We start from the raw sequence: 54,172 nt of genomic DNA on the forward strand, positions 1-54,172 counted from the left end.
TCTGGGCGGTCCCTATGCGGACGCCTGGCGTGCTCTGGGCGAGGCTGTGGGCAAGCCGAAGGGCGTGGTCATGATCTCGGCTCACTGGGAAACCGGCGGGCTGGGCGTGACGGCGCAGGCCAAACCGGAAACCATCCATGATTTCGGCGGCTTCCCTGCTGAACTGCATGCGATGCAGTATCCGGCGCCGGGATCGCCGGACCTCGCCGCGCGGGTGTCGGAGCTGACCGGGGCCGTCCAGACCGATCAATGGGGGCTGGATCACGGTACATGGTCCGTTCTGGCCCACGTGTGGCCCGAGGCCGATGTACCGGTCGTGCAGCTTTCGCTGAACCGTCGGCTGACCCCGCGGGAACACTATGATCTCGCCAAGCGGCTGGCGCCGTTGCGGGACGAGGGTGTCATCATCGCCGGGTCCGGTGATTTCGTGCACAACCTGCGGACTTGGAAGCGTGCTGGCGGCGAGCCCTACGGGTGGGCCGGTCACTTCAATGAGGCGGTGAAGGCCGCCTTCATGCGCGGAGATGACGACGCCCTGATCGACTGGGTCAATCTGGCCGAGGACGCCCAGCTGAGCGTGCCGACGGATGAGCATTATCTCCCGCTGCTCTACATCGCCGCCCAGCGCGCGCCGGGCGACGATGTGAGCTTCTTCAACGACGTCATCGAGGGTGGATCAATCTCGATGACAGGGGTTCGTATCGGCTGATCAGCCGCCCTTCTTCTGCATGGCGGCGTCGACCGACCACGGGCCGGCGCCCGCCGCGGCGAAGAACAGCCAGACGAAGCAATACAGGGCGATGGTCTCGCCACCGTTCAGGATCGGGAACGCGCCGCTCTTGGCGTGGACAAGCCAATAGCCGACGGCGCAGAAACCGGACGCCAGGAAGGCGACCGGACGGGTGAACAGGCCCAGCACCAGCAGGGCGCCGAAGACCAGTTCCAATGGGCCCGAGAGGCCGGCGAGGCTGAGGCCCGGCGCGGGTACGTCCGGCACGGCCGGGAAGCCCAGCACCTTGGCGGTGCCGTGGCAGAGGAACATCAGCCCCGCCGCGATACGCAGAACGCTGAGCAACTGCGGTTGGTACGCAGACAGTTTGTTGAACATGAAACCCTCCCTCTCTTGTCAGAGGTGGGCACTGTGGGCCGGAGTCGGCCCGTCGCACAATGTTCTGCGTGGCCGGGGTCAGGCGGCCTTGTCGAGTTCGGCCATCTGCTGGATGGCGACATAGTCAGTCTTGCCTGTTCCCAGCACCGGCACGTCATCGACGCGCAGGATCTTCTTCGGCACGGCCAACTCAGGCGCGCCGTGCTCGCGCGCCCATTCGGTCATGCTGGCGACATCGGCGTCCTTGCGGTCGGTGACCAACACCAGCTTCTCGCCCTTGCGGCTATCGGGGATCGAGACGACAGCGTGACGGGCGTCGGGCCAGACCGCGCTGGCCAGCCCCTCGACGGCGGTCAGGGAGACCATCTCGCCACCGATCTTGGCGAAGCGCTTCACCCGGCCGAGGATCTCGATGTAGCCTTCGTCATCAATGGCGACGATGTCGCCCGTGTCGTGCCAGCCGTTCTCCAGCGGCTCGATCTTGCGCGGGTCTTCAGGCGACAGATAGCCTTCCATCACATTCGGGCCGCGCAGGTAGAGACGACCGCCTTCGGCGATGCCGGGGACCTCGTCCAGCCGCCATTCCATGCCGGGCAGGATCTGGCCGACCGAGCCGGGACGGTTGCGGTCCGGATGATTCACGGCCACCACCGGCGCCGCTTCGGTTGCGCCATAGCCTTCCAGCAGTTTCAGACCGTGGAAGCGGGTGTTGAACAGGTGGTGGGTTTCATCGCGCACCCGTTCGGCCCCGGCGACGACGAACTGCAGGCTGTCGAAGTCGTCGGGTCCCGCCACGCGGGCGTACTGGTTCAGGAAGGTGTCCGTCGCGAACAGGATCGAGGCCTTCACCTGCGGGATCAATTCGACGATCTGCTTGGCGTGCAGCGGGGAGGGATACTGGAAGGCCTTCATCCCCTGCAGCAGGGGCAACAGGACGCCGCCGGTCAGGCCGAAGCAGTGGAAGGTCGGCAGCGGGTTGAACATCACCCACTCCGGCTTCAGGTTGATGTGCTGGGCCACCTGACGGCAGTTGGCGACCAGATTGGACTGGCTCAGCACCACGCCTTTCGGCGCGCCGAAGCTGCCGGAGGTGAACAGCACCACGCCCGGACCCGACGGATCGGTCTTCACGCGGAAGCGCCTGGGCATCATTCCAGCCGCGAGGCCGTACAGCTTGTCCTGCAGGCCGATGGTGGCGCGCACGTCGTCCAGCCAGACGATCTCGGCGGCAGTCTCGATGTCGGCGATCAGCTCTTCCAGCTTGGCCTGCTGGATGAAGCGGCGGGCCGTCAGGACCTTCTTTACGCCTGCGGCGGCCAGCGCCGCCTTGATGTTCCGCTCACCCGCCGTGAAGTTGATCATCACCGGCACCCGGCCGTGCGCGTGCAGGCCGTAGAAGGTGACCACCACGCCCATGCTCGACGGCAACAGGATGCCGACACGCTCTTCCAGCGCTGTCATCGCCGCGATCTTGCGGCCGAGCACGAAGGCGGCGCGGATCAGGCCGGTGTAGGTGAGGGGCTTGCGGTCCTGGTCCTCCAGGATTTCCTTGTCGCCAAAGGTCTCGCGCGCGGCGATCAGGGCGTCGAAAATGCCTTCTTCGCCGATCGTGGCTTCAAGCGGTACGCGCAAAACTCAGTCCTCCGTCGACGCGTTGTGCCCGCGCCCGTGCTTTTGAACCGGGGAAACTAGTGCGGGGCGCTTCCAATGAAAAGATGCGTTACCTTGCGTGAGGTTCCCTCGCGCCTTGCCTTCGCCGCGCGGAAATACGACATACCGCCTTCAAGCCTCCGGAGCCCGAGCCCGCCTTGGTCACCCTGATCGACACGTTGAAGAAGACGCCGTCCGAACTGCGTCACCCGGAAAAGCAGAACCGTCCGGAAACGGCTGTTCTGAAAAAGCCGGATTGGCTTCGGGTGAAAGCGCCCGGGTCAGGCCAGTACAATGCGACCAAGGACATCGTCCGCTCCAAGGGGCTGGTGACGGTCTGTGAAGAGGCGGCCTGCCCGAACATCGGTGAGTGCTGGAGCCAGAAGCACGCCACGCTCATGATCATGGGCGACACCTGCACGCGGGCCTGCGCCTTCTGCAATGTGAAGACCGGGCTGCCGCAACCGCTGGACCCGGAAGAGCCGGGCAAGGTCGGTCTGGCCGTCTCCCAGATGGGCCTGAACCACGTCGTCATCACCTCGGTGGACCGCGACGACGTGTCTGACGGCGGCGCCGCCCACTTTGCTGAAGTGGTGCGTCAGATTCGTATTCAGGCCCCTGACACCACCATCGAGATTCTGACGCCCGACTTCCTGCGCAAGGACGGGGCGGCGGCGGTGATGATCGACGCCAAGCCTGACGTCTTCAATCACAACCTCGAGACCGTTCCGCGCCTGTATCTGAAGATCAGGCCGGGCGCCCGCTACTTCCACTCGCTGCGTCTGCTGCAGATGGTCAAGGAGCGCGACCCCAACCAGTTCACCAAGTCCGGCATCATGGTCGGCCTGGGCGAGACCAAGGAAGAGGTCATGCAGGTGATGGACGATATGCGGTCCGCCGGAGTCGACTTCATCACCATCGGCCAGTACCTGCAGCCGACCCGCAAGCATGCGGCCATCGAACGGTTTGTCACTCCGGAAGAGTTCAAGGCCTATGAGGCGATCGCACGCGCCAAGGGCTTCCTGATGGTGTCCGCCAGCCCGCTGACCCGCAGCTCCCACCATGCGGGCGACGACTTCGCCCGGCTGAAGGCGGCGCGTCTGGCTCAGACTGGGCGCTGAGCCCCGCTTGGCCGTTCACCGCGTTACGAAAATCCTGCCTTATCAGCCGGATCAGCTCGCCGAGCTGGTGGCGGATGTGAAGGCCTATCCGGCCTTCGTGAAGTGGGTGACCGGCATGCGGGTGTGGAACCCGCGTGAGGAGCGACCCGGCGTGACCGTGGTGGATGCGGAGGCGTCGGTCGGCTTTTCCTTCCTGACCGAGCGTTTCTCGACGTGGGTTCGGCATGACCGCAATGCGCCTATGGTTGAGGTCGGCCTGTTGCGGGGGCCGTTCCGGCACCTGAAGAACCGCTGGCAGTTCTTCCCTGACGAAAAGGGGACGCGGGTCGAGTTCATGATCGACTTCGCCTTTGCCAATCCGCTCCTCAACGGCATGCTGCAGGCGAACTTCGACCGCGCGGTCTCGGCCCTGATGAGCAGCTTTGAGGCCGAGGCGGCGCGCAGGTACGGGCAGCAGGCATGAGCTTTGACTTCGACGCGACGGTAGTGGGGGCCGGCGCGGTCGGTCTGGCGTGCGGCCGCGCGCTGGCGAAGCGGGGGCTGTCGGTGCTGGTGCTTGAGAAGGAACCGCACATCGGTCAGGGCGTCTCTTCGCGCAACAGCGAGGTCATCCACGGCGGGCTCTATTATCCTACGGGCTCGCTGAAGGCGCGGTTCTGTGTCGAGGGGCGGCGGGCGCTCTACGCCTTTCTGGACAGCCACAAGGTCGACTATCGCAAATGCGGCAAGCTGGTCGTGGCGACCGAAGAGGCCGAGGTCGAGCGGATCGAGACCATCTTCCAGCAGGCCACCGCCAATGGCGTCGAGGGACTGGAGCACCTGACCGGCGCGCAGGCGCGGGCCATGGAGCCGGGACTGAACGCCCATGCGGCCATCCTGTCGCCGGAGAGCGGCCTGTTCGCCAGTCATGACTATATGCTGGCCTTGCAAGGCGAGATCGAGGACGAGGGTGGATCGGTGGTGTTGTCCACTCCGTTCGAGCGTGCCGAGCCTCTGCCGGGTGGCGGCTTCCGGATCGTCGCGGGCGGGGAGGGCGGGGCGGCCCTGACCACAGGCCTGCTTGTGACCGCGCCGGGTCTGGGCGCGCAGGCTGTGGCGGCCCGCATCGAAGGCTATCCGGCGGACCGCATCCCCAAGGGGCATTTCGGCAAGGGAGTCTATTTCCGCCTGACCGGCAAGGCGCCGTTTGAACGACTGGTCTATCCGCCGCCCATTCCCGGCGCGCTGGGCACCCACTACCGCAAGGATCTGGGCGGACAGGCGGTGTTTGGACCGGACCTCGTCTATGTCGAGACCGAGGACTATTCGGTCGATCCGTCCAAGGCGTCGGAGTTCGAACACTACATCCGGCGGTTCTGGCCCGGTCTGCCGGAGGGCGGGCTGACCCCCGACTACGCCGGCATCCGGCCCAAACTGCATGGCAAGGGCGAGCCGCAGCCGGACTTCCAGCTGCGCGACCGTGAGGACCATGGCATCGACGGTCTGGTGGCTCTGTTCGGCATCGAGAGCCCGGGCCTGACCAGTTCGCTGGCGATCGGCGAGGCCGTGGCGGACAGGGTGACGCGTGACTGAACTGATGATCCGGGATGCGGTCGCTTCGGATATTCCCGCCCTCCATGCCCTGATCGAGAGCGCCTATCGCGGTGAGGCTTCGCGCGCGGGCTGGACGACCGAGGCGGACCTGCTGGACGGCCAACGCACCGACGCCGAGGAGCTGGCCTCCATTCTCTCCGATCCGGACCAGGGCCTGCTGACGGCATGGGACGGCGATACCCTTGTGGGCTGTATCCTGATTGCGCGACGCGAGGCAGGGGTCGGCTATTTCGGCATGCTTTCGGTCAGGCCGAAGCTTCAGAACGCCGGGCTGGGGCGACGCCTGATCGCGACCGCTGAGCACACCATGGCCGAGAGGTTCGCCGCGCAACGTGTCCGCATCTCGGTCATCCCGCAAAGGGTCGCCCTGATCGCCTGGTACCAGAGGCTGGGCTACACGGCGACCGGTGAGACCTTGCCTTTCCCCTATGGAGACACACGGTTTGGCCTGCCGAAGCGGGATGACCTGAGCTTTATCGTGATGGAACGACACCTCAGCGTCTGACGACGGGATTGACAGCACGAAGGGCGAGCCTGAATTCGCGGATGATGGATATCGTCACGCCCCGACTGAGGCTCCGCCCGGCCCGTTCCGAAGATCTTGCGGCGGTTCACGCGGTGTTGTCGCAGCCGGAGGCGACCCGGTGGTGGTCCACGCCACCCCACGAGTCGCCTGAAACGACCGCCGTCTGGCTGGATAGCATGATCGCGGGAAATGATTCGGGTCTGGACCTGCTGATCGAGCGAGATGGCGTGGTGATCGGCAAGGCAGGGTTCTGGCGCCCGCCGGAAATCGGCTACATTCTGCATCCGGATCACTGGGGACAGGGATTGGCGACCGAAGCGATCACGGCGGTGCTTGATCGCATGTTCGCGTTGACGGAATTCGATGAGGCCGTTGCGGACGTCGACCCGGAGAATGCGCCGTCCCTGCGTTTGCTGGAAAAGCTGGGCTTCCGGCGGACAGGCTTCGAGGCCGCGACGGTGAATGTGGGCGGGGTGTGGAAGGACAGTGTTTATCTGTCGCTTTCGCGAACGGACTGGGCTCGTCGTTCCGAGACTTGAAATCGCCAGCGGGTTCATGCATAAGCCCGCGCTCGCAAGGCGGCTCCCCCTTTTTTCAGGGACATGGGGCCGCCGCTATTGTTTTCGCGCCCTCATCGGCGCCCGACCAGAAGATTGAGACGGACATGGCCGTTCCGAAGCGCAAAGTATCGCCCTCGCGTCGCAACATGCGCCGCGCCCACGACGCCCTGGGGACCAACTCCTACGTCGAGGACAAGGACACCGGCGAGCTGAAGCGCCCGCACCACATTGACCTGAAGACCGGCACCTACCGCGGCCGTCAGGTTCTGACGCCGAAGGAAGACTAGTCTTCTGAGGTCGCCGGCTTCGGTCGGATGAAAGATTTTAACGGCGCGCGAGGTCATCGCGCGCCGTTTTCGTGCGTTTATGGCTCCAGGAAACCCCCTGGAGGCCTTTATGATCCGCCGACTTCTGCTGACCGCCGCTGCTCTGGCTGTCGCCGCCTGCAATGCCCCGCAGGAGCCCGCCGCCGCGCCTGAACCCGCTCCGGCTCCCGCGTCGCAGACGCCGACCCCGCCCGTCGGCGCTGATGTGCTCACCGCGAATGGCTTCGGTCCGCTGCGGATCGGCATGACCCGCGCCGAGGTCGAAGCGGCTCTTGGGCCGGACGCCAACCCGAATGCCGTTGGTGGCGCAGATCCGGACGCTTGCGACATCTTCCATCCCGCCCGGGCGCCGGAAGGGCTGCAGGTCATGCTGGAGCGCGGCGTGCTGACGAGCATCTGGCTGGTTCGCGGTTCGCCCGTGAAAACGCAGGAAGGTTACGGCATCGGTGACGACGCGGAGCGGTTGAAGGCGAACTACGGCAGCGCCGCCGCCTTCAGTCCTCACAAATACGTCGAAGCGCCGGCCGGCTATCTGACGACCTGGCCCGGAAATGGCCGCCTGCTGAACACCTATGTCGAGGACCCGGCAGCGCGCGGTATGGTGTTCGAGATCGGCAAGGACGGCAAGGTCGCCTCGATCGCCGCCGGTGGTCCGTCCATCCAGTACGTTGAGGGCTGTGCCTGACCGGGAGCGGGGCAGGGCTCTTTCCTTGCCCCGTCGCCCTCGGGCGGGCTAAACGCGGAGAGAGACAGACCTCCTGCAAGCAGAGCCCGCCATGACCGACATCGCTGAAATCGTCGCCCGCCAGATCCTCGACAGCCGGGGCAATCCGACGGTGGAAGTGGATGTGGTGCTGGAGGATGGCAGCTTCGGCCGTGCCGCGGTGCCGTCCGGCGCATCGACCGGCGCCCACGAGGCCGTGGAACTGCGTGACGGCGACAAGGACCTCTGGGGCGGCAAGGGTGTCCAGAAGGCCGTAGACGCCGTGAACGGCGAAATCTTCGACGCCCTGTCGGGCATGGATGCGGAAGACCAGCGCCGCATTGACGAGACCCTGATCGGTCTGGACGGCACGCAGAACAAGGCGCGCCTCGGCGCCAACGCCATTCTGGGCGTTTCGCTGGCCTGCGCCAAGGCCAGCGCCATCTCGTCGAACCTGCCGCTGTACCGTTATCTGGGCGGCGTCTCGGCCCGCGTTTTGCCGACTCCGATGATGAACATCATCAACGGCGGCGCGCACGCTGATAACCCGATCGACATCCAGGAGTTCATGATCCTGCCGACCGGCGCTGAGGACTTCTCGGAAGCCCTGCGCATGGGCGCCGAAATCTTCCACGCGCTGAAGAAGGCCCTCAAGGACGCGGGTCACAACACCAACGTCGGCGACGAGGGCGGTTTCGCCCCGAATCTGCTGTCGGCCGAAGCCGCGCTGGAGTTCATCACCAAGGCCGGTCAATCGGCGGGCTATCTGGCCGGCGAGGACTTCCATCTCGGCCTCGACGTCGCGGCGACCGAGTTCTTCAAGGACGGCAAGTATGTCATGGCGGGCGAGGGGAAGACCTTCGATGCCGACGGCATGGTTGGTTACCTGGCTGACCTGTGCGAGCGCTTCCCCATCGTTTCGATCGAGGATGGTTGCGCCGAGGATGATTTCGACGGCTGGAAGATTTTGACCGATCGTCTGGGCGACCGCGTGCAGATCGTCGGCGACGACCTGTTCGTGACCAATCCGGCCCGTCTGGCCGCCGGTATCGGCGAGGGTCTCGCCAACTCGATCCTGATCAAGGTCAATCAGATCGGCACGCTTTCGGAGACACTGGATGCGGTCGATATGGCTCATCGCGCCGGCTACACCGCCGTCATGAGCCACCGCTCGGGCGAGACGGAGGATTCGACTATCGCCGACCTGGCGGTCGCCACCAACTGCGGTCAGATCAAGACCGGCTCGCTGGCGCGCTCGGACCGGACGGCCAAGTACAACCAGCTTCTGCGAATCGAGGAGATGCTGGGCGATCAGGCCGACTATTTCGGTGGCGGCATGTTGCTGAAATAGAGGTCGCGGATGGCGTGGCGACGGCCGTAGATTCTACGGCCAAGCTACGGTTCGTTAGGGCTTTTCGGTCATAACTCGTTGACTGCGAGTTTGCGCTCAGAAGGAGCGGTCGAATGCCTGAACGGATGAAGCCCTACGTCCCCTCATGTGTCCTGCTTTTGCTGATCGCCTATCTGGGCGTTCAGGCCCTTACGGGCGAGCGGGGTTTGCTGAGTGGCGGCGAGCGCGATGATCTGCTGGTGCGCCGTGAGGCCCAACTGGCCGATATTCTTGAGCAAAAGCAGGATCTGGAAGTGCGCGTTCGCTATCTGCGGAACGGCAGTCTTTCGCGTGACCTGCTCGAAGAGCGCGCCCGGGCGGTTCTGGGCTTTGCGGACCCTCGCGACTACGTGATCCGTGTGACGGCTCCGGCTGCCCGGAACGTCAAGCCGCATAACTCGTGAACTTTGGTTACAGCTTCACAGGGTCGCTTTGCGTTTCTGGATCGAAGGCTGCTAAAGCCCCTTTCCGTAACGACAAGCGTCCCTGCCTAGCGGGGTCCCACCGGGAGATCACGGATGGCGAAAGCCCCCGCCGCGAAGGCTGAATCAAGGAAACTTCCCAACACCCCGACGGCCTCGAAAGAGGACCTCCTGCGGTTCTACCGCGAGATGGTCCTGATCCGCCGTTTCGAGGAGCGTGCGGGGCAACTCTACGGCATGGGTCTGATCGGCGGCTTCTGCCACCTGTACATCGGCCAGGAGGCGGTGGCGGTGGGCGTTCAGGAGAGCGTCAAGCCGGGCCACGACAAGATCATCACCGGATACCGTGACCACGGCCACATGCTGGCCGCCGGCATGGACCCGAAGGAAGTCATGGCCGAACTGACCGGCCGTATCGGCGGCTCGTCCAAGGGCAAGGGCGGCTCGATGCACATGTTCGACGTGCCGACCGGCTTCTATGGCGGCCACGGCATCGTCGGCGCCCAGGTGGCGCTCGGCACGGGCCTGGCCTTTGCCGGCAAGTACCGCGGCGACGACTCTGTGGCCTTTGTCTATTTCGGCGATGGCGCCTCGAACCAGGGTCAGGTGTACGAGAGCTTCAACATGGCCCAGCTGTGGAAGCTGCCGGCCATCTACATCATCGAGAACAACCAGTACGCCATGGGCACGAGCATCGAGCGCTCCTCGTCCACGACCGAGCTGTATAACCGCGGGGCCAGCTTCGGCATCCCGGGTGAGCAGGTTGACGGCATGGATGTGCTCGCGGTCCGCGACGCGGTGGCCCGCGCGGTAAAGCGTGCCCGCGAGGGCGGCGGCCCGTTCATCCTTGAGGTGAAGACCTATCGCTACCGGGGGCACTCGATGTCGGACCCGGCCAAGTACCGCACCAAGGAAGAGGTTGATGAGGTCAAGAAGACCCGCGACCCGATCGATCACGTCAAGATGCTGCTCGAGCAGGCCAAGGCGACCGAAGATGAGCTGAAGGCCATCGACAACGAGATCAAGGCGATCGTCGCCGAAGCTGTTCAATTCGCCCAAGAGAGCCCGGAGCCCGATCCGTCCGAGCTCTACACTGACGTCTACGTGGAGGCCTGATCCGTGACCGACATTCTGATGCCGGCGCTGTCCCCCACGATGGAAGAGGGCACGCTGACCAAATGGCACATCAAGGCCGGAGACGTCGTTTCCGCAGGTCAGGTGATCGCCGAGATCGAAACCGACAAGGCCACGATGGAAGTCGAGGCGGTGGACGAGGGCGAAGTGCTCGAAATCCTCGTCGCCGAAGGCTCCGAGAACGTGAAGGTCAACACCCCGATCGCCCGTCTGGCGGGCGAGGACGCGCCGACGATTTCGAAGACGGATTCGACTGCGAATTCGGCTACGGAAAGTGCGACGACGGATAAACGGGATACGGCCTCCGACGCCTCCGGCGAGCCGGAGAAGAAGGCCGCCCCCGTCACTGCTGTTCCGACGGTCGAGCTGAAGGATCCGGAAATCCCGGCCGACGCCAAGGTGGTCAAGACCACCATCCGCGACGCCCTGCGCGACGCGATGGCCGAGGAAATGCGCCGGGACGACAAGGTCTTCCTGATCGGCGAGGAAGTCGCCCAGTACCAGGGCGCCTACAAGGTCAGCCGCGAGCTGTTGCAGGAGTTCGGTGACCAGCGCGTCGTCGATACCCCGATCACCGAGCACGGCTTCGCCGGCCTCGGCGTCGGCGCCGCCATGGCGGGGCTGAAGCCGATCGTCGAGTTCATGACGTTCAACTTCGCGATGCAGGCGATCGACCACATCATCAACTCGGCCGCCAAGACGCTGTATATGTCGGGCGGTCAGATCAAGGCGCCGATCGTCTTCCGCGGCCCGAACGGCGCCGCGTCGCGCGTGGCGGCCCAGCACAGTCAGGACTATTCGGCCTGGTACGCGCAGGTCCCGGGCCTGAAGGTCATCGCGCCGTACGACGCCGCTGACGCCAAGGGGCTGCTGAAGGCGGCCATCCGCGACCCGAACCCGGTCGTCTTCCTCGAGCACGAGATGATGTACGGCCTTGAGTTCGACGTGCCGGAAGTCGAGGACTATGTCCTGCCCATCGGCAAGGCCAAGGTCCGCCGCGAGGGCACGGACGTCACCATCACGGCGCACAGCCGCATGGTCGGTTTCGCCCTTCAGGCCGCCGAGCAACTGGCGGGCGAAGGTATCTCGGTCGAGGTCGTCGACCTGCGCACCCTGCGTCCGCTGGACCACGAGACCATCGTCAACAGCGTCAAGAAGACCAACCGTCTGGTCTCGGCCGAAGAGGGCTGGGGTCCGATGGGCGTCGGCGCCGAGGTCGTGGCCCGGGTGATCGAGCATGCGTTCGACTACCTCGACGCGCCGCCGCTGCGCGTGCACCAGGAAGACGTGCCGCTGCCCTATGCCGCCAATCTGGAAGCCCTCTCGCTGCCGGGCGTGGACAAGATCATCAAGGCCGTGAAGCAGGTGATGGCATGAGCGAACCCAACGAATTCGCGCTGAGCACCCCGGACAGCGTTGCCGAGGACGCGGAAGCCGTCGAGATCATCCGCATGTGGTGGTCCAAGGGGGAGCCGGTCATGTCGGTGAAGCCCGCCTTCAACGATCCGGCCCAGTTCGGCCAACTGCTGGCCATCGCAGCCCGGCACATGGCCCACGGCTATGCCGTGCGTCACGGCCACAATGAGAAGGAGGCGTACAACCGCATCCTTCAGGGGCTGAGCGACACCATCAAGGCCAACAACGTACAGACCGTCACCGAGTCGGTTGCGCCGTCGCGAGGTGTGCAATGACCGACATCCTGATGCCCGCCCTGTCTCCGACCATGGAGGAGGGCGTTCTCTCCAAGTGGCACGTGAAGGCCGGGGATGTGGTCAAGGCCGGTGATGTCATCGCCGAGATCGAAACCGACAAGGCCACGATGGAAGTCGAGGCCGTGGACGAGGGCGAGATCACCGACATCCTCGTGGCCGAAGGGACCGAGGGCGTGAAGGTCAACACGCCGATCGCCCGCCTGAAGGACGAGGGCGGCGCTGCCGCGCCTGCGCCCAAGGCTGACGCACCGAAGGCTGCTGAGACGCCGAAGGCTGAAGCCGCCAAGGCCGAGGCTCCGAAGGCCGCCGCGGCTCCGGCTCCGGCCGCCAAGGCTGCTGACGGCGGACGTCTGTTCGCCTCGCCGCTGGCTCGCCGTCTGGCGGCCCAGGCGGGTTTGGACCTGTCGTCGGTCAAGGGCACCGGCCCGCATGGCCGTATCGTCAAGCGTGACGTCGAGTCTGCAGGCAAGGGCGGCGCCAAGTCCGCTCCGGCGACGACTGCCGCTTCGGGCATCGCTTCGCGTCCCGTCCAGTCGCTGGCCCAGATGGGCATTCCGGACGGCAGCTATGACCTGATCCCGCTGGACGGCATGAAGAAGGCCATCGCCCGGCGCATGGTCGAATCGATCCAGCAGGTGCCGCACTTCCCGCTGTTCATCGATGTCGAGCTGGACGCCCTGCTGGCGGCCCGCGCGAAGATCAATGCGCTGCTCGAGAAGGACGGCGTGAAGGTCTCGGTCAACGACTTCGTCATCAAGGCCGCCGCCATGGCCCTGAAGGCGGTGCCGGAAGCCAACGCCAGCTACACGCCGGAAGGCATCGCCATGCACCACAACGCCGATGTGGCGATGGCTGTGGCGATCGACGGCGGCCTGATCACCCCGATCATCCGCAAGGCCGAGCTGAAGTCGCTGTCGCAGATCGCCACCGAGTCCAAGGACCTGGCCAAGCGCGCCCGCGACCGCAAGCTGAAGCCGGAAGAGTTCCAGGGCGGCACCTTCTCGGTGTCCAATCTGGGCATGTTCGGCATCAAGCAGTTCTCGTCGATCATCAACGAGCCGCAAGGCGCGATCATGAGCGTCGGCGCGGGCGAGCAACGTCCGGTCGTCAAGAACGGCCAACTGGCCGTCGCTACTGTCATGACGGTGACGATGACCTGCGATCACCGCGTCGTCGACGGCGCGACGGGCGCCCGCTTCCTGCAGGCGTTCAAGCCGTTGATCGAAGATCCCGTAACGATGCTGGCGTAGAGCGAGGGCAGGGCATGACCTCGGTCTATGACTTCACCGCCACCGGGATCGACGGGACCGAGGTTCCGTTGTCCCGGTTCGCGGGGAAGGCCCTGCTGATCGTCAACGTCGCCTCGCGCTGCGGCTACACCCCGCAATACGCCGGGCTCGAGGCCTTGTCCCGCGAACTGGCCGGCCGGCCCTTCGCGGTGCTGGGGTTTCCCTGCAACCAGTTCGGGGCGCAGGAGCCGGGGAGGGCGGATGAAATCGCCAGCTTCTGTTCCACGACCTACGGCGTCGATTTTCCGATGTTCGACAAGATCGAGGTCAACGGTCCTAACCGGCACCCACTCTTCGACTGGTTGACCCGCCAGAAGAAGGGCCTGCTGGGCTCGCGTAATGTGAAGTGGAACTTCACCAAATTCCTGACCGACCGGGAGGGCAGGGTGGTCGCCCGCTACGCGCCCCAGGTCGAACCCCGGGCCATCAAGGCCGACATTGAGAAGTTGATCTGACCATGGCTGCTGAATTCGATCTCGTCATCATCGGTTCGGGCCCGGGCGGCTACGTCGCCGCCATCCGCGCCTCGCAACTGGGCCAGAAGGTCGCCATCGTCGAGCGCGAGTCGCTGGGCGGCATCTGCCTGAACTGGGGTTGTATCCCGACCAAGGCCCTGCTGAAGTCCGGTGAGAAGTACGAGAGCCTGTCGCACCTGAAGGAATACGGCCTGTCGGCGACCGGTGCGTCGTTCGACTTCGACGCCATCATCCAGCGCTCGCGCGGCGTCGCGGCGACGATGAACAAGGGCGTCGCCTTCCTGATGAAGAAGCACAAGGTCGAGGTGATCGAGGGCACGGCCAAGCTGGAGAAGGCCGCAGGAACGCCGAAGGTCGTCGTGGCCCTGAAGGCCGGCGGTTCGCGCACCGTCGAGGCGAAGAACGTCATGCTGGCCGTCGGCGCCCGCGCCCGCGCCTTGCCGCAGATCGGTCTGGAAGCTGATGGCGACAAGATCTGGGCCTATCGCGACGCCCTGGCGCCGAAGAAACTGCCCAAGACCTTCGTGGTCATCGGCTCGGGCGCCATTGGTCTGGAATTCGCCAGCTTCTACCGTGCCTTGGGCTCGGAAGTTACGGTTGTGGAAGCGGTTGACCGCATCATGCCGGTCGAGGACGAGGAGATCTCCAAGGCCGCCCAACGGGCGCTGGAGAAGCGCGGTATCAAATTCCGCGTCGGCGCCAAGGTGACCAAGGTTTCCAAAGCCGCCTCGGGTGTGAAGGTCGATGTCGAGATCGGCGGCAAGGCCGAGGCGCTTGAAGCCGAGGTCTGCATCTCGGCTGTGGGCATCACCGCCAATACGGACGGCATCGGTCTGGAGGCCCTGGGCGTCGAACTGGACCGCGGCCACATCAAGATCGACAGCCACTGCCAGACCAATGTGAAGGGCGTTTTCGCCATCGGCGACTGCGCCGGCGCGCCCTGGCTGGCGCACAAGGCCTCGCACGAGGGCATCCACGCCGCCGAATACATCGCCGGTTTCAAGACTCCGAACGTCGTCTCGCCGATCGCGGGCTGCACCTACACCCAGCCGCAGGTCGCCTCTGTCGGCGTGACCGAGCAGGCTGCCCGCGCCGAGAAGCGGGAGGTCAAGGTCGGCCGCTTCCCGTTCAAGGTGAACGGCAAGGCCGTGGCCGCCGGCGAGACCGAGGGCTTCGTGAAGACCATCTTCGATGCGAAGACCGGCGCCCTGATCGGCGCCCACATGATCGGTCACGAAGTCACCGAGATGATCCAGGGCTACGTCACCGCCATCACCATGGAAGCGACGGAAGAGGACATGCACGGCATCGTTTATCCGCACCCGACCATGTCGGAGGCCATGCATGAGGCCCAGCTCGACGCCTACGGCCGCATGCTGCACATGTGATGCTGACGGGGAAGGGCGTCAGCGCTTCTTCCCCAGCTCCGCCGCGATGTCCCTGGTCATCCGGCCGACCTTGCGGTGGGCCGTGGTGATCTGGTCACGAGTGACGCCCCAGCGCTTCATCCAGTATTCGACGGACTGTCGCTCGGACAGGTCGATCCGGTCCTTGTCGATAAAGCCGCGCTTGTCTTTCAGACCCGCCATGTTCGCACCTCTGTTGGGCGGACAGGCTTACGCTGATGCTGAGCCTCAGTGAAGTTTCTCACGCGACCCGGGGGGGATGTCGGCCGGAGAAGCAGGGCTGTCTCAAACTGCAGTCCGTTTAATCGCCTAAGATATATTATGCGAAATGAGATGTGGCTGGTTTTGTGTCGCTATGCAGCCTGAGACGACTTTTCAATGATTTGTCGCGATTTTCTCTCTCGAACAGAGAGGATGCGTTCAGCCCTTCGGCTTGCGATCCTGCAGACGCGCTGCGAGGCTTGAGGTGTCCCAGCGGGCGCCGCCCATGGCCTGGACCTCGGAATAGAACTGATCGACCAGCGCCGTCAGGGCCAGATGGCTGCCGTTGGCGCGGGCTTCGTCCAGCACCAGGCCCAGATCCTTGCGCATCCAGTCGACGGCGAAGCCGAAATCGAACTCGCCCCTGGCCATGGTCTTCCAGCGGTTTTCCATCTGCCACGACTGGGCCGCACCCTTGGAGATGGCGTCCAGCACGGCGTCGGTGTCCAGATCAGCCGACTGGGCGAAATGCACGGCCTCGGCCAGACCCTGAACGACGCCGGCGATGCAGATCTGGTTGGCCATCTTGGTTAACTGGCCGGCGCCGGACGGCCCCATGTGTTTGATGGCCTTCGAGTAGCTCATCAAGGCGGTCTCAACCCGCGCCAGAGCCGCTGCATCGCCACCGGCCATGACGCTGAGCTGGCCGTTCTCGGCGCCGGCCTGACCACCGGAGACAGGGGCGTCGATGAAGAAGGCCCCCTGCCCCGCCGCCAGCGCCGCCATTTCGCGCGCCACCTTCGCCGAAGTCGTGGTGTGGTCGATGATCACCGCGCCTGTCGCCAGATGCGGCAGGGCCTCGGTCACGACCTGACGGACATCGTCGTCATTGCCGACGCACAGGATAAACAGCTCGGCGGCTTTGGCGGCTTCGGCCACGGTCGCCGCGAAGGCGCCGCCGTTCGCTTCGGCCCAGGCGCGGGCCTTGTCCGGCGAGCGGTTGTAGCCGGTGACCGGATAACCGGCCTTGATCAGGTGGCGCGCCATCGGGGCGCCCATGACGCCGAGGCCTGCGAAAGCGGCCTTCATCAGTCTGCTCCCAGTGACCCGTAGCGGCCGCGCCAGAAGGTCAGGGCGTCGCCTTCGGCGGTCGACCAGGCTTCGACGCGGCCGACGATGACCATGTGGTCGCCCATCTGGATCCGGTCGTGCACCGCGCATTCGAACCGGGCCAGCGCCTCCGGCAGGCACGGCGGGCCGTCGGGGCGGCGTTCGAACTCATGCGGTTCCAGCAAGGCGACGCCGCGGGCGAAGCGCACCGCCTTGTCCAGGTCCTCGGCCGGCAGGATGTGCACGGCGAAACGGTCGGCGGCGGCGAAGACCGGCCACCGTTCCGAGCGCTCGTCGATGCACCACAGCAGCAGGCGCGGTTCCAGCGAGACCGAGGTGAAGGAGTTGATGGTCAGGCCCAGCGGCCCCTGCGGGCTGTCGGCCGTCACGACGCAGACGCCGGTCGCGAATGAGCCCAGCGCCCGGCGGTAGGCGCGGGTTTCATCGGTTGGATGTTCGGGCGGCGGTTCGAGCGTCACCAGACGGACCTACGGTCCCCGGCGCGGCAAAACAAGCGCGGTGTGCGTGAGATCGAATATGGGAAACGTCGCCTTAACCCTGTTGTCCCATGTTCGGACAGTTTCGCGCGCTGAAGGCCCCTCCCCATGTCCATGAGTGATCGTCCGATCCTCATCAAGAAGATCAAGAAGGGCGGCCATGACGGCCACCACGGCGGCGCCTGGAAGGTCGCATACGCCGACTTCGTGACCGCGATGATGGCCTTCTTCCTGCTGATGTGGCTGATCAACACGACTGATCCGGAACAGAAGCGCGGCATCGCCGAGTATTTCGCGCCGGCCAGCGTGTCGGCGACGACCTCGGGCTCGGGCGGTATTCTGGGCGGGACGGCGCTCGGCGATGACGGCTCGAAGTCGTCGGGCACCAATTCGGTGATCACCCAGCTGGCGCCGGAATCGCCGCAGGACCCGTCGCAGCAGGCCGGGCAGAGCTCGGACCTGACCGGCGCAAGCGAGCAACAGCTCCGCGATGAGATCGCCCGTCGCGAGTCGGCTGATTTCGCCTCGGCCGCCGAATCCCTGCGTCAGGCCATGCAGTCGATGCCGGAGCTGGCGGAGCTGTCGAAGCAGCTGATCATCGACCAGACGCCGGAAGGCCTGCGTATCCAGCTGGTGGATCAGGAAGGGCGTTCGATGTTCGACCAGAACTCGGCCCGTCCGAACGCCCGCGCCCAGATCCTGCTGCGGGCCGTGGCCCGGGTGATCAACCAGCTGCCGAACCGGATTTCGGTAACCGGCCACACCTCGGCGGCGCCGGGATCGAACCGGGCCACGGGCCCCAATGATTGGGCGCTCTCGTCAGAGCGGGCCAATGCTTCGCGGCTGGTGCTCCAGGCCGCGGGCGTCGATCCGGACCGGGTCTATCAGGTCTCGGGCAAGGCGGGCTCCGATCCGCTTTACCCCGATGATCCGACGCTGGCGGGCAACCGCCGGATCGCCATCGTGCTGTTGCGCGAGGCGCCTGTCCTGCCGACGGACACCAGCCTGTGACCGGCCGCCTGTCGCGCCGGGTTCGGGCGACGGGCGAACGGGCTTGCGCCCCGCTGCAATGCGGCGCCAGATACGGGAATGAGTGGTTCGCCGGAATTCGGGCGTGTTCGGGTGCGGAGATGACTCCGTGACCTTCGTTCCGCAGCGACAGCTTCGCTTCTACATGACCTCGGTGGCGCCCTGCCCCTATCTGCCCGGCCAGACCGAGCGGAAGGTGTTCGCCAACCTGCCGTTCAGCGACGGCGCCCACGTCAATGACGAGCTGACCCAGGCGGGGTTCCGGCGCAGCCAGAACATCGCCTACCGCCCGGCATGCGAGGCCTGCGAAGCCTGCGTTTCGGTGCGAGTGCCGGTGGGCGGGTTCGCCTTTTCACGCTCCCAGCGGCGTATTCTGAGGCGCAACGACGACCTGTCGCGCGATCTGGTCGAGGCCGAGGCGACGGCGGAGCAGTTCGAGCTGCTGCGCCGCTATCTCGGCGCCCGGCATGCCGAGGGCGGTATGAACGGCATGGGCTGGGCCGACTATGTCGCCATGGTCGAGGATACGGCCGTGCGGACCCATCTGATCGAATATCGCCTGCCGTCGCCGGACGGCGGGCCGGGTGATCTGGTCGGCGTCTGTCTGACCGACCTGCTCTCGGACGGGCTGTCGATGGTCTACAGCTTCTTCGATCCGGCGCTGGAGGACCGCAGTCCCGGCCGGTTCGCCATTCTTGACCATATCCGTCAGGCGAATGCGGTGGGCCTGCCCTATCTGTACCTCGGCTACTGGGTCCGGGGGTCGCAGAAGATGGACTACAAGGCCTCGTTCCGGCCCATGGAGCAATTGACCCGCTTCGGCTGGCAGCGGATGTCGGATCAGCCTGTCGAGGGCACCGAGGTCGAATAGCCGGGGGACGCCGCCAGGGCCTCGCCTGACCAGGGGCCGGGGTCCCGCCCTCCCCCGAACTTCACCAGGGCCTCGATGCGCTTCTGGATCGGCGGATGGCTGGCGAACAGGCCTTCGAGACCCACGCCGTCCGGCTGGTTGTCGAGGAACAGCTGCTGGACCTCATCCGGCCCCTTCAGGCTGGACCGGCCGTCAACCTTGCGCAGGGCCGAGATCATGGCGTCGGGGTTCTTGGTCAGTTCGACCGCGCCGGCGTCGGCCACGAACTCGCGGGTCCGGGACAGCATCATGCGAATGACGATGGCCAGGGCGAAGCCGACCACGGCGAAGCCGATGCCGATCAGGATCAGCGGCATGGCGTTCTTGTTGTCCTCCCGGCGGCGACCGGCGCCGGAGTAGAGCAGACCCCGGAAGACCATCTCGGCGATGACGCTGATGATGCCCGCGAAGATGCTGGCGATCATCATGGTCCGCACGTCCTTGTTGATGACGTGGGTCAGTTCGTGGGCCAGCACCGCCTCAAGCTCATCGCGGTTCAGGGTCTGGACCAGCCCGCGCGTAACGGTGACGCTGTACTGGCCCTCGTGCAGGCCCGAGGCGAAGGCGTTGAGGCTGTCGCTGTCGATGACGCGCAGGGTCGGGGTCCGCAGACCCCGAGAAATGGCGAGGTTTTCCAGAAGGTTATAGAGTTCCGGCTCTGTCCGGCGCTCGACCTTTCGGGCGCCGGTCAGCATGTCGATCATCGTCTGGCTGCCGAAGTAGGCGATGGCGAACCAGAGGCCGGCGATGACGAAGGCCGCGGGCACGGTGAAGCCCAGCCACGACGCGGCCAGCGCCATGTCGTCAACGAGCCCCTTGCCCGTTCCCGGCAGGACGCCCATCCCCATCAGGACCAGCTGCACCCCGTACAGGATGAAGCCCACCAGAATAGGGAAGGTCGCCAGCAGCAGGATCGACCGGGTGTTATTCGCCCAGATGTGGGTCTGGAGCCCGACGGCGCCCATGATCGCGACTTAGAACTTCACCTGCGGCGGCGCGGCGTTCAGCGCGGCGCGCTCACCCTCGCCCACGTCGAAGAAGGGCTTGTCCGAGCCGAAGCCGAACAGACCGGCGAACAGGATGGTCGGGAACTGACGACGGACGGCGTTGAACTCGCCCACGGCGCTGTTGAAGAAGCGACGGGCGGCGGCCAGCTTGTTCTCGATGTCCGACAGTTCGGCCGAGAGTTGCTGGAAATTGGTGTTGGCCTTCAGGTCCGGATAGGCCTCGGACACCGCGAACAGGCGGCCCAGGGCGCCGGTCAGCATGTTCTCGGCCTGCACCTTGTCGTTGACCGAGGTGGCGCCGGCGGCGGCGGCGCGGGCCTGGGTCACGGCGTCCAGGGTGCCGCGCTCGTGCGTGGCGTAGCCCTTCACCGTCTCGACGAGGTTCGGAATCAGGTCCTGACGCTGCTTCAGCTGGACGTCGATGTCCGCGAACGACTGGTCGGCGCGTTGATCCAGCGCGACCAGCTTGTTGTAGCCGCCGATGGCGATGAACAGCAGCACGACGACGATGACGCCGATGATGATCCAGGTGATCATTTCATTCTCCAACCGACCGGAGGCCCGGTCCTTCCGTGATTATCGCGCGACAGGGCCGCGCTTGATAATGAAATCGGCGTCACCCGTCGTTCAGCGGAACTTCCGCATGCCGCGCGGGCCCTGACGGCCGGCCTGGGCGCGCTTGCCCAGCCAGTCCTTCCAGTCCGGCCAGTTGCGACGGCGACCGCCGCCGTCGGCCCATTCCGGCCCCTGTTCGGCGTTGAAGACGGTGACATCGACCAGACCGCCCTGTTTGAAATTCTGCAGCTTCACGCCCTTGCCGCGGCCCATTTCGGGCAGTTCGGCCAGCGGGAAGATCAACGCCTTGATGTTCTCGCCGATGGTGGCGATGTGATCGCCCGCCGGAGATTGAGGCACGCGCAGGGCCGCGAGAAGCTCGCCGTTCAGCACCTGTTTGCCGCCGCGCTTCTGGGCCAGCAGGTCGTCTTCCGGCGCGATGAAGCCGTAGCCGGCCTTCGAGGCGATCAGCAGCTTGCCGCCCGGCTGGTGGGCCAGCAGGTTGATGATCTCGGCCTTCTCGTCCAGCTCGATCATCAGGCGCAGCGGCTCGCCATGGCCGCGCCCGGAGGCCAGCTTGTCGGCGCCGACGGTGAAAATGCGGCCGTCGGAGGCCGCGACCAGCAGTTTGTCGGTCGTCCAGGCGGGCACCAGGAAGGCCAGGCTGTCGCCTTCCTTGAACTTCAGTTCCGACGGGTCCTCGACCTTGCCCTTGGCGGCGCGGATCCAGCCGCGCTCCGACAGGATGACGGTGATCGCCTCGCGCGGAATGAAGGCTTCGGGGGCGACGAAGGCGGAGGTGTCCACGGCTTCGGCGATGGTGGTGCGACGCGGCGAGATCAGGGCCTTGCGAACGGCTTCGAGGTCCTTGCCGATCTGCTTCCACTGCTTGGCTGGCGAGGTCGAAAGTGATTGCAGGGTGGCAAGTTCTTCCGACAGTTCCTTGAATTCGTTTTCAATCGCCATCTCCTCGATGCGCGCCAGCTGACGCAGCCGGGTGTCGAGGATGTAGTCGGACTGCATCTCGGTCAGGCCGAAGCGGGCGATCAGGACGGCCTTGGGCTGTTCCTCTTCGCGGACGATGCGAATGACCTCGTCGAGGTTGAGGAAGACGATCCGCAGACCTTCCAGAAGATGCAGGCGCTTCTCGACGCGCTCGATCCGCCATTGGGCGCGTCGGATCAGAACTTCCTGACGGTGATCGAGGAAGGCGCGCAGACAGGCCTTCAGACCCAGAACGCGGGGCGTTCCGGTGCCGTCCAGAACGTTCATATTGATGGGGAAGCGGACTTCCAGGTCAGAAAGCTTGAACAGGCTTTCCATAAGAACTTCAGGCTCTACGGTCCGGGTCTTTGGCTCGAGGATCAGGCGAATGTCCTCCGCCGACTCGTCGCGTACATCGCCCAGCAGAGGGGCCTTCTTGTTCTCGATGAGGTCGGCCAGCGCCTCGATCAGGCGCGACTTCTGCACCTGATACGGAATCTCGGTGATGATGATGCGCCAGACGCCGCGGCCCAAATCCTCGGTCTCCCAGCGGGCGCGCAGGCGCACCCCGCCCCGGCCTGTCTCATAGGCATCGAGGATGGAGGCGTGCCCCTCAACCGACACGCCGCCCGTCGGGAAGTCCGGTCCCGGCACGCGGGTGACCAGTTCCTCGGTCGTCGCATCGGGGTTTTCGAGCAGCAGGTGGCAGGCGTCGATCAGTTCGCCGACGTTGTGCGGCGGGATCGAGGTCGCCATGCCGACCGCGATGCCCGACGAACCGTTGGCCAGCAGGTTCGGGAAACCTGCGGGCAGGACGACCGGCTCCTCGTCCTGATCATCGTAGGTGGGACGGAAGTCGACGGCGTTCTGGTCGATGCCCTCCATCAACAGGACGGCGGCGGGCGTCAGCTTGCACTCGGTGTAGCGCATGGCCGCGGCGCTATCGCCGTCGATGTTGCCGAAATTGCCCTGACCGTCGACCAGCGGATAGCGCTGGGAGAAGTCCTGGGCGAGGCGGACCAGGGCGTCATAGATCGAGGCGTCGCCGTGCGGGTGATAGCCGCCCATGACCTCGCCGACGACCTTGGCGCATTTGCGCGCGGCCGCCTGCGGGTTCAGCCGCATCTGGTGCATGGCGTACATGATCCGGCGGTGCACCGGCTTGAATCCGTCGCGCACGTCCGGGAGGGCCCGGTTGGTGATGGTCGACAGGGCGTAGGCGAGGTAGCGCCTGGACAGCGCGTCGCCCATCGGCTCGTCAACGATGCGGCCGCCCTCGGGCGGAGGCGTATGAATGCTCATGGGGTCCGAATCGGCAATCTGAGCCCGGAAGTCTAGCGGTCAGAGTCCGGTCCGGTTCGAATTTAGCGGACATAGCGGACATATCGGACCCTGTGTCCACAGCCGGATGCGTTCACCCGTCCTCCTGTTCGTCGGGCGGCGAGTGCTCATGCATCATTTCCGCCCGGATGTAGTCGGCGTCCCGGTAGACCACCCCGGTCAGGTCGGCGCGGCGGTCGCGCAGATCTGTGGTTAGACGCGCCACGCGGAGCCAGGCCGCCGTCTGGACCGGTCCATCCAGGGCTGCGCACTCGGCCGCCCGTCGGAAAGCGAAGCGGGCGAGTTCGGTGACGTCAGGGGTGAACAGCAGGTCATGGAGGTCCTGTCTGTTCAGATCATCGATCTGCGCCAAGGCGGGATAGACCTGTTCTTCCTGTCCCCGCTGGTCGCGGGGACGAGGACGCAGGGCCTCGGTGTCGGCGTCGCGCCGCCAGTTCTCCAGCGCGGCGCGGCGGCGAATGCTGCGGTCCGCGAGGTCATAGCGCTCAGCCAGAAGCAGGGTGGAAGCGCCAGCGCAGTAGTCATGGCGAATAGCGGTCCAGACGTCTTCCGGGCGGTGGGTGCGGTTGATGCAGGGGGGCTGTGTCATGTCTTGTATTTTCGCCTCTGTCGGAGGCGTGCGAGGCAAATGGCGAACTGTAAAAAACAACGCCCTGACAATGCTGAATTTCTTCGCACAAATTCGGCTGAACTTTTGTCGGTGGCTGGCTCCAAGGCGGGCATTGCCTATGTGGGAAGCAACGGAGTTTCGTCATGCAGACCGCCCTCACCCGCCGACTGAACCTGCGCCATCCGATTATCCAGGCGCCGATGGCGGGCACCTCGACGCCGGAGATGGCGGCGGCGGTGACGGAGGCCGGCGGGCTGGGCTCCATCGCCATCGGTTCGGTGGGCGTGGACGAGGCGCGGGCCGCGATCCGCAAGACCCGGGCGCTGACCGGCGGGCCGTTCAACGTCAACGTCTTCTGCCATGATCCCGTCGAAGCCGATCCGGCGCGCAACGCCGACTGGATCGACAGCCTGAAGCCGTGGTTCGCGGCCTTCGGCGCCGAGCCGCCAGTCGAGCTGAAGAACATCTATCGCAGCTTCCGCGTGGACGACGCGGCGCTGGCCCTGCTGATCGAGGAACGGCCCGCCGTGGTCAGCTTTCATTTCGGCCTGCCGGACGCGGCGCGGATCGCGGCGCTGAAGGCGGCGGGGATCGTGCTGCTGGCCACTGCGACCTCGCCGCAGGAAGGGCGCGCGGTTCAGGGGGCGGGCATCGACATGGTGATCGCGCAGGGCGTCGAGGCGGGCGGGCATCGGGGGGTGTTCGATCCGGCGGACGATCCCCGCTTCGCCACCCTGCCCCTGACCCGGCTTTTGTCGACGGCGCTGGACATTCCGGTGATCGCGGCGGGCGGGATCATGGACGGCGCGGGCGTGGCGGCGGCGCTGGCGCTGGGCGCGGCGGGGGCTCAACTGGGCACCGCCTTCGTCGCGTGCCCGGAAAGCGCGGCGGGCGCAACCTATCGGGCGAAGCTGGCCGGAGCGGATGCGGGACGCACACGGGTCAGCGCGGCCATCTCGGGGCGACCCGCGCGGGGGCTGGAGAATGACTTCATGCGCCGCGCCGACGAGGGCCGGATCGCGCCCTATCCGTTCGCCTATGACATCGGCAAGGCGCTGAACGCGGCGGCCACGGCGGCGGGCGATACGGGCTATATGCCCAACTGGGCCGGTCAGGGCGCGCCGTTGAGCCGGGCGATGCCGGCGGAGGCCCTCGTTGAGACGCTGGTCCGGGAGACGCGTCAGGCGCTGGGCCGCATGGGCGATCTGCGTGCCCAGGAATGATCCGGACCGCCCCGTCGACGTATCCGGACTGTAGCCGCATCGGAAAGGCCCTCGCATGATCCTGTTCCTGCTCTCCTATCTGGCCGGCGCCCTGACCATCGTCAGCCCCTGCATCCTGCCCGTTCTGCCATTCGTCTTCGCCCGCGCCGACCGTCCTTTCATGCGCAACGGCTTTCCGTTGCTGGCCGGGATGGCGGTCACCTTCGCCGGCGTCGCCACCCTCGCGGCGTTGGGCGGAGGATGGGCGGTGCGGGCCAATGAGGTCGGGCGCTGGATCGCTCTGGCCGTGATGGCCGTGCTGGGCCTGAGTCTTCTGGTTCCGGCCCTCGGCGACCGGCTGATGCGGCCTTTCGTGAGCATGGGGTCATGGCTGACCGACCGGGTGGAGACCCGATCGGGCGACGAGGGCGACGTGCGCGCGTCCCTGCTGCTGGGCGTGGCGACCGGCCTGCTGTGGGCGCCCTGCGCCGGGCCGATCCTGGGCGTGATCCTGACCGGCGCGGCCTTGCAGGGGGCGGGCGTGGGATCGACCGTTCTGCTGCTGGCCTATGCGGCGGGGGCGGCGACGTCCCTGGCCCTGGCCCTGCTGACCGGCGGGCGGGTGTTCAGGGCGATGAAAGGCGCGCTGGGGGCCGGGGAATGGCTGAGGCGCGGTCTGGGGGCGCTTGTGCTGGTCGGGGTCGCCGCCATCGCCCTGGGGCTCGACACCGGGCTGCTGACCCGCATCTCCGCCGCCGGAACCGCCCGGATCGAACAGACCCTGCTGACGTCCATCGGTCGCGGCGTGCCGCTGAACCGTGCGCCGGAGGATGTGAGCGATCTGCCCGTCGAGGGCGTCATGCCGCCGCTGAGCGGGGCGACGACCTGGATCAACTCCCCGCCCCTGACGACCGGGCAGCTGCGCGGGAAGGTCGTGCTCGTCGATTTCTGGACCTATTCCTGCATCAACTGCCTGCGTTCCATTCCCTATGTGAAGGCGTGGGAGGAGAAGTACCGGGAACAGGGGCTGGTCGTGATCGGCGTCCACACGCCCGAGTTCGCCTTCGAGAAGTCCGAGACCAATGTCCGTCAGAACATCGAGCGGCTGGGCGTGAACTATCCGGTCGCGATGGACAATGACTTCGCCATCTGGCGCGCGTTCCGGAACAACTACTGGCCCGCCCACTATTTCATTGATGCACAAGGCCGCATCCGCCACCACCATTTCGGCGAGGGGGATTACGAGGGGTCGGAGCGGGTCATCCAGCAGTTGCTGAAGGAGGCCGGCGCACAGGTCGAAGGCGGCACGGTGCGGGTCGAGGGCGCGGGCGCCGCCGCCCCCGCCGATTTCGCGCGCATCGCCTCGCCCGAGACCTATGTCGGCTATGCCCGGGCGGAGAATTTCCGCTCGCCCGGCGGATTCGCCCGGGATGTGGTGAAGGACTATGTCGCCCGGCCGCTGTCACTGAACGAATGGAGCCTGGCGGGGCGCTGGCGGGTGACGGACGAGCATGCCGACCTGCGGGCCGCCGGGGGACGCGTCGCCTTCCGCTTCCGGGCGCGGGATCTGCATCTGGTCATGGGACCGGGCGCGACCGGCGCCTCGCCCCGCTTCCGGGTCCGGATCGACGGCCAGCCGCCGCGCGGGGACGCAGGGGCGGACATCAATGCCGAAGGGCTGGGTCGGATCGAGAGCGAACGACTGTATCAGCTGGTTCGGCAGTCGGGAGAGGTGCGGGAGCGGGTGTTCGAGATCGAGTTTCTCGATCCCGGCGCGCAGGTCTTCGCCTTCACCTTCGGCTAGCGCCTAGAGCCGCCCGGACTGGCGCAGCTTGTCGATCATCCAGACCCGGGCGGGCGGCAGGGGGCGGTCCAGCGGGTGGAAGACGAACTGTTCGAGGAAGTGGCCGGTCAGGTCGAAGCCGTCGCCGATGTCGCCGTCGGCCAGACCCGCCTGGGCGCCCAGCATGAAGGGCGGCAGCTTCAGCAGCTTTCCGGCGTAGGGCTCGCCCGCCTCGCGGCTGACGGCGCGGCCGGTGCGGGGGCTGACCCAGCACAGGTCGTCGGTCGAGCCGGTGGCGGCGCAGCGGCTGAGATCCAGGCCGAAGCCGAGATCCTCCAGCAGCCCCGCCTCGAACCGGACGAAGACGGCGGGCCAGACGTCCGGGAGGATGAAGGCGCCCATCAGCGCCTCGAAAGCGAGGAAGGCGCCGGGGTGCGGCTCGCGCTCCGGCAGGGCGCCCTGCGCCACCGCGGCGGCGGCGGCCAGACCGGTCAGGGCCATGGGGTCATCGAACAGGGCGCTGGGCCCCTCGCCCACCGGCTCCAGACGCGCCGTGCCCAGATGCTCGCTGGTGCGGGCGCGGACCTCGGCCACGACCCGGGCGCCGGGCTGCAGAAAGGGCTTCATCTTGCGCGAGGCGCCGCCCGCGACATAGGCCGCGCGCCGCCCCTGCCCCTCGGTCAGCAGATCGACCACCACGCCGGTGTCGCCATGGGCGCGGGCGGAAAGGACGAAGGCGTCTTCGGTGAAGTCCATGAGGGTTGCTTTAGCCTGCGGAACGTCCGGGGAACAGCCGCCGGATTATCCAGAAAGCTCCGCGCCTTGTCGGCGGCTGTCCCGATGGGCTACGGTCAGGGCGTACAGAGTTCGCCGGGGGGCGTTTGTGACCGATTTTCCGACCTCGAATTCCCGACGCAAGAAGCGCGGGCCGACGGGCTTCGCCGGGCCGGTGTTCGGGGCGATCGCCGTCTTCCTGTGGGCCTTCATCTTCTCGGTCAGCCAGTCCTTCACCAAGGTGACGGGCACGGCCAACATGCCGGTCGATCTGGCGCTGGGCGTCGGCGTGGGTCTGGTCGGCGGCCTGCTGGGCGCGGCGCTGGTCTGGGCGCTGCTGTATTTCGTGCTGGGACGCAGGCACACCTCCGGCGGCCTGACGCTGCTGGCGATCCTGGCGGGGATCGCGGTGGTCGGCGCCGTGCCCGCCTCCGGCTTCCGCGTGGTCGGGGCCGGGATGATGGCCGAACAGAAGGCCATGGATGAGGTCCGCCAGCGCGTCGAGGCGCGCCGGGAGGCGCTGTCCGACCGGATGTGGGACGAGCGCGCGGCCATCGTTCAGGAGGACTTCTTCGAATCCGGCGCTCTGGCCGAGCGGGGCGGTCTGGCCCGCGCCCGCGGCAAGGTCCGTGACCTGCGCGAGATGATGGTCAAGGCGCAGGCGGACGATGAGCAACTGCGCGTCCAGGCCCGCGCCGAGATCGGTCAACTGCCCGTGTCCGGCCCCCGTCGTGCACAGATGCTCAGGGCGTTCGAGCAGGGCGTCGCCAGCGAGAAGGAAGACACCCAAGTCAGTCTTGAACTCAGCACCATGATGTTCGACGAGATGGACGCTCAGCTCGATATTCTGGAGCGCCGTCGCTGGGTGGTGGAGTACGGCCAGATCGCTTTCACCAGCCTGTCGGACATGAACGACTTCAACACCCGGGCCCGCCGGATTCAGGAGATTTCGGCGGAGCTGGACGCGATGGCCCGGCGTCGGCCGTGATCCGTCGCTGACCTGCTTTTTTTTGGGGGGGGCTAGTTCTCGCCGCCCACCACCTCGACTACGGCGCGCGCCTTGTCGTTGGGGATGGTGAAGCTGAGGACGTACTGTTCGATCTTCCAGCCGTCTTCGGTCAGGCGCAGCACGCCGGAGCCGCGGGTGACGCCGTAGCTGGCGTTGTCCAGCACCTCGTCAAACCAGGCGAGGCAGCGGCAGTCGATGGGCGCGATGGTGATGACCCGGTCGCGAGGGGTGTAGGTCCAGCCGCGCCCCTGAGCGAAGTAGGGCTCGGTATAGGCGCGGAACTCCGCCAGCGACCAACGCTCGGTCGCATCCGTGCCGATGAAGCGGGCGTCGGGCGTGAACAGGGCGAAATAGGCGGTAGTGTCCGCGGCGGTCGATGCGACGTTCAACTGGTCCAGCACCTCACCGATCTCGGCCTGCGCATCCTGCGCCTGCACGGCGGGGGCGCTCAGCAGGGTCAGGGCGGCTGCGGCGACGGCGATGGCTTTCATGGTTCGATCTCCCCTTGTGCCGTACATGATTACCCCTCCCCGTCCGATTGTCGCGTGCGAACACAGGCATCATCGCCATTGCGCTCACCCCGGTTGTCGCGAAGCACGGGAGCCGCATCTCCCGCCGGAGGCCCGTATGGGCGCCGGCGGTTCAAAAGACCGGCTCGATGCGTGCGTAAGCGCCGAGGCCCCTCGCGGGTGGTCTCGATCTTTATTTAACCTGATGGTTGACAATGAGGTGCATCGGGCGCATTTAACTTATCGGTTATATATAAAGACGCCTGATGGACACCGACCTTCTCTCTGCCCGTTTCGCCGCCCTGGCTGATCCGACCCGTCGGGCCATCCTCGCGCGGCTGACCGAAGGCGAAGCGAGCGTGAACCAGCTCGCCGAGCCGTTCGACATGAGCCTTCCGGCCGTGTCGAAGCATCTCAAGGTGCTGGAGAAGGCCGGGCTGATCAGCCGGGGCAAGGAAGCCCAATGGCGTCCCGCGCGCCTCGAACCGGAAGCGTTGAAGACCGTCGCCGACTGGCTTGAGCACTATCGCCGGTACTGGGAGGCCAGCTTCGACCGCCTCGACGCCTACCTCCAGAAAATCCAGAAGGGAGACTCCTCCAATGGCCCAGGACACTGAAAACAATCCCTGTCACACCGACGGCGAGGCGCATGAGCACGCCCTGACCCTGCGTCGCGTGATCGATGCGACGCCCGAACAGATCTGGAAGGCGTGGATGACGCCGGAAATTCTGCAGCAGTGGTTCGTGCCGCGTCCGTGGACCCTGTCGGACGTGAAGATCGACCCGCGTCCGGGCGGGGTGTTCAACTTCGTCATGCATGGCCCGGACGGCGAAACCATGCCCAACCGCGGCATCTTCCTGCACGTCGAGCCGGGCAAGCGCTGGATCACGACCGACGCCCTGACACCGGACTGGAAGCCCGCCGGACAGCCGTTCATGGTGGGGACCGTCGAACTGACCCCGACCGCCGACGGTCGGACCGAATATGTCGCCACCGCCCGGCACTGGAACGCCGAGACGATGAAACAGCACGAGGCCATGGGCTTCCACGAAGGCTGGGGGACCTGCGCCGATCAGCTGGCCGAACTGCTGAAGACCCACTGAGCGAGCGGACGCCTCCATGAGCCTGACACAAGCCGAGACGTCCCGCCCGACCCTGAACATGCGACGCGTGTTCGATGCGCCCCGTGCGCTGGTCTGGCGGGCGTGGACCAATCCGGAAGCGATGGTCCTGTGGCTGGGTCCGGTCGAGTGGCCGGCGGTCAGCGTGACCCAGGACCTGCGGGTCGGCGGCGAATGGAGGGCCTGCCTGCGTTCGCCGGATACCGGGCAGGACCTCTGGCAGGGTGGCGTCTATCGCGAGATCGCGCCGCCCGAGCGGCTGGTCTTCACCTTCAAATGGGACGAGTCCCACGAGGACGGGCCGCCGGTCGACACGCTGGTCACCATGGTCCTGACCGAGACAGAGGACGGGCGCACCCGGATGGACTTCACCCACGAGGGCCTGAAGTCCGAACAGAGCCTGACCGGCCACAAGCATGGCTGGAACAGCACCGCTGACCGGCTGGAGGCCTGGCTGGCGGCCAACAAGAGCTGACAAGAACCACAGGGAGAGACGACCATGAAGATCGTGACGAGCCTGAGTTTCAAGGGAGAATGCCGCGAGGCGTTCGATTTCTACGCCAAGGTTTTGGGCGGCAAGGTGACGGCAGCCTATCCGTTCGGCGATGGACCGCCGGACATGCCCGTGGACGCGAAATACAAGGATTGGCTGATGCATTGCTGGCTGGATGTCGGCGACCAGTCGATCATGGGCGCGGACATTCCGCCGGAGTTCGGCCCGAACATCGACAAGCCGAAGAACGGCTTTGACGTCACCCTGCACACCGGGGACGCAGCCCAGGCGAAGGCGTGGTTCGACGCCCTGTCGGAGGGCGGCGCGGTGCATATGCCTTTTGGCGAAACCTTCTGGTCGCCGGGCTACGGTAATCTGGTCGACCGGTTCGGCATCCCGTGGATGGTCAACACGATCCCGGCCGAGGGATGGGCGCCTTCGGCGGCCTGACAAGGGATGCAACAGGGCCGCCCCAGTGGGCGGCCCTTTGATCGCGGAGACCGATGATGCGCACGATCCGACTGGCCAGCTTCATCTCCATCGACGGCGTCATGCAGGGACCGGGCGGTCCGCAGGAGGACACGACCGGGGGCTTCGCCTTCGGCGGCTAGGTCTGGCCTCATTTTGATGAGGCGGCGGGCGGCCTGATGGGCGAGGCCATGGGCGACGGCTACGACCTGCTGCTGGGGCGGCGGACATATGAAATCTTCGCCGCCTACTGGCCGACCATGGACGATGAGATCGGCCGCACTTTCAACGCCATCAACAAATACGTCGCCGCCGGGCCTGACACGCCGATGACCTGGGCTCACAGCCACCGGCTGGAGGGGGATGTGGTCGAGGCTGTGCGGGCGCTCAAGGCGACGGACGGGCGTGACCTGTTGATCCAGGGGTCCAGCGAGCTGGTGCAGACCTTGCTGGCGGAGGGGCTGATCGACGAACTGGCCACCCTCACCTTCCCGATCATGCTGGGGCGCGGCAAGCGACTGTTCGACGGGTCAGCGAGCCCGCGCAGCTGGGCGCTGGAAAAGAGCGTTCAATCCGCGACCGGCGTGGTCGTGAATCGCTACCGGCTGGCGGGCGATGTTGAGACCGGCAGCTTCGCCGAACAGGAGCCCGGCCCCGCCGAACTGGCGCGCCGGGACCGGTGGGCGCGCGAGGATCGTGGCTAGCGGGCGACCGTTCTGGGGAAATCCCGGCCCAGGGCCTCGGCCATGCCTTGCTGGGACAGCAGGAAGACCGCTTCGCGCTGGTGGTAGTTGTTGGACAGGACGATGACGGTCACATCCTGATCCGGCTGATAGGTCATCAGATTGCGGAAACCGGACCAACTTCCGGTGTGGAATATCTGGTTGTCCTCGAATTCGGGCCGAACCTGCCGCCCCAGCGCCTTCTCATAGATGCCGTAGCCCCAGAGCCGACGGGGCTTGCCACGCTCGTCGGGCGTGTCTTGCGGCGCGTGATCGGCGATCATCTGGCGATAGCTGTCCGGCGACAGGACATGGCCGTGGTGCAGGGCGCGCTGCCAGATCAGCAGGTCGTCCAGCGTCGAATACAGGGCGCCCGCCGCGTAGACGATGCTGACGTTGGCGTTCGGTTGCGGCGTCACGCCCCCGGCCAGATTGGCGTAGCCCATGGCCATGTCGGCGCCGCCGTCGTCATAACCTGTGTCGGTCATGCCCAACGGCCTGAAGAAGGCCTGCTGAAGATAGTCATGCAGACCCATGCCGGTGATCTTTTCGACCACGGCGCCCAGCAGGTTGAAGCCCGCGTTGTCGTACCGAACCTTCGTGCCCGGCGCGAACTGGAGGCCGTAGCGCATGGAATCCGCAGTCAGTTCCTCCGGCGTTGCGGGGGTCACACGGCGCAGGCCCCAGCCCGGTCGGGCCATCAGGTCCGGGATGCCGGAAGTGTGGGACAGCAGATGGTGTAGCCGGATCGGCGCCCAGGCCGCGGGACATGGCTGGATGTATTTGCAGACCGGGTCGTTGACCGACAGCCTGCCCTCGTCCTGCAGGCGCAGGATGGCGGCGGCGGTGAACTGCTTGCTGACGGAGGCCAGGCGGAAACGGGTGTTCAGCGCCATCGGCTTGTCGAGGCTGCGGTTCGCCCAGCCGTGAACCTGACGGAACAGAACCTCGTCACCCTTGGCGACCAGAACGCCGCCGCTGAACTGGCCGGAGGCGCCCCAGCGGTCCAGTTGCGCCTTCAGGTCCGGCAGACGCTCCACCACCTCGACCGGCGGACGGGGCGGCAGGGGATCAGGCGCGGCCTCGGCGATCTGCGGCGTGCGCACCGTACCCCAGGCGATCAGCCCGATGACGGTGAGCAGCAGCAGAGCCAGAAAGCCGAGAGCCAGCCGGGGATGGTTCCCGGCGCGACGGGGGACGTTGAACACCGAACGCGAACTCTTAGACGTCGTAGTCCAGCCCGAACTGGGCGTAGAGGGCGCGGCTGTCCTGCCATTTGGGGTCGACCTTCACGGTCAGGAACAGGTGCACCTGCCGGTCCAGCAGTTCGTTCAGTTCCTCTCGCGCCTTCTGGCCGATCCATTTCAGGGTCTGGCCGCCCTTGCCCAGCACGATGGGGCGCTGGCTTTCGCGCTCCACATAGATGGTCTGCTCGATCCGGACCGATCCGTCGGCGCGGTCCTCGAACGAGGTGGTCTCGACCGCCGCCGAATAGGGCAGTTCCTCGTGGACGCGCAGGTAGACCTTCTCGCGGGTGATTTCGGCGGCCAGAACGCGCATTGGCACGTCGGCGGACTGGTCCTCGGGATAGAGCCACGGTCCGGCGGGCATGGCCTCGGCCAACCGCTTGCCCAGATCGTCCACGCCGTCGCCGCTGAGGGCCGAGATCATGAAGACCTCGCTGTAGACGCCCGTCTCATACAGCGAATGCGACAGGGCCAGCAGGGTGTCGCGGCGCATGCCGTCGATCTTGTTCAGCGTCAGGATGACCTGCTTTCCGGCCTCCTTGAGCGCGGCGATGATGGTCTCGGTGTCCTCGGCCGAGCGGCGGTCAGCGGCCGTGCCGTCCTTGCCTTCGGCGGCGATGTGCGAGGCCGCGTCGATCAGGTGGACGACCACGTCCGCGTCATCGGCGCCGCCCCAGGCCGAGGCGACCATAGCGCGGTCCAGACGGCGGCGCGGGCTGAAGATGCCGGGGGTGTCGACCAGCACGATCTGGGCGTCGCCGTAGATGGCGATGCCGCGCACCGGGAAGCGCGTGGTCTGCACCTTCTGGGTGACGATCGAGACCTTGGTCCCGGTCAGGCGATTGACCAGCGTGGACTTGCCCGCGTTGGGAGCGCCGATGATGGCGGCGAAGCCGGCATGCTGGTTCTGGAGATCGGTCAAATCACGCCTTCACGTTGGAGAAGGGCCGTCGCGGCCGCTTTCTCCGCGTCCTGACGTGATCGCCCCTGTGCGGTCAAGGGCGGATATCCGGCTACGCTTGCTTCGACCGTGAATGTCGGGGCGTGGTCCGAGCCTGTTCGCTCGACAATTCGGTAGGTCGGAAGCGCCCGCCCCTGCCCCAGCGCCCACTCCTGAAGCGCGGATTTGGGGTTGGTCAGGGCCTTTTTTGGGGTGGCCGCGAACTCGGGCTGCCACGCGTGGTCGAAGACCTGCCGGGCCGCCTCGATCCCGCCGTCCAGCCAGACGGCGGCGAGGATGGCCTCCATGGCGTCGCCCAGAACGCCCTCACGGCGGCGCCCGCCCTGTTTCGCTTCGCCCGGCGACAGGCGCATGGCGGGGCCGACATCCAGCCGTTCGGCGACGCGGGCGCAAGCGGCCTTGTCGACAAGGGCGTGCAGGCGGGCGGACATGTCGCCCTCGTCGGCCTCGGGGAAATCGCGCATCAGTCGGTCGGCGACCAGCAGACCCAGCACCCGGTCGCCCAGGAACTCCATCCGCTGATTGTCGATGAAAGGCCGGCCGCGCGCATCACGCTCGGCGCCCTCGCCCACGCTGGCGTGGGTCAGGGCCTGCTCCAGCAGGCTCCGATCCCTGAAGTCATGGCCGAGGTTGCGCGTGAGCGCACGAACAGCCTCGGCCCGTCTGTCTGTCATCAGTTCAGGACTTTGAACCAGCGGCTCAGGCGGACCTTGGAGAACCAGCTGACCGGGTTGCCGAAGGAGGCGCCCTCGTTCCACGAGAACAGGATGATCTCGGCCTTGCCAATCAGGTTCTCGGCCGGGACCAGCCCCACGCCGCCTTGGGCGGGATCAACGCGGCTGTCGCTCGAGTTGTCCCGGTTGTCGCCCATCATGAAGTAGTAGCCGGCGGGAATTTCGAACACCGGGGTGTTGTCCAGTTCGTTGCCCGGACCGAAGTCCTGGACACGGAAGGTTTTGGAGCCGTCCGGGAAGGTCTCTTCCAGCTGAATGACCGGCAGGCCGTAGAGGTTGGTCACGTCCGCGTTGGTCAGGACCACGTCGCGCACCGGCTGGCCGTTGATGTTCAGGACGTTGTTGACCATCTGGATGCGGTCGCCGGGCAGGCCGATCAGGCGCTTGATGTAGTCGGTGCTGTTGTTGCTCGGCAGCTTGAAGACGACGATGTCGCCGCGCTTGGGCGCATTGCTGACGAACGGCAGTTCGATCCGGCCGTCAAAGATGTCCGGGCTGCCGATGATCGAGTGCTTCGAATACCCGTAGGACCATTTCGACACGACGATGTAGTCGCCCTGATAGAGGTTGGGCTCCATCGAGGCGGACGGAATGGTGAAGGGCTGGAACAGCAGGATCCGCAGGACCAGGGCGATGAACAGGGCCACGGCGATGGTCTTGGCGATCTCCCACAGCTCGCCCAGTAAGCCTTGCGACTGCTTCTTCGCCTTTCTGTCCTTCTTGCCGCGCGCATAGACGGGGGTCGTATCGACGTCCTCGAAGGGGGCGTCGCCCGCGTCGCTCCAGATCGGGCGCTTCTGTTCCGTGCTGGCCGCGACAGCGGCGGCGCCCGCAACGGCGGCGGCGGTGGCAGTGGTCTCGGGGACGCTGGAGCCCTCGTGGACGGGCTCTTCGTGGACAGGCTCGATGTGCGCCGGTTCCTCGACGGCTTCCACCGGAGCCGCGGGCGCCTCGTGCACGATCTCTTCGGCGACGGGCGCCGGCTCGTGAGTTTCGGCCGGAGAGTCGCCGGGCGTGTCCTCGACGACAGCGGCCGCCTCGACCGGAGCGGCTTCGGCAGGCGCGTCCTCGTGAGTCACCTGCTCTGCGGCAGGCGCGTCGTGGGCTTCGATCGGAGCGTGAGTCTCTTCAGACACGACCCCGGCTTCAGCGGGGGGCTCCCCCTGCGCGGCGTCGGAGGTCGGCGCCTGGTCCGCGTGGTCGTGCGCTTGCGCTGCGGCTTCCGGCGCGGCGTGACCGTCGTGGCCGTGCGCGGCGTCATGCGCGCCGTCGGCGGCGTGGTCGTCGTGCGGCTTGTGTTCGTCGCTCATGTGAACCCTGTCCCCCAGCCGCTTTGCGCGGTTTTCAGCGGGCAAAGCGGTATAACGTGATTAAGCGACGGGCAAGGCTTCGATGACCACGAAAGCCAAGGCGTAAGGGTGTTCGTCGCTGAGAGTGAGATGGATACGGACTTCATGTCCGGGGGGCGTCATACGGGCCAGACGCTCGGCTGCCGGACCGGTCAGGGCGAGGGTCGGCTGGCCGGAGGGCAGGTTCACCACCCCCATGTCGCGCCAGTACACATCCGAACGCATGCCGGTGCCCAGCGCCTTGGCGCAGGCTTCCTTGGCGGCGAACCGCTTGGCGTAGCTCCACGACGGGTCCGGCTTGCGGTCCGAACGGGTGCGTTCCAACGGCGTGAAGCAGCGCTCCTTGAAGCGTTCGCCATAGCGGTCGAGCGTGTCCTGGATACGCCGGATATCCGACAGGTCCGCGCCGACGCCGAGAATCATGCCGCCGTTCCGATCCCACGCGCCTGATCCATCAGATCGCGCATCCTGCTGATCGCCGGTCCCAGACCGACGAAGATGGCCTCACCGATCAGGAAGTGGCCGATGTTCAGTTCCACGATCTCGGGGATTTCCGCGACCGGAATGACGGTGTCGTAGTCGATGCCGTGTCCGGCGTGGACTTCGAGCCCCAGAGCGGAGGCCTGCGCCGCGCCGGCGCGCAGGGCGGCCAGCTCCGCTTTGGCCTCTTCCTCGCGGCCCTCGCGCACGGCGTCGCAGAAGGCGCCGGTGTGCAACTCAACCACGGCCGCGCCGGTGCTGTGCGCGGCGGCGATCTGCGCGGCGTCCGCGCCGATGAACAGGGAGACGCGCGATCCGGCTTCGGTGAGCTGGCGCACGACCGGCGTGATCCAGTTGTGGCCGCCGACGACGTCCAGACCGCCCTCGGTCGTCCGTTCCTCGCGCTTCTCCGGCACCAGACAGACGGCGTGCGGGCGGTGATGCAGGGCGATGGCCAGCATCTCCTGCGTGACGGCCATCTCGAGGTTCAGCGGGCGCGACTGGCTGCGCAGCACCGCTGAGAGGCTGTCGATGTCGCTGTCCGAGATGTGGCGGCGATCCTCGCGCAGGTGGGCGGTGATGCCGTCGGCGCCGGCGATCAGGGCGTCCTGCGCCGCGCGTACCGGGTCGGGCGCCAGGCCGCCGCGCGCGTTCCGCACGGTCGCGACATGGTCAATGTTGACGCCCAGCCGGACCCGTTCGCTCATTCAATCAGCCTTTCGACAGACGACGGCTGCCCGGGTCTTCCACCGGAATGGCGGCCAGTTCCGGCGGCAGGGCGTCAGCGGGGTAAGCGGGCACGTCCAGCGTCGCCAGGGCGATCAGGGGCACGCCGACATCGGCGCGGCCGCCCGAGCGGTCCACGATGCAGGCGGCGGCGACGACTTCACCGCCCGCGGCATTGATCGCGGCGATGCACTCGCGCGAGCTCAGGCCCGTGGTGACGATGTCCTCGACCATGACGACCTTCTGGCCGGGTTCGACGTGGAAACCGCGCCGCAATTTGAATTCGCCGTCCACCCGCTCGACGTACATCGAGGGGACCTTCAGCCAGCGGGCGGTCTCGTAACCGGGGATGATGCCCCCGACCGCGGGCGAGATGGCCACGTCCACCGGGCCGACGGCAGCGACGATCTTCTCCGCCAACGCCTTGCACAGGCGGGCGCAGCGCTCCGCGTCCATGAAGACCAGGTTTTTCTGCAGGAACGTCGGACTGTGCAGGCCGGACGACAGGACGAAGTGGCCTTCGCGCAGGGCGCCGGCGTCGCGGAATTCGGAGAGAACGTCTTCGGAGGTCATGTGCGTCCCCTACTCCGTCACGGCCTCGCTTTGAAGGGCCGGTTGATGCGGATCGGTGCGGTTTTCGCCGCCGGGGTTCAGGCCGCGGGCCAGAAGCTCGGCCCAGGCGCCTTCGGCGTCCTCGGCGAAGCTGATCAGTTCAAGGTCGGCGGGCGCGACCATGCCGTGCTCCACCAGGGCGTCAAAGCCGACAACGGCCTTCCAGTAGGCCTCGTCCACCAGCACGATCGGGATCGCCCGTTCCTTGCCGGTCTGGCGCAGGGTGAGGATTTCAAACAGCTCGTCGAAGGTGCCGAACCCACCCGGGAAGACCACCAGCGCGTTGGCGCGCATGGCGAAATGCATCTTGCGCATGGCGAAGTAGTGGAAGCGGAACGTCAGCTCCGGCGTCGACCACGGGTTCGGCTCCTGCTCGTGCGGCAGGGTGATGTTGAAGCCGATGGAGGGCGCGCCGACATCGTGTGCGCCCCGGTTGGCCGCACCCATGATTCCCGGTCCGCCGCCGGTGGCGACGACGTTGTCACGTGGATGGCCGACATCGCCGCGCATGGCGCCGCCCCGCTCGGAGGCGATACGGCCGAACTTGCGGGCCTCTGCGTACCAGCGGGCATGGTTGGGGCCGGCGTCTTCGCCCACGCGGGCGCTGCCGAACACCACGATGGTCGAGCGCACGCCCCAGGCCTTCAGCGCCTGCTCGGCCTTCTCGTACTCCATCAGGAAGCGCGTGCCGCGCATGGCTTCGCTGAGCACGAAGTCCTGATCGAGGGCGGCGAGACGGTAGGAGGGCGACGCCATCTGGGCGGCGTTCAGGGGACGCTCTTCACTCATCTTAGTTGGCTATCCAACTCGTAGGACTATTGGCGCATCCGTCGGCGTGGTGGAAACCTTGGGCGTGGGAATCAAGGGAACGCCATGGCAAATCTGATGGCCGCCAGCGAACAGGATAGCGATTCCGCAGATCGCAAAAAATATGTACATCGCCTGAAAAAGCTGTCCATACGTCATCTGATCTGTGGCGGCAGTATCTGCGATCTCGCAAAGCAATATCTTATCGTTTTTGCTGGCTATGGAGATGCGTTTTTGCTCATACCGAAGGGCGTTCTCGCCAATTTTTACTAGTTTTCGAACTCGCCTTTCTAGTTTATAAAAAATGAACGTTAGAAATACGACGCCTGTTCCAGCAAGAATAGCCATCAATACAAGTTGTTCTTTAATGGCCAGCCCAGCGGCAGCTAAAAGAGCTGTCTGAAGCACGATAAAGAAGTTGATGTTCTGCATGCGTTGGGCGGCGTGCAGGGCAAACCAATCCCAAGCATGCTTGGCCGCTTCGTCAGTGATACTTTTCTTACCGATCACCCGCGGGCGCGCTCCACAGACTCAACAGACGGATTGGCGCGCAGGGCGGCCATGATCATGGTGGCGTGGCGGGCGTCCTCGACCTCGACGTCGATCTCCACGTCGAAGAAGTCCTGCTGCCGATGGCTCATGACCAGGTTCAGGATATTGCCGCCGGCCTCGCCGATCAGGGTGGCGACCTGCCCCAGCACGCCGGGCGCGTTCTTGATGGTCGCGCGCAGACGGGCGGCGGCGACGGCGCCCTGTTCGGCCTGTGGGGTCCATTGCAGATCCTGCCAGACGGAATCGTCGTCGGCGAAGTCCGCCAGACGCTGGCAGTCGATGGTGTGCACGGTCAGGCCGACATCCGGTTCCATGATGCCGACGATGCGGTCGCCCGGCACCGGCGAGCAGCACTGGCCGAAGTGGATGCTGACGCCCGGCGTCAGGCCGCCGCCGCGCACGAACAGGCGGGCCTGATCGTCGGCGATCCGTTTGCGGTCCGGCCCGGCCTTCAGGCGGCCCTTCAGGGCCGGGAACAGGGTTTCGCCGACCTTGGCCGCCGACAGACGCCCCTTGCCGATGGCCTCGAACAGATCGTCTTCCGAAGCGACGGCCAGGGTTTCCAGCGCGGGCTTCAGCGACACCTCGTCCATCGCCTTGCCGGCGCGGGACAGGGTCTGTTCCAGCGTGGCGCGGCCCAGTTTCTGGAATTCACCGCGCTCGGAGGTGCGGATGTGGCGCCGGATAGCCGAGCGGGCGCGGCCGGTGACGGTCAGTGAGCGCCAGTCGACGGGAATCTCGCGTTTGGCGCCGCGGATGATCTCGACCACGTCGCCGTTCTGGAGCTGGGTCCGCATCGGCTTCAGTTCGCCGTTGACCTTCACCCCGACGGCGGAATCGCCGACCTCGGTGTGAACTGCATAGGCGAAGTCCAGCGGCATGCCGCCGCGCGGCAGGGTGATCAGCGAGCCCTTCGGCGTGAAGACGAAGACCTGATCCAGATACATCTCGAGCTTGGCGTGCTCGACCCAGTCCTCGCCGCCCTCGCCATGCTCGATGACCTGCACGAGGTGGCGCAGGTTCTGCAGCGGGTCGCGGCCGCCGTCGGCCTCCATGGCTTCCTTGTCGAAACCATAGGATTTGTTCTTGTAGGCCCAGTGCGCGGCCACGCCGTCCTCGGCCACGCGGTCCATGGCTTCGGTGCGGATCTGCATCTCGATGCGCAGGCCGCCCGGCCCGACGATGGTGGTGTGAAGGGAGCGGTAGTTGTTCGACTTGGGCGTCGAGATGAAGTCCTTGAACCGCTCGGGCACCATCGGCCAGGCGCGGTGGATGACGCCCAGGGCGCGATAGCAGTCGTCCTCCGCTTCGACGATGACGCGGAAGCCGTAGATGTCGGACAGGGACGAGAAGCCGACCGACTTGCGCTGCAGCTTGCGCCAGATCGAGTACGGCGTCTTCTGGCGGCCCAGAACGCGGGCCGTGACGCCGGCTTCGGCCAGCACCCGCTCGACCTCGCGCGACACGCCGTCGATGGCGCGGCCGTGCTCCAGCTTCAGCGCCTCCAGACGGCGCTCGATGGCGGTGCGGGCGGTCGGGTTCAGATGCTCGAACGCCAGTTCTTCCAGCTCGGACGCGATCGAGTGGATGCCGATGGAACGGCCCAGCGGGGCATAGACTTCCAGGGTCTCGCGACTGATACGCTCGCGCTTCTCGGGCTTCACATACTGGAGCGTCCGCATGTTGTGCAGACGGTCGGCCAACTTGACCAGCAGGACGCGGACGTCACGGCTGATGGCGAGGATGAATTTGCGAAGGTTCTCGGCCTGACGTGTGTGTTCGGCCTGAAGCTCGAGGCGCGACAGCTTGGTCACGCCTTCAACGAGAACCGCGACCTCTTCGCCGAACATCTGGGCGATGTCGTCGCGGGTGGCCGAGGTGTCCTCGACCACGTCGTGCAGCAGGGCCGTGACGATGGTGGCGGTGTCCAGCCGGTAGTCCGTCAGGATGCCCGCGACCTGGATCGGATGAGCGAAATACGGATCACCCGAGGCCCGCAGCTGCGAGCCGTGCATCTTCATCGCATAGACGTAGGCGCGGTTGAGAAGGTTCTCGTCCGCGGTCGGGTCATAGGCGCGAACGGCTTCGACCAGTTCGAACTGGCGCAACACCTTGCTTCGAACGGGCTCCGGGGTCTTTACCGGAGCCGCGCCGTCAGGGTCGTTCAGATTGGCAGCTTCAGGGGGCGGCGCGGACTGCCGCGCCGGCAGGATGGTGATACCGTTGGCGGGATCGGCCGTCAGTATCGCTCCTCCTGCCCGCCGTCGCGGTCGCTTTGCAGCGCGCGGATCAGCTCGGCTTCAGCCATGTTCATGTGCTGCGGCTCGGCCAGAAGGGCGACGGTCTCGGCCTCGTCCTCGGCTTCGGTGCGCTCATCAACGCGTTGCAGCGTGGTGATGATGTTCTCTTGCAGCTCGTCCGGGATGACCGTGTCATCGGCCAGTTCGCGCAAGGCGACGACCGGGTTCTTGTCGTTATCGCGGTCGATCGTCAGGGCGGCGCCGTTTGCGATGTTGCGGGCGCGGTGACCGGCCAGCAGAACCAGACCAAAGCGGTTCGGCACCTTTTCGATGCAATCTTCGACAGTGACGCGGGCCATGAATTTCCTCGGACGCGGGATAGAACCGCGCAAAATATAGATTTGGACCTGTTTGTGCAACGCCACATGGGCGTATTTTGGGCGATAAGCCCTTGATGATCAGGGCGTCGGACGGGCGTCCCGGCCGACATCGGCGGTTCTCGCCAGTTCCGCGGCGCGGCGGCCTGACTCCGGTTCGATCCAGTCCGGCGCGATCTCCGCCAGCGGCCCCATGACGAACAGGCGCTGGCGCGCGCGCGGATGCGGCAGGATCAGGCCATCCAGATCGCCGGTCAGGCGGCCATAGGCGATCAGGTCCAGATCCAGGGTGCGTGGCGCATTGGCCACGGACCTCTGGCGGCCGAAGGCGTCCTCGATGCGGCCGAGCGCGGCCATCAGGGCGTGGGCGTCGTGGTCGGTACGCACGATGACCACCCCGTTCAGGAACGGCGGATCGGTCGGGTCCGGCCAGGCGGCCGAACTCCACCAGGACGAGCGGGCGACGATGTCGATACCCTCCGTTCGAAACCGGGCCAGCGCCGCCTCCAGCGCTTCACGGCAATCGCGCCAGGCCCCCTTGTCATTGCAGCCGAGGGCGACGATCACAGCGGTGTCCGGATCAGGCTCGCCGTCTATTTCGACGGGGAGCTGGACGCCCATTTCCTCGGAGCCCTTTTCCATGACGCCCAATCCCGCTGACCGCACCGCCCTGTTCATCGACGGCGCCAATCTCTACTCCGCCGCCAAGGCGCTGAATACAGACCTCGATTTTCGCAAGCTGGTCGAGATGTATCGCGCGAAGGGCGATCTGGTTCGGGCCCTGTATTACACCGCCGTGGTCGAGGGTGAGGAGTTCTCGCCGATCAAGCCGTTGGTCGACTGGCTGGACTACAACGGCTTCACGGTCGTGAAGAAGCCGGTGAAGCGCTTCACTGACGCCCAGGGTCATACGCGAACCAAGGGCAATATGGACATCGAGATCGCCGTCGACATGCTGGAGCTGGCGGCGAGGCTGGACCACGTCGTGCTGTTCTCCGGCGATGGGGACTTCCGGCGTCTGGTGCAGGCGGTGCAGGCCAAGGGGGTGAAGGTCACCGTCGTTTCGACCGTGAAGAGCCAGCCGCCCCAGATCGCCGATGAACTGCGCCGTCAGGCCGACGCCTTCGTGGACCTGATCGACCTGCTGGGCGAGATCGGACGCCCCCGGCATTCGGGTGGAGCGCCCTTGCGGGACTAACGAGAGGGGATCGCGCCTGTGGCACCGGCGCCACGGGAATCAGACGCCGAAAAACCTCGCTCAGCGAGCGTGGAACGGCGGACGGTCGGTTACGTTGATCGCGCAGCTTTGGAGGCTGTCATGATCAGGGGCAACGGGGTCTTCTCCCCCCGCGAACGGAGAACCGCAATCATCGCACTGCTGGGCGCCGCCGCGATCGCGGCCGGCGGGATCGTGCTGCAACCGATGATCAAGCCGTCGCTCGGTCCCGGCGGCGCGGACGCCTACAGTTCCGCGCCGGCGCAGGGCGTTATGGACGCCGTGCCGCTCGGCTGACCCTTGGGCTGAACCTTGCGCCGATCAGCGGTGCGCCCGGATCGAAATCCCGGCGCACCGCCGCGTGAACGCTCCCAGGAGGCGGGGGCGCTCACTGATTTCAACGTTATCCTGATCGGCTCGGGGCGAGGATGCGGCGTTATCGCGCGCGACATTCCGTCCGCTCGGAGGCGCTCAGCCCCGTTCCTTCATCAGCCGCGCCTTGTCGCGTTGCCAGTCGCGTTCGGCGCTGGCCTCACGCTTGTCGTGCAGCTTCTTGCCCTTGGCCAGCGCGATCTCGATCTTCGCCTTGCCCGCCTCGTTCAGATACAGCCGGACCGGAATGATGGTCTGGCCGTCGCGCTGGACGGCGCCGATGAACTTGTCGATCTGCTTGCGGTGCAGCAGCAGCTTCCGGTGGCGGCGCGGCTCGTGGTTGAAGCGATTGGCCTGCTTGTAGGGCGGGATGTCAGCGTTCACGAGAACGATCTCCCTGCCCTCCACCGCCGCGTAGGATTCAGCGATATTGGCCCGGCCGTCGCGCAACGCCTTGATCTCGGTTCCGAGCAGGGCGATGCCCGCCTCGGTGTAGTCCTCGAGGAAGTAGTCGAACCTGGCGCGCCGGTTCTCGGCCAGCACCTTCATCTTGGGTTTCTCGGAGGCCATGAGCCCTTCTTGTCCTTACAGTCCGGCGTCCGCCATCGCGCGGTCAATCGCGGGCTTCACGGCGTCGGCGGTCGGCGCCAGCGGAAGGCGGACCTCCTCGGTGCAGAAGCCCAGACGTGACAGGGCGTATTTGGAGGGCGACGGCGAATTGTCCAGGAACAGGCCCTTGTGCAGTCCGATCAACCGGTCCTGCCACTGGCGCGCCGTTGCGTAGTCGCCCGACTGCGCCGCGTTGTGCAGGGCGACCATGCCTTCCGGCGCGACGTTCGAGGTGACCGAGATCACCCCGACGCCGCCGTGGGCATGATAGCCGAGGTAGCTGGGGTCATCGCCCGAGATCAGGTCGAACTGGCCGTCGATATGGGCGCGCATCCAGCTGATCCGCGACAGGTCGCCGGTGGCGTCCTTGATGCCGACGATGTTCGGATGGACGGCCAGACGGGCGACGGTCTCATTGGCAAGGTCCACGCCGGTGCGTCCCGGCACGTTGTACAGCAGGACCGGCAGCTGGACGGCTTCGGCGATAGCCTCGAAATGGGCGGCCAGACCGGCTTGGGAGGGTCGGTTGTAGTAGGGCGTCACCACCAGGGCGCCGTCGGCGCCGACGGTCTTGGCATGACGCACCAGATCAATGGCCTTGTCGGTGGACGAGGCGCCGGCGCCGGCGATCACCCGCACGCGACCGGCCGCGACCTGAACGCACAGTTCGACAACCCGTTGATGTTCCTCCGGATGCAGGGAAGCGCTCTCTCCGGTCGTGCCCATGGGCACCACGCCGTGAACTCCGGCGGCGATCTGGCGTTCGAGCAGCGTCGTGAAGGCGGCTTCGTCCACCTTTCCGTCACGAAGTGGTGTGATCAGGGCGGTGATCACGCCCTTGAACAAGGGGGCGGTCATTGAAACGATGGTCCTGCGTGGAGTTGGGCGGTAGTCGCCTGAATATGAAGCGCCGGAGGGTAGGTTGCCGGTTCGGCGACCGCAACCGCGACGAATGGGAATCGGACACGGAATGATCGGAATCAGTCTCGCGGCCGTACTGGCTCTTTCTCCCGCGCCGGAAGTCCTGCTGTCGCAGGAAGTGCCCTACTACGCCTCCACCCCCGTCAATCCGGCCAGCAACCAGCCGCGCACGCTGAACGATCAGGACACCGCGCTTTTCCGTCAGGGACTGGCCGCCGCCCGTGCGCGTGACGTGTCCGGCGCCCGCGCGGCCATGGCCCGGATCGGAGATCCGGCCGCCCGCAAGCTGGTGGAATGGGCGCTGCTGGACACCTCGGCAGACGCGATGTCATGGGGCGACCTGTCGGACGTGAACACCCGTTTCGCCGGATGGCCCCGCGCCGACAGCCGCCGTCAGGCCGTCGAGCGCGCGCTGGATCGCGCCTATGCCGGGCCGGACGCCGCCATCGCCCTGTTCAGCCGGGACGCCCCGACCACGGTGCAGGGTGCCATTGTTCTGGCGGAGGCGCTGGATCAGCGTGGCCGCGGCGACGAGGCGCGTCGTCTGATCAAGGACTGGTGGCGGACCCGCACCTTCGACGCGGACCAGCAGGCCCGCGTTCTGGCTCGTTGGGGCTCGACCCTGACGCAGGACGATCACGAGACCCGGCTGAACATGCTTCTGCTCGGACCACATGGACCCGCGACCCGGGCCATGGTGACCATGGTTTCGCCCGAGCGGCAGACGGTGGCCAATGCCGTTATGGCTCTGCGAACCGCCTACAGTCCCGACGCCATCGTCGCCGGACTGACCCCGTCGCAGGCGATCGAGCCCGCCGTCGTGCTGGAGCGCGTTCGCATCCTGCGTTCGCAGAATCGTCAGTCCGAGGCCTTCCCGATCCTCCGTTACCTGCCCACTGCGCCGTCCTCGACAGATGCCCAGAACACCCTGTGGGCCGAGCGACGGAACTATTATCTCGACGCCTTGCAGGCCCGGAACTGGCAGGCGGCCTATGACGCCTTCAACGGCCACGGCTTCCCCGGCGGCGACCGCAAGGTGGACGCCGAGTTCTTCGCCGGTTGGGTTGCGCTGGTGAAGCTGAACGATCCGGCGCGGGCGGCGCAGCATTTCGAGGTTCTGCGCCAGACCTCGTCCACCCCGATCACCCAGGGGCGAGCGCTTTACTGGCTGGGCCGCGCCGCCGAGGCGCAGGGCAACACGCCGTCAGCGGTCGAGTACTACCGCTCGGGATCGCGCCACTTCCAGACCTTCTACGGCCAGCTGGCCGCCGAGAAGGCCGGACAGCGCAGCATCACCCTGCCCGCCGACCCCGTTCCGTCCGACGCCGACCGCGCCGCGTTCGAGCGCAACGAGGTCGTGCGCGCCTGGCGCATTCTGGGCGAGACCGGCGAGGCCAGCCTGTTCCGCGTCTTCGCCTACCAGCTGGACGATGACGTTCCGAACATCGAACAACTGGCCCTCATGATGGATACGTCGCGAGGCTATGGCGAAGGCTTCACGGCCATGATGATCGGGCGCGCCGCCAGCCAGCGCGGCTATCTGCTGCCCGAGCGCCAGTATCCGATCCGCATTCCGCCGGTCGTGCCGGGCGCCGCGCCGCAGGAGTTCACCCAGGCGATCACCCGTCAGGAATCCAGCTTCGATCCCCGCGCCCGGTCGCACGCCAATGCGCGTGGCATGATGCAGTTCCTGCCCGCCACGGGGCGTGGCGTGGCGCGGCAGTTGGGCCTGCCCTTCTCGGACGAGCGGCTCTACGACGCCGACTTCAACATGACGCTGGGCAGCTTCCACCTCGGCGACCTGATGAACAATTTCAACGGGTCGATGCTGCTGACGACGGTGGCCTACAATGCCGGTCCGGCGCGGCCGCCGCAGTGGGTGGCGCGGTGCGGCGATCCGCGCGCGGGCTCGGTCGATCCGGTCGACTTCATCGAGTGCGCGCCCTTCACCGAGACCCGCAACTACATGATGCGGGTCATGGAGAATATGTCGATCTACAAGGCCCGGCTGAACGGCGGCACGGCGCCGCTGACCCTGTCGGACGATCTGCGTCGTGGCGTTCCGCGCGGGCCGCAAGCCTATTCGGCCGTGGACGGCGAGGAACCTTACCGGACGCCGGAGCCCGATCCTTCGGGCGAGTGACGCAGGCTGGACAGTAGCGGGCCATACGGCCCGTCGATCCAGTGGGCGTTCAGGCCGAAGACAGTCTTCATAACCTCTGGCGTCAACGCCTTCAGCGGCGAGGCGTCGGCGACCACCTGCCCTTCGTGCAGGACGATGACCCGGTCGGCGTAGCGGGCCGCCAGCGTAAGGTCGTGCAGGCTGAGCAGGACGGCCTGCCCTGCCCTCGCTCTGGCCCGCACTCGTTCCAGCACCAGAAGCTGGGCGTCGGGGTCCAGTCCGGCGACCGGTTCATCGGCCAGCAGCCCCTTCGCCCCCGTCGCCAGAGCCCGCGCAAGCAGCACGCGCGCCCTTTCCCCGCCGGACATTTCTGCCACGCCGCGGTCCGCCAGATGGGCGGCTTCAACCTCGGCCAGCGCCGCGTGCGCCGCCGCCAATGCCTTGTCGCCGGACAGAAAAGGCGCACCGAGCGCGGCGACCTCGACGGCGGGCAGGTTCCAAGCGATCCGCCCTTCCTGGGGCAGATAGGCAAGCCGCTCCGCCCGTTCACGGGCCGACAGCCGGGGCAGGTCCGTTCCGTCCAGCCGCGCGCTCCCGCCCGTCAGCCGAAGCAGGCCTGCGAGGGCGCGAATGACGCTGGACTTGCCCGCGCCGTTCGGACCGACGATCGCCACCAGCTCTCCGGTCGCCACCGAGAGAGTGACGGTCTTCAAGACCTCACGCCCGCCAAGGGCTGCGGTCGCGTCGATCAGTTGCAGGGCGCTCACAGCCGCCACTCCCGCGCCGCGCGCCAGGCGATCAGGGCGAACAGAGGCGCGCCGACCAGGGCGGTGAAGACCCCCAGCTTGAGCTCCTGATCCGTCGGCGTGATCCGGGCCAGAAGATCCGCGCCAATCAGCATCAGGCCGCCCGCCAGCGCCGCCGGGAGGAGCAGCCGCGCCGGGTCGCCTCTCACCGTGGCGCGCACCAGATGGGGCGCGGCCAGTCCGACGAAACCTATGACGCCGGACACCGCCACCGCCGCCCCGGTCGCCAGCGCCGCCGCCAGCAGAGCCAAGAGACGCAGCCGGGCCATCGGCAGGCCCGAGGTTCGGGCCGTTTCGTCCCCGAGGCTGAGCATCTTCAGGCCGGGCGCGGCCACAACGGATAGACCGGCCGAAACGGCGAGGACCGGCGCCACCCACAGGACGTCGATCCAGCTGCGGTTCTGCACCGAGCCAAGCAGCCAGCTCATCACCTCCGCCGAGGCGATGGGCGATGGCGACAGGTTGAAGATGAGCGCCGTCGCGGCGCCCGCGAAACTGGACAGGGCGACGCCGAACAGGATCAGGGCCTCCGGCGACCGCACCCGGCTGGAAAACAGGATCAGCAGGCCGCCCGCCAGACCTGCTCCGATCAGGGCCGAGACCTCGACCGCGCCGGGAACGGCGGCCGCGCCCATCACGATGGCGCTGGCGGCGCCGAAGGCGGCCAAGGCCGATACGCCGAGGACGCCGGGATCGGCCAGCGGATTGCGCAACAGGCCCTGCATCACGGCGCCCGACAGGCCCAGGGCCGCCCCGACCAGCAAGGCGGTCACGGCGCGGGGCGCCCGCACGGCCCACAGCACTTCGCCGGGGGCTGACGCGGGATCAGCGAAGGCCTGCCCGAACTGGGTGGCGGTCAGCGCGCTCTCGCCGAAACTGACGGCGAGGATCAGGGCGACGATGATGGTCGCCGCGAGGATAAGGATCAGACGGTTCACGCCGCGCCGTCTCTCAACATTGCCGCCGCATCGGCGGCGAACCATGCCGGACAGGTCAGGGTAGCGGCCGGGAGCTTGGCGGCGACCTTGCCCCGGGCCGCCTCACGGACGACGGGGTGGCGGCCGGGGCCGCGCCAGTCCGCCCGGGACTGGTCGAAGAAACCCAGCACGAACCGCACGGGCGGGAACAGGGCGATGCGCTCGACGCTCACCGGATTGAAGTAGGGCTTGTCCGCGGCGTTGCGGTAGCCGGCGGCGCGGAAGATCGCGTCGATCAGGGTTTCCTTGCCCGCCGTGAAGCCGCCGGGCGTCAGGTAGAGGGCCGTGGGGTGCTCCGGCGCCGTCGGCGCGGCCTGCGCCAGCCGGGCGTTCATTCGGGCGATCAGGGCCTCGCCGCGCATCTCGGCGTCCAGCGCCTGTGCGACCGCGCGGATGTTGGCGCGGATTCCGTCGAAGTCCGTGGCGTCTGCGATGACGACGGTGGCCGTTCCGCGATCCTCAAGTCGGTTCAACAGGCGCGGCTCTCCGCCCCAGTAGCGCACCACGACATCGGGCTGGAAGGCGACGGCGGCTTCAAGCGTCGGGCGGACCCGCGCCCTGCCCTTCGCGGCTTCCCGGAGCCAGGAATCGGGATCGTCAGCGCGGGGCGACAGGGCCAGGTCCGCGTCGGGACGCAGGGCCAGCACATATTGGTCCGCACACTGATCCAGCGACAGGATACGCGTCGGCCCCGCCTCCGCGGGGCCGGTCATGATCATCAGCCCCGTGGCGGCGATGGCCGCCCGCCGGATCAAGACTTGAGCAGGCCCGCGAACAGACCCTCCAGCAGGGTCCGGACCAGCTCCTCCCGGTCAACCCAATCGAAATAGGGCTTGGCGATCATCAGCGAAATCACGCCGTGGCCGCCCGCCCAGAAGGCCTGGGCGGTCGTGCGGGCGTCGCTCTTCAGCCGCCCGGCGGACTCCAGTTCCTGAATGACTTCCAGGAAGGCGCCGAACAGTTCTCCGCCCATCGTCTGGGCCGCGTCCTGGGCGCCCTCGCGCAGCTCGGACGGCCGGGTCATATAGACCAGCCGGTAGGCGTTCGGGTTGTGGAAGCCGAAATCGACATAGGCGCGCATCATCTTGCGCATGCGTTGCTCGGGCGAACCGGCCTCGGCGAGGGCTTCCCGATTGGCCTTCAGCAGGGACTCGAACGCCTGTCGGCAGATCTCCTGAAGGATTTCGCCCTTGTCGGCGAAATGCATGTAGAGGGCGGTCGAGGACAGGCCGACTTCATCCGCGATCTTGCGAATGGTCGCGCCCTCATAGCCCAGTTCGACGAAGATGCGTTCGGCGGCGGCGAGAATCTCGGCGCGCCGTTCATGGCCCTCGCCCTTGGGCTTGCGGGCGGATTTGGCGGTGGCTGTGGTGGCTGGCACGCGCGACTCCGAAGGTCTGCCCACTGAATAGCGACATTCTCTTCCTCACGCCAAGCAGTTGCAAAGTCGCGCAACCTGACGTTAACTTTTGCGTGTGGGGCTGTATACGCACATCGAAAACGGGAAATTGGGCGGCGAGTCCCCGTCTGGCGGGCTTCCGCGCGACCAGAGCGCCGCCCGTCGCGGCCTGTCCCTGTTTCAGTGGAGCGTGGGCGCCGTCGTGCTGCTGTTGGTGGTCTGGGTCGCCCGCAACGCCTCTCGCGCGCTGTTCGATCAGGCCGCCGCGGTCGCCGGCGTCGGCTTCCTGGGCGTCGCCGGGTGGCGATGTCTTCTGGTGGTCGTCGGCTCGAAGCGGACTCCCGTTCCGGCGGCTCCGGACATCTGGCCGCGCTACACCATCCTCGCCGCCCTCTATGACGAGGCGGAGGTGGTGGGACAGTTGATCGCGCGTCTGGCCGTTCTCGACTATCCGGCAGATCGGCTGCAGGGATTTCTGGTTCTGGAGGCGCGGGACGTCGCGACCATAGCCGCCGCCCGCGCCGCGCCGAAGCCGGACTGGCTGGAGGTCTTCATCGCGCCGCCGGGCGAGCCGAAGACCAAGCCGCGCGCCCTGAACTGCGCCATGCCCTTCGTCACCGGCGATCTGCTGACCATCTATGACGCCGAGGATGCGCCGGACCCCGGCCAGTTGAGGGAAGCCGCGTCGCGGTTCGTGGCTGAGGGCGACGGGCGACTGGCCTGCCTGCAGGCGCCGCTTCGGGTCCGCGCCCCGGACGGATCAACCACGCCCTTCATTGATCGGCAGTTCGCCGCCGAATACGCCAGCCTGTTCGAGACCACCCTGCCCGGCATGGCCCGGCTGGGGCTGCCCTTCCCGCTCGGCGGCACCAGCAATCACTTCCGCGTGGATGTGCTCCGCGCGGTCGGGGGATGGGACTCCTGGAACGTCACCGAGGATGCCGACCTGGGGTTCCGTCTCTGGCGCCGCGGCTGGAGGCTGGGCGTCATGAACCGGCCGACGTGGGAGACCCCGCCGGGGGCGCTGTATGACTGGCTGCCCCAGCGCACGCGCTGGCTGAAGGGCTATATGCAGACGTGGGGCGTGCACACGCGAAACCCACTTGCGCTCGGGCCGAGGGGGCTAATTTCACTGTGCGTGACGCTAGGCGTGGGTCTGGCTTCGGCGGCGCTCTATGGGCCGACGTTGTCGTGGGTGGCGGCGTCTGTGCTGGTGGCGCTGGCGGCGGGCCTGCCGCCGGAAACCTCGCAGTTGGCGCTCAGCGTTCTCGTGCTGGGCGCGGCGACCGCCTGGCTGTCGTGCAAGGTCGGCGCACGGCGGGCGGGCATAGCCTATGGTCCGTGGGACATGATCCGTGCGCCGATCTACTGGTGCCTGCTCAGTCTGGCGTTCAGCCATGCGCTTTGGCGGCTGCTGATCGAGCCCTTCAGGTGGGACAAGACCCGGCATCGGCTGGAGGTCGCGCCCCCGGCGGATGACGCCGCGCTGGACGAAACGGCCCTGCCCGGCCTATCAGCGGCCCATGTCGCCACGCCTGAACCCATCGCCTGAAACGCTCTTTACCCGGGGGTGGCAGGACTACGCCCTGCTGGACAGCGGCAACGGGCTGAAGCTTGAGCGCTACGGCCGCTTCACCGTGGTACGGCCCGAGCCCCAGTGCTTCTGGTCGCCGCGGGATCCCGCGGCCTTCGAGAGGGCCGACGCCACCTTCGCCCCGCAGGCGCAGGACGAGGACGACGACGGCCGCTGGCGCTTCGCCGGCAAGCCGGTCGAGACCTTCCCGCTGGCCTGGCGCGATGTGCGCTTCACCGGCCGCTTCACGCCCTTCCGCCACCTTGCCTTCTTCCCCGAGCAGGCAGCGAACTGGGAGTGGCTGGATGCGCGGGTGCGGACCCTGAAACGCCCGAAGGTGCTGAACCTGTTCGGCTATACCGGCGTGGCTTCTCTGGCCTGTTCGGCGGCGGGCGCAGAGGTGACCCATGTGGACGCTTCAAAGAAGTCCGTCGCCTATGCTCGTGAGAACGCCGAGCAGTCGGGACTGGCCGACCGTCCGATCCGCTGGATCGTCGAGGACTGCCGCAAATATGTGGCGCGCGAGGTGCGTCGCGGTGTGAAGTATGACGGCATCATTCTGGACCCGCCCAAGTACGGGCGCGGGCCGACCGGCGAGGTCTGGCGGCTGTTCGAGGATCTGCCGGGCCTGCTGAAGGATTGCGCCGCCCTGCTGTCGGACGATGCGTCCTTCCTTTTGCTGAACGCCTATGCCGCCCGCATCTCGGGCCTGTCTCTGGCCCACATGATGGCGGAAGCCACGGCGGACCGGGGCGGCGTCATCGACTGGGGCGAGCTGGCGCTGGCTGAGCACGGCAATGACGGAAGGGCCATCGGCCTGAGCTTCTTCGCCCGATGGAGCAAGGATGGAGGGAACGGGCAATGAGCGACCGCCTGATCACCTCCCTGACCAATGAGACGGTCAAGGCCGTGCGCGCGCTGAACATGCGCAAGGAGCGCGAGACCACGGGTCGCTTCCTGGCGGAGGGGCTGAAGTTCATCGGCGAGGCTCTGGATCAGGGCCAGACGCCGAAGCTGCTGCTGGTCGGGATGGAGGCGCGGGAGCATCCGCTGCTGGAGCGCGCCAAGGCCGAGACGCGCAAGGCGGGCGGCGAGGTGATCGTGGTCACCCATCCGATCCTCGAGAAGATCAGCCGCCGGGACAACCCGCAGACCGTGCTGGGCGTTTTCGAGCAGGTCTATACGCCGCTGTCGGCTATCAACCCGAAGAGCGCGCCCTGCTGGGTGGCGCTGGAGCAAGTGCGGGATCCGGGCAATCTGGGCACTATCATCCGCACCGCCGATGCGGCGGGCTGTGGCGGGGTGATCCTGATCGACGACTGCGTGGACCCCTACTCCACTGAGGCGGTGCGGGCGACCATGGGTTCGGTCTTCGCCGTGGCGATCGCGAAGGCGACGACGGCCGGGTTCATAGCCTGGCGGCAGTCCTGGCCGGGCAGCGTGATCGGCACCCGTCTGGACGCGACCCACGGCTATCGCGACGCGGCGATTCAGCATCCTGCCCTCATTCTGATGGGCAATGAGCAGGCGGGGCTGACCGATACGCTCGCGGCCGCCTGTGATGTGAACGTCAAGATTCCCATGCGCGGTCGGGCCGACAGCCTGAACCTGGCCATCGCCACAGGCGTGATGGTCTATGCGGTGACTGACGCCGCCTGAGGCCGCCCGAAGGTGACGGGAGATTCACTTGCCCGGACGACGGGACGGGTGAAGCTTCGGCGCATGCGCTTACTCCTGCTCCTCACCGCCCTCCTGCCCTTCGCGGGGTCCGTTCAGGCCCAGACGACGGACCTGACGCCGGAGGCGTACCGGGCCGACGCCCTGTCGGTCGAAGGGCTGGTGAACCGCCAGTACGCCTATCTGGATCGCTTCCCTGACGGGGTCATGCCGATGACCGAGGCCCTGCGGGCGGAGGCCTCGGCGGTACACGACCGGTCCAGCCTGTTGCGCTATCTCGAGCATGCGCTCACGGCGCTGGCGGACCATCATGCGATCACCGGCAGCTCGTTCCGTGACAGCTGGGCGCTGGTTCCCAGCTACGCGGACCTGTGGGTCGAGCGGGAGGGCGAGGTCTGGCGGATCACCGCCGTGCGTGAAGGCTCCCCGGCCGAGGCGGCGGGTGTAAGGGCCGGCGAGACGCTGGACGCGGTCGGCGGGGTCGTCACGACCGAGGCGGTGCGCGCCTTCTGGAGCGAGATCGGACTGACGCCGGGCGGCGAGCGGGACGGCTATGCGGCGCGGGTGCTGGCGGCGGGGCGGCGGGATCGACCGCGTGACCTGACCATCTCGGGGCGGCGACTGACCCTGCCCAATCTCTACACGGTCAGCGCGGGCGACCGGCCGCCGGTGA

The 54,172-nt window shown here is 66.7% G+C and carries 62 protein-coding genes (2 of these 62 cut by a window edge); 33 read left to right on the forward strand and 29 right to left on the reverse strand.

The annotated features are described in order from the left end of the window. A protein-coding gene (gene ygiD, locus FKQ52_RS07425) for a 4,5-DOPA dioxygenase extradiol (RefSeq protein ID WP_141626591.1) crosses the window boundary here: on the forward strand, positions 1–709 show its 3' portion. Its footprint begins 47 nt before the window's first position; the window shows 709 of its 756 coding nt (coding positions 48–756); its start codon lies beyond the left edge, outside the window; it ends in the stop codon at positions 707–709. On the opposite strand, the gene FKQ52_RS07430 is transcribed toward ygiD, so the two are convergent. Together FKQ52_RS07430 and FKQ52_RS07435 are read right to left on the reverse strand one after the other, a co-directional pair. Continuing rightward, positions 710–1,108: a DoxX family protein gene (locus FKQ52_RS07430; protein ID WP_141626592.1), complete on the reverse strand. Its 399-nt coding sequence runs from the start codon at positions 1,106–1,108 to the stop codon at positions 710–712. It abuts the gene before it with no gap. 78 nt (positions 1,109–1,186) lie between these two features. Then, positions 1,187–2,740 carry an AMP-binding protein gene (locus FKQ52_RS07435; RefSeq protein ID WP_141626593.1) on the reverse strand — a complete coding sequence of 518 codons (1,554 nt, stop codon included), beginning with the start codon at positions 2,738–2,740 and terminating at the stop codon, positions 1,187–1,189. A gap of 176 nt (positions 2,741–2,916) precedes the next feature. Here FKQ52_RS07435 and lipA point away from each other — a divergent pair, with 176 nt between their 5' ends. From lipA to lpdA, 15 genes are all read left to right on the forward strand, one after another. Beyond that, positions 2,917–3,879, forward strand: a complete 963-nt coding sequence (gene lipA / locus FKQ52_RS07440) for a lipoyl synthase (protein ID WP_141626594.1) — start codon at positions 2,917–2,919, stop codon at positions 3,877–3,879. A 7-nt stretch (positions 3,880–3,886) separates the two neighbouring features. Beyond that, entirely contained in the window at positions 3,887–4,342 is a 456-nt protein-coding gene (locus tag FKQ52_RS07445; RefSeq protein WP_141626595.1) for a type II toxin-antitoxin system RatA family toxin, read from the forward strand. Next, complete coding sequence (locus tag FKQ52_RS07450) at positions 4,339–5,451, forward strand: NAD(P)/FAD-dependent oxidoreductase (RefSeq protein WP_141626596.1); 1,113 nt, start codon at positions 4,339–4,341, stop codon at positions 5,449–5,451. The genes FKQ52_RS07445 and FKQ52_RS07450 overlap by 4 nt, the downstream gene beginning before the upstream one ends. Further along, the gene (locus FKQ52_RS07455; RefSeq protein ID WP_240811774.1) at positions 5,444–5,977 is read left to right on the forward strand and encodes a GNAT family N-acetyltransferase; all 534 of its coding nucleotides are present in this window, start codon (positions 5,444–5,446) and stop codon (positions 5,975–5,977) included. The genes FKQ52_RS07450 and FKQ52_RS07455 overlap by 8 nt, the downstream gene beginning before the upstream one ends. 41 nt (positions 5,978–6,018) lie before the next feature. Then, positions 6,019–6,537, forward strand: coding sequence for a GNAT family N-acetyltransferase (locus FKQ52_RS07460; RefSeq protein WP_141626597.1), 519 nt, complete (start codon positions 6,019–6,021; stop codon positions 6,535–6,537). Between the two features lie 125 nt (positions 6,538–6,662). Continuing rightward, complete coding sequence (gene rpmF / locus FKQ52_RS07465) at positions 6,663–6,845, forward strand: 50S ribosomal protein L32 (RefSeq protein WP_141626598.1); 183 nt, start codon at positions 6,663–6,665, stop codon at positions 6,843–6,845. Positions 6,846–6,954: 109 nt separating this feature from the next. Further along, positions 6,955–7,569 carry a hypothetical protein gene (locus tag FKQ52_RS07470; protein ID WP_141626599.1) on the forward strand — a complete coding sequence of 205 codons (615 nt, stop codon included), beginning with the start codon at positions 6,955–6,957 and terminating at the stop codon, positions 7,567–7,569. Between the two features lie 91 nt (positions 7,570–7,660). Continuing rightward, positions 7,661–8,938, forward strand: coding sequence for a phosphopyruvate hydratase (gene eno / locus FKQ52_RS07475; protein WP_141626600.1), 1,278 nt, complete (start codon positions 7,661–7,663; stop codon positions 8,936–8,938). A gap of 113 nt (positions 8,939–9,051) precedes the next feature. Continuing rightward, positions 9,052–9,381, forward strand: coding sequence for a septum formation initiator family protein (locus tag FKQ52_RS07480; RefSeq protein ID WP_168196810.1), 330 nt, complete (start codon positions 9,052–9,054; stop codon positions 9,379–9,381). Between the two features lie 114 nt (positions 9,382–9,495). Continuing rightward, the gene (gene pdhA, locus FKQ52_RS07485) at positions 9,496–10,515 is read left to right on the forward strand and encodes a pyruvate dehydrogenase (acetyl-transferring) E1 component subunit alpha (RefSeq protein WP_141626601.1); all 1,020 of its coding nucleotides are present in this window, start codon (positions 9,496–9,498) and stop codon (positions 10,513–10,515) included. Between the two features lie 3 nt (positions 10,516–10,518). Beyond that, positions 10,519–11,910, forward strand: coding sequence for a pyruvate dehydrogenase complex E1 component subunit beta (locus FKQ52_RS07490; protein WP_141626602.1), 1,392 nt, complete (start codon positions 10,519–10,521; stop codon positions 11,908–11,910). Then, the gene (locus FKQ52_RS07495) at positions 11,907–12,224 is read left to right on the forward strand and encodes a DUF5076 domain-containing protein (RefSeq protein ID WP_141626603.1); all 318 of its coding nucleotides are present in this window, start codon (positions 11,907–11,909) and stop codon (positions 12,222–12,224) included. The genes FKQ52_RS07490 and FKQ52_RS07495 overlap by 4 nt, the downstream gene beginning before the upstream one ends. Then, entirely contained in the window at positions 12,221–13,495 is a 1,275-nt protein-coding gene (locus tag FKQ52_RS07500) for a pyruvate dehydrogenase complex dihydrolipoamide acetyltransferase (protein WP_141626604.1), read from the forward strand. Before FKQ52_RS07495 ends, FKQ52_RS07500 begins: the two co-directional genes overlap by 4 nt. Positions 13,496–13,509: 14 nt before the next feature. Continuing rightward, the gene (locus FKQ52_RS07505) at positions 13,510–13,989 is read left to right on the forward strand and encodes a glutathione peroxidase (protein WP_141626605.1); all 480 of its coding nucleotides are present in this window, start codon (positions 13,510–13,512) and stop codon (positions 13,987–13,989) included. Positions 13,990–13,991: 2 nt separating this feature from the next. After that, entirely contained in the window at positions 13,992–15,398 is a 1,407-nt protein-coding gene (lpdA, locus tag FKQ52_RS07510) for a dihydrolipoyl dehydrogenase (protein WP_141626606.1), read from the forward strand. Positions 15,399–15,416: 18 nt separating this feature from the next. Here the strand turns inward: lpdA and FKQ52_RS07515 are convergent, their stop codons facing one another. The 3 genes from FKQ52_RS07515 to FKQ52_RS07525 all read right to left on the reverse strand — a co-directional run bounded on the left by FKQ52_RS07515 (position 15,417) and on the right by FKQ52_RS07525 (position 17,206). After that, entirely contained in the window at positions 15,417–15,599 is a 183-nt protein-coding gene (locus FKQ52_RS07515; protein WP_141626607.1) for a DUF3606 domain-containing protein, read from the reverse strand. Between the two features lie 237 nt (positions 15,600–15,836). Next, positions 15,837–16,706 (reverse strand): NAD(P)-dependent oxidoreductase, encoded by an 870-nt coding sequence (locus FKQ52_RS07520; RefSeq protein WP_141626608.1) that lies wholly within the window; start codon positions 16,704–16,706, stop codon positions 15,837–15,839. Next, entirely contained in the window at positions 16,706–17,206 is a 501-nt protein-coding gene (locus FKQ52_RS07525; protein ID WP_141626609.1) for a flavin reductase family protein, read from the reverse strand. Before FKQ52_RS07525 ends, FKQ52_RS07520 begins: the two co-directional genes overlap by 1 nt. Before the next feature lie 126 nt (positions 17,207–17,332). On the opposite strand from FKQ52_RS07525, the gene FKQ52_RS07530 reads away from it, so the two are divergent. Beyond that, on the forward strand, positions 17,333–18,235 hold the full coding sequence (locus FKQ52_RS07530) for a flagellar motor protein MotB (RefSeq protein ID WP_141626610.1): 903 nt from the start codon (positions 17,333–17,335) through the stop codon (positions 18,233–18,235). A 163-nt stretch (positions 18,236–18,398) separates the two neighbouring features. Beyond that, a complete protein-coding gene (locus FKQ52_RS07535) occupies positions 18,399–19,124 on the forward strand; it encodes an arginyltransferase (RefSeq protein ID WP_141628282.1) in 726 nt (241 codons plus the stop codon). On the opposite strand, the gene FKQ52_RS07540 is transcribed toward FKQ52_RS07535, so the two are convergent. The 4 genes from FKQ52_RS07540 to FKQ52_RS07555 all read right to left on the reverse strand — a co-directional run bounded on the left by FKQ52_RS07540 (position 19,094) and on the right by FKQ52_RS07555 (position 23,639). Further along, positions 19,094–20,128 carry a M48 family metallopeptidase gene (locus FKQ52_RS07540; RefSeq protein ID WP_141626611.1) on the reverse strand — a complete coding sequence of 345 codons (1,035 nt, stop codon included), beginning with the start codon at positions 20,126–20,128 and terminating at the stop codon, positions 19,094–19,096. The two genes, FKQ52_RS07535 and FKQ52_RS07540, sit on opposite strands and share 31 nt — an antisense overlap. A gap of 9 nt (positions 20,129–20,137) precedes the next feature. Further along, entirely contained in the window at positions 20,138–20,707 is a 570-nt protein-coding gene (locus tag FKQ52_RS07545; protein WP_141626612.1) for a LemA family protein, read from the reverse strand. Positions 20,708–20,797: 90 nt separating this feature from the next. Next, positions 20,798–23,011: a DNA topoisomerase IV subunit A gene (gene parC / locus FKQ52_RS07550; protein WP_141626613.1), complete on the reverse strand. Its 2,214-nt coding sequence runs from the start codon at positions 23,009–23,011 to the stop codon at positions 20,798–20,800. A 112-nt stretch (positions 23,012–23,123) separates the two neighbouring features. After that, positions 23,124–23,639 (reverse strand): hypothetical protein, encoded by a 516-nt coding sequence (locus FKQ52_RS07555; RefSeq protein ID WP_141626614.1) that lies wholly within the window; start codon positions 23,637–23,639, stop codon positions 23,124–23,126. A 164-nt stretch (positions 23,640–23,803) separates the two neighbouring features. Here FKQ52_RS07555 and FKQ52_RS07560 point away from each other — a divergent pair, with 164 nt between their 5' ends. After that, entirely contained in the window at positions 23,804–24,883 is a 1,080-nt protein-coding gene (locus FKQ52_RS07560; protein WP_141626615.1) for a nitronate monooxygenase family protein, read from the forward strand. 55 nt (positions 24,884–24,938) lie between these two features. Then, on the forward strand, positions 24,939–26,666 hold the full coding sequence (locus FKQ52_RS07565; protein ID WP_141626616.1) for a cytochrome c biogenesis protein DipZ: 1,728 nt from the start codon (positions 24,939–24,941) through the stop codon (positions 26,664–26,666). Positions 26,667–26,669: 3 nt separating this feature from the next. Here FKQ52_RS07565 and recO read toward each other — a convergent pair whose 3' ends face one another. Continuing rightward, the gene (gene recO, locus FKQ52_RS07570; RefSeq protein WP_141626617.1) at positions 26,670–27,401 is read right to left on the reverse strand and encodes a DNA repair protein RecO; all 732 of its coding nucleotides are present in this window, start codon (positions 27,399–27,401) and stop codon (positions 26,670–26,672) included. A 127-nt stretch (positions 27,402–27,528) separates the two neighbouring features. On the opposite strand from recO, the gene FKQ52_RS07575 reads away from it, so the two are divergent. Further along, entirely contained in the window at positions 27,529–28,407 is an 879-nt protein-coding gene (locus tag FKQ52_RS07575; RefSeq protein ID WP_141626618.1) for a hypothetical protein, read from the forward strand. Positions 28,408–28,439: 32 nt separating this feature from the next. Here the strand turns inward: FKQ52_RS07575 and FKQ52_RS07580 are convergent, their stop codons facing one another. Beyond that, entirely contained in the window at positions 28,440–28,919 is a 480-nt protein-coding gene (locus tag FKQ52_RS07580) for a nuclear transport factor 2 family protein (protein ID WP_141626619.1), read from the reverse strand. 284 nt (positions 28,920–29,203) lie between these two features. Between FKQ52_RS07580 and FKQ52_RS07585 the strand changes: the two genes are divergently transcribed. The 5 genes from FKQ52_RS07585 (at position 29,204) to FKQ52_RS07605 (ending at position 31,724) form a co-directional block, all read left to right on the forward strand. After that, positions 29,204–29,554, forward strand: a complete 351-nt coding sequence (locus tag FKQ52_RS07585) for a helix-turn-helix transcriptional regulator (protein ID WP_141626620.1) — start codon at positions 29,204–29,206, stop codon at positions 29,552–29,554. Beyond that, positions 29,538–30,041 (forward strand): SRPBCC family protein, encoded by a 504-nt coding sequence (locus FKQ52_RS07590; RefSeq protein WP_141626621.1) that lies wholly within the window; start codon positions 29,538–29,540, stop codon positions 30,039–30,041. The genes FKQ52_RS07585 and FKQ52_RS07590 overlap by 17 nt, the downstream gene beginning before the upstream one ends. A 16-nt stretch (positions 30,042–30,057) precedes the next feature. Then, entirely contained in the window at positions 30,058–30,534 is a 477-nt protein-coding gene (locus tag FKQ52_RS07595) for an SRPBCC domain-containing protein (protein ID WP_141626622.1), read from the forward strand. A gap of 24 nt (positions 30,535–30,558) precedes the next feature. Next, on the forward strand, positions 30,559–31,002 hold the full coding sequence (locus FKQ52_RS07600; RefSeq protein ID WP_141626623.1) for a VOC family protein: 444 nt from the start codon (positions 30,559–30,561) through the stop codon (positions 31,000–31,002). Positions 31,003–31,199: 197 nt separating this feature from the next. Beyond that, positions 31,200–31,724, forward strand: a complete 525-nt coding sequence (locus tag FKQ52_RS07605) for a dihydrofolate reductase family protein (protein ID WP_205750890.1) — start codon at positions 31,200–31,202, stop codon at positions 31,722–31,724. Here FKQ52_RS07605 and FKQ52_RS07610 read toward each other — a convergent pair. The 12 genes from FKQ52_RS07610 to folK form a co-directional block, all read right to left on the reverse strand. Continuing rightward, the gene (locus FKQ52_RS07610; protein WP_141626624.1) at positions 31,721–32,950 is read right to left on the reverse strand and encodes a serine hydrolase; all 1,230 of its coding nucleotides are present in this window, start codon (positions 32,948–32,950) and stop codon (positions 31,721–31,723) included. The genes FKQ52_RS07605 and FKQ52_RS07610 overlap by 4 nt on opposite strands. Positions 32,951–32,963: 13 nt before the next feature. Continuing rightward, the gene (gene era, locus FKQ52_RS07615) at positions 32,964–33,911 is read right to left on the reverse strand and encodes a GTPase Era (protein WP_141626625.1); all 948 of its coding nucleotides are present in this window, start codon (positions 33,909–33,911) and stop codon (positions 32,964–32,966) included. Beyond that, on the reverse strand, positions 33,908–34,624 hold the full coding sequence (gene rnc, locus FKQ52_RS07620; RefSeq protein WP_141626626.1) for a ribonuclease III: 717 nt from the start codon (positions 34,622–34,624) through the stop codon (positions 33,908–33,910). Before rnc ends, era begins: the two co-directional genes overlap by 4 nt. Then, positions 34,624–35,367 carry a signal peptidase I gene (lepB, locus tag FKQ52_RS16635; protein ID WP_240811801.1) on the reverse strand — a complete coding sequence of 248 codons (744 nt, stop codon included), beginning with the start codon at positions 35,365–35,367 and terminating at the stop codon, positions 34,624–34,626. Before lepB ends, rnc begins: the two co-directional genes overlap by 1 nt. A 687-nt stretch (positions 35,368–36,054) precedes the next feature. Further along, on the reverse strand, positions 36,055–36,456 hold the full coding sequence (gene acpS / locus FKQ52_RS07630) for a holo-ACP synthase (RefSeq protein ID WP_141626628.1): 402 nt from the start codon (positions 36,454–36,456) through the stop codon (positions 36,055–36,057). After that, complete coding sequence (locus FKQ52_RS07635) at positions 36,453–37,220, reverse strand: pyridoxine 5'-phosphate synthase (protein ID WP_141626629.1); 768 nt, start codon at positions 37,218–37,220, stop codon at positions 36,453–36,455. The genes acpS and FKQ52_RS07635 overlap by 4 nt, the downstream gene beginning before the upstream one ends. Before the next feature lie 4 nt (positions 37,221–37,224). After that, positions 37,225–37,812 (reverse strand): orotate phosphoribosyltransferase, encoded by a 588-nt coding sequence (gene pyrE / locus FKQ52_RS07640; RefSeq protein ID WP_141626630.1) that lies wholly within the window; start codon positions 37,810–37,812, stop codon positions 37,225–37,227. A 9-nt stretch (positions 37,813–37,821) separates the two neighbouring features. Beyond that, on the reverse strand, positions 37,822–38,640 hold the full coding sequence (locus FKQ52_RS07645; RefSeq protein WP_141626631.1) for a TIGR00730 family Rossman fold protein: 819 nt from the start codon (positions 38,638–38,640) through the stop codon (positions 37,822–37,824). Between the two features lie 9 nt (positions 38,641–38,649). Then, positions 38,650–39,168, reverse strand: coding sequence for a hypothetical protein (locus FKQ52_RS07650; RefSeq protein WP_141626632.1), 519 nt, complete (start codon positions 39,166–39,168; stop codon positions 38,650–38,652). Beyond that, positions 39,165–41,231: a RelA/SpoT family protein gene (locus FKQ52_RS07655; protein WP_240811802.1), complete on the reverse strand. Its 2,067-nt coding sequence runs from the start codon at positions 41,229–41,231 to the stop codon at positions 39,165–39,167. The genes FKQ52_RS07650 and FKQ52_RS07655 overlap by 4 nt, the downstream gene beginning before the upstream one ends. A gap of 218 nt (positions 41,232–41,449) precedes the next feature. Then, positions 41,450–41,809: a DNA-directed RNA polymerase subunit omega gene (gene rpoZ, locus FKQ52_RS07660; protein WP_141626634.1), complete on the reverse strand. Its 360-nt coding sequence runs from the start codon at positions 41,807–41,809 to the stop codon at positions 41,450–41,452. 99 nt (positions 41,810–41,908) lie between these two features. Next, on the reverse strand, positions 41,909–42,469 hold the full coding sequence (gene folK / locus FKQ52_RS07665; protein ID WP_141626635.1) for a 2-amino-4-hydroxy-6-hydroxymethyldihydropteridine diphosphokinase: 561 nt from the start codon (positions 42,467–42,469) through the stop codon (positions 41,909–41,911). Here folK and FKQ52_RS07670 point away from each other — a divergent pair. Both FKQ52_RS07670 and FKQ52_RS07675 read left to right on the forward strand, forming a co-directional pair. Beyond that, positions 42,468–43,025 (forward strand): NYN domain-containing protein, encoded by a 558-nt coding sequence (locus tag FKQ52_RS07670; protein WP_141626636.1) that lies wholly within the window; start codon positions 42,468–42,470, stop codon positions 43,023–43,025. The genes folK and FKQ52_RS07670 overlap by 2 nt on opposite strands. Positions 43,026–43,145: 120 nt before the next feature. Next, a complete protein-coding gene (locus FKQ52_RS07675; RefSeq protein ID WP_141626637.1) occupies positions 43,146–43,340 on the forward strand; it encodes a hypothetical protein in 195 nt (64 codons plus the stop codon). A gap of 174 nt (positions 43,341–43,514) precedes the next feature. On the opposite strand, the gene smpB is transcribed toward FKQ52_RS07675, so the two are convergent. After that, on the reverse strand, positions 43,515–43,985 hold the full coding sequence (gene smpB, locus FKQ52_RS07680; RefSeq protein ID WP_141626638.1) for an SsrA-binding protein SmpB: 471 nt from the start codon (positions 43,983–43,985) through the stop codon (positions 43,515–43,517). A 15-nt stretch (positions 43,986–44,000) separates the two neighbouring features. Then, complete coding sequence (dapA, locus tag FKQ52_RS07685) at positions 44,001–44,882, reverse strand: 4-hydroxy-tetrahydrodipicolinate synthase (protein ID WP_141626639.1); 882 nt, start codon at positions 44,880–44,882, stop codon at positions 44,001–44,003. Between the two features lie 112 nt (positions 44,883–44,994). Between dapA and FKQ52_RS07690 the strand changes: the two genes are divergently transcribed. Further along, complete coding sequence (locus FKQ52_RS07690) at positions 44,995–47,088, forward strand: lytic transglycosylase domain-containing protein (protein WP_240811775.1); 2,094 nt, start codon at positions 44,995–44,997, stop codon at positions 47,086–47,088. On the opposite strand, the gene FKQ52_RS07695 is transcribed toward FKQ52_RS07690, so the two are convergent. From FKQ52_RS07695 to FKQ52_RS07710, 4 genes are read right to left on the reverse strand one after another with little or no spacing between them, the layout of a single operon-like run. Further along, a complete protein-coding gene (locus tag FKQ52_RS07695) occupies positions 47,052–47,834 on the reverse strand; it encodes an ABC transporter ATP-binding protein (protein WP_168196811.1) in 783 nt (260 codons plus the stop codon). The genes FKQ52_RS07690 and FKQ52_RS07695 overlap by 37 nt on opposite strands. Continuing rightward, on the reverse strand, positions 47,831–48,856 hold the full coding sequence (locus FKQ52_RS07700) for an iron ABC transporter permease (protein WP_141626641.1): 1,026 nt from the start codon (positions 48,854–48,856) through the stop codon (positions 47,831–47,833). The genes FKQ52_RS07695 and FKQ52_RS07700 overlap by 4 nt, the downstream gene beginning before the upstream one ends. Next, on the reverse strand, positions 48,808–49,563 hold the full coding sequence (locus FKQ52_RS07705; protein WP_240811776.1) for an ABC transporter substrate-binding protein: 756 nt from the start codon (positions 49,561–49,563) through the stop codon (positions 48,808–48,810). The genes FKQ52_RS07700 and FKQ52_RS07705 overlap by 49 nt, the downstream gene beginning before the upstream one ends. Positions 49,564–49,601: 38 nt before the next feature. Continuing rightward, on the reverse strand, positions 49,602–50,231 hold the full coding sequence (locus FKQ52_RS07710) for a TetR/AcrR family transcriptional regulator (protein ID WP_141626642.1): 630 nt from the start codon (positions 50,229–50,231) through the stop codon (positions 49,602–49,604). A 127-nt stretch (positions 50,232–50,358) separates the two neighbouring features. On the opposite strand from FKQ52_RS07710, the gene FKQ52_RS07715 reads away from it, so the two are divergent. From FKQ52_RS07715 to FKQ52_RS07730, 4 genes are all read left to right on the forward strand, one after another. Beyond that, positions 50,359–51,801, forward strand: coding sequence for a glycosyltransferase family 2 protein (locus tag FKQ52_RS07715; protein ID WP_240811777.1), 1,443 nt, complete (start codon positions 50,359–50,361; stop codon positions 51,799–51,801). After that, positions 51,773–52,687: a class I SAM-dependent methyltransferase gene (locus FKQ52_RS07720; RefSeq protein ID WP_141626643.1), complete on the forward strand. Its 915-nt coding sequence runs from the start codon at positions 51,773–51,775 to the stop codon at positions 52,685–52,687. The genes FKQ52_RS07715 and FKQ52_RS07720 overlap by 29 nt, the downstream gene beginning before the upstream one ends. After that, positions 52,684–53,481 carry an RNA methyltransferase gene (locus FKQ52_RS07725; protein WP_141626644.1) on the forward strand — a complete coding sequence of 266 codons (798 nt, stop codon included), beginning with the start codon at positions 52,684–52,686 and terminating at the stop codon, positions 53,479–53,481. Before FKQ52_RS07720 ends, FKQ52_RS07725 begins: the two co-directional genes overlap by 4 nt. 63 nt (positions 53,482–53,544) lie before the next feature. Then, positions 53,545–54,172, forward strand: partial view of a PDZ domain-containing protein gene (locus FKQ52_RS07730; protein WP_141626645.1) — the 5' portion only. The gene runs 527 nt beyond the window's last position; 628 of the gene's 1,155 nt are visible here — the first part of the coding sequence; its start codon is at positions 53,545–53,547; its stop codon lies off the right edge, out of view.

Source organism: Brevundimonas sp. M20, assembly GCF_006547065.1.
Classification (GTDB): domain Bacteria; phylum Pseudomonadota; class Alphaproteobacteria; order Caulobacterales; family Caulobacteraceae; genus Brevundimonas.

What these genes read in the sequence shown, in the direction of transcription:
- FKQ52_RS07545 (WP_141626612.1), bottom strand. Translation starts at nt 20,707, where the DNA reads ATGATCACCTGGATCATCATCGGCGTCATCGTCGTCGTGCTGCTGTTC.
- FKQ52_RS07580 (WP_141626619.1), bottom strand. Translation starts at nt 28,919, where the DNA reads ATGAAAGCCATCGCCGTCGCCGCAGCCGCCCTGACCCTGCTGAGCGCC.
- rpoZ (WP_141626634.1), bottom strand. Translation starts at nt 41,809, where the DNA reads ATGGCCCGCGTCACTGTCGAAGATTGCATCGAAAAGGTGCCGAACCGC.
- FKQ52_RS07645 (WP_141626631.1), bottom strand. Translation starts at nt 38,640, where the DNA reads ATGAGTGAAGAGCGTCCCCTGAACGCCGCCCAGATGGCGTCGCCCTCC.
- FKQ52_RS07495 (WP_141626603.1), top strand. Translation starts at nt 11,907, where the DNA reads ATGAGCGAACCCAACGAATTCGCGCTGAGCACCCCGGACAGCGTTGCC.
- folK (WP_141626635.1), bottom strand. Translation starts at nt 42,469, where the DNA reads ATGGAAAAGGGCTCCGAGGAAATGGGCGTCCAGCTCCCCGTCGAAATA.
- FKQ52_RS07540 (WP_141626611.1), bottom strand. Translation starts at nt 20,128, where the DNA reads ATGGGCGCCGTCGGGCTCCAGACCCACATCTGGGCGAATAACACCCGG.
- smpB (WP_141626638.1), bottom strand. Translation starts at nt 43,985, where the DNA reads ATGGCCTCCGAGAAACCCAAGATGAAGGTGCTGGCCGAGAACCGGCGC.
- FKQ52_RS07460 (WP_141626597.1), top strand. Translation starts at nt 6,019, where the DNA reads ATGATGGATATCGTCACGCCCCGACTGAGGCTCCGCCCGGCCCGTTCC.
- FKQ52_RS07515 (WP_141626607.1), bottom strand. Translation starts at nt 15,599, where the DNA reads ATGGCGGGTCTGAAAGACAAGCGCGGCTTTATCGACAAGGACCGGATC.
- pdhA (WP_141626601.1), top strand. Translation starts at nt 9,496, where the DNA reads ATGGCGAAAGCCCCCGCCGCGAAGGCTGAATCAAGGAAACTTCCCAAC.
- FKQ52_RS07505 (WP_141626605.1), top strand. Translation starts at nt 13,510, where the DNA reads ATGACCTCGGTCTATGACTTCACCGCCACCGGGATCGACGGGACCGAG.
- FKQ52_RS07675 (WP_141626637.1), top strand. Translation starts at nt 43,146, where the DNA reads ATGATCAGGGGCAACGGGGTCTTCTCCCCCCGCGAACGGAGAACCGCA.
- FKQ52_RS07705 (WP_240811776.1), bottom strand. Translation starts at nt 49,563, where the DNA reads ATGACCGGCCCCGCGGAGGCGGGGCCGACGCGTATCCTGTCGCTGGAT.
- FKQ52_RS07670 (WP_141626636.1), top strand. Translation starts at nt 42,468, where the DNA reads ATGACGCCCAATCCCGCTGACCGCACCGCCCTGTTCATCGACGGCGCC.
- FKQ52_RS07530 (WP_141626610.1), top strand. Translation starts at nt 17,333, where the DNA reads ATGTCCATGAGTGATCGTCCGATCCTCATCAAGAAGATCAAGAAGGGC.
- recO (WP_141626617.1), bottom strand. Translation starts at nt 27,401, where the DNA reads ATGGACTTCACCGAAGACGCCTTCGTCCTTTCCGCCCGCGCCCATGGC.
- FKQ52_RS07605 (WP_205750890.1), top strand. Translation starts at nt 31,200, where the DNA reads ATGGGCGAGGCCATGGGCGACGGCTACGACCTGCTGCTGGGGCGGCGG.
- FKQ52_RS07690 (WP_240811775.1), top strand. Translation starts at nt 44,995, where the DNA reads ATGATCGGAATCAGTCTCGCGGCCGTACTGGCTCTTTCTCCCGCGCCG.
- FKQ52_RS07535 (WP_141628282.1), top strand. Translation starts at nt 18,399, where the DNA reads ATGACCTCGGTGGCGCCCTGCCCCTATCTGCCCGGCCAGACCGAGCGG.
- FKQ52_RS07480 (WP_168196810.1), top strand. Translation starts at nt 9,052, where the DNA reads ATGCCTGAACGGATGAAGCCCTACGTCCCCTCATGTGTCCTGCTTTTG.
- dapA (WP_141626639.1), bottom strand. Translation starts at nt 44,882, where the DNA reads ATGACCGCCCCCTTGTTCAAGGGCGTGATCACCGCCCTGATCACACCA.
- rpmF (WP_141626598.1), top strand. Translation starts at nt 6,663, where the DNA reads ATGGCCGTTCCGAAGCGCAAAGTATCGCCCTCGCGTCGCAACATGCGC.
- parC (WP_141626613.1), bottom strand. Translation starts at nt 23,011, where the DNA reads ATGAGCATTCATACGCCTCCGCCCGAGGGCGGCCGCATCGTTGACGAG.
- acpS (WP_141626628.1), bottom strand. Translation starts at nt 36,456, where the DNA reads ATGATTCTCGGCGTCGGCGCGGACCTGTCGGATATCCGGCGTATCCAG.
- FKQ52_RS07520 (WP_141626608.1), bottom strand. Translation starts at nt 16,706, where the DNA reads ATGAAGGCCGCTTTCGCAGGCCTCGGCGTCATGGGCGCCCCGATGGCG.
- FKQ52_RS07585 (WP_141626620.1), top strand. Translation starts at nt 29,204, where the DNA reads ATGGACACCGACCTTCTCTCTGCCCGTTTCGCCGCCCTGGCTGATCCG.
- rnc (WP_141626626.1), bottom strand. Translation starts at nt 34,624, where the DNA reads ATGACAGACAGACGGGCCGAGGCTGTTCGTGCGCTCACGCGCAACCTC.
- FKQ52_RS07590 (WP_141626621.1), top strand. Translation starts at nt 29,538, where the DNA reads ATGGCCCAGGACACTGAAAACAATCCCTGTCACACCGACGGCGAGGCG.
- FKQ52_RS07700 (WP_141626641.1), bottom strand. Translation starts at nt 48,856, where the DNA reads ATGGTTCGCCGCCGATGCGGCGGCAATGTTGAGAGACGGCGCGGCGTG.
- lpdA (WP_141626606.1), top strand. Translation starts at nt 13,992, where the DNA reads ATGGCTGCTGAATTCGATCTCGTCATCATCGGTTCGGGCCCGGGCGGC.
- pyrE (WP_141626630.1), bottom strand. Translation starts at nt 37,812, where the DNA reads ATGACCTCCGAAGACGTTCTCTCCGAATTCCGCGACGCCGGCGCCCTG.
- FKQ52_RS07600 (WP_141626623.1), top strand. Translation starts at nt 30,559, where the DNA reads ATGAAGATCGTGACGAGCCTGAGTTTCAAGGGAGAATGCCGCGAGGCG.
- FKQ52_RS07725 (WP_141626644.1), top strand. Translation starts at nt 52,684, where the DNA reads ATGAGCGACCGCCTGATCACCTCCCTGACCAATGAGACGGTCAAGGCC.
- FKQ52_RS07560 (WP_141626615.1), top strand. Translation starts at nt 23,804, where the DNA reads ATGCAGACCGCCCTCACCCGCCGACTGAACCTGCGCCATCCGATTATC.
- FKQ52_RS07720 (WP_141626643.1), top strand. Translation starts at nt 51,773, where the DNA reads ATGTCGCCACGCCTGAACCCATCGCCTGAAACGCTCTTTACCCGGGGG.
- FKQ52_RS07430 (WP_141626592.1), bottom strand. Translation starts at nt 1,108, where the DNA reads ATGTTCAACAAACTGTCTGCGTACCAACCGCAGTTGCTCAGCGTTCTG.
- eno (WP_141626600.1), top strand. Translation starts at nt 7,661, where the DNA reads ATGACCGACATCGCTGAAATCGTCGCCCGCCAGATCCTCGACAGCCGG.
- FKQ52_RS07635 (WP_141626629.1), bottom strand. Translation starts at nt 37,220, where the DNA reads ATGAGCGAACGGGTCCGGCTGGGCGTCAACATTGACCATGTCGCGACC.
- FKQ52_RS07655 (WP_240811802.1), bottom strand. Translation starts at nt 41,231, where the DNA reads ATGAAGATGCACGGCTCGCAGCTGCGGGCCTCGGGTGATCCGTATTTC.
- FKQ52_RS07555 (WP_141626614.1), bottom strand. Translation starts at nt 23,639, where the DNA reads ATGACACAGCCCCCCTGCATCAACCGCACCCACCGCCCGGAAGACGTC.
- FKQ52_RS07595 (WP_141626622.1), top strand. Translation starts at nt 30,058, where the DNA reads ATGAGCCTGACACAAGCCGAGACGTCCCGCCCGACCCTGAACATGCGA.
- FKQ52_RS07565 (WP_141626616.1), top strand. Translation starts at nt 24,939, where the DNA reads ATGATCCTGTTCCTGCTCTCCTATCTGGCCGGCGCCCTGACCATCGTC.
- FKQ52_RS07450 (WP_141626596.1), top strand. Translation starts at nt 4,339, where the DNA reads ATGAGCTTTGACTTCGACGCGACGGTAGTGGGGGCCGGCGCGGTCGGT.
- FKQ52_RS07500 (WP_141626604.1), top strand. Translation starts at nt 12,221, where the DNA reads ATGACCGACATCCTGATGCCCGCCCTGTCTCCGACCATGGAGGAGGGC.
- FKQ52_RS07470 (WP_141626599.1), top strand. Translation starts at nt 6,955, where the DNA reads ATGATCCGCCGACTTCTGCTGACCGCCGCTGCTCTGGCTGTCGCCGCC.